We start from the raw sequence: 57,141 nt of genomic DNA on the forward strand, positions 1-57,141 counted from the left end.
GGACTCGTGTCGCTGGTGGATACCCACCGGCGCTTCCAGCGTCAACCATGAACCGCCGTATGCGGAACCGCACGTACGGTGGTGTGGGAGGACGGCGGGGGTGACCCCGTCTCCTACCCGATTGTCGCGCTCCTCGTCGTTCCAGGCTTTCAGGGTCGCTCGGCCAGCAGCCTTTGAAGAGTGGGGGCCATCGCCTGCTGCCAGATCGCGTACCCCTTCTCGTTCGGATGCAAGAGGTCGGGCATGACCTCCTTGCTCAGCGTCCCGTCGGGCTCGAGCAGCGCGGCATTGATGTCCAGGTAGTGCACGAGGCGGCCGTCGGCCAGTCCGGCGATGATCTTGTTCAAGCGCTCGTTGACGCCGCGCAGCGGGTCGTCGGGCTTCTCGCCGCGAGGGAAGACCGCGAGCAGCAGCACCTGGGCCGAAGGCAACCGCTGGCGCAATTCGTCCAGGATGTGCCTGACGCCGGCGGCGGTGCTCTCGGGACTGCGTACGCCGGAATTGTTGGTACCGATCATCAGCACCACCAATTTGGGCGCCAGGCCGTCGACCTCGCCTTGCTGCAGCCGCCACAGGACATTCTCGGTACGGTCGCCGCCGAAGCCCAGCGCCAAGGCGTGGCGCGGGGCGAAGTGGCGCTCCCACACCGTCCGCCCCGCCTGTTCCCAGCCTTGGGTGATGGAGTCGCCGATGAAGACCACGTCGGGTGGAGTGCCCGCCGCGATGAGCCGGTCCTTCTCCTGCAGCTTCTGGCGGTGCAGCGGCAGCCACCAGTCGATCGAGAACGACTCCGCCTGCGGTGCCGCAGTGAAGGACTCGGTGCGGTAGTCAGGGCATGACAGGTTGGCCTTGGCCTGGCGCGTGATGCGCACGTTGGCCACGCTGACGCGCCCGCGTCCCGCGCCTTCCAACGCGAACGGCAGCCTCACCCCTGAGAAGTCGGATCCTTCGCGGACGAAGCAGCTCATCGCCAGGGCGACGTGCTGCCAGCCCTTGCCGGCCCAGGCACGCGCCGGCTCGATCAGGTTGACCGAGCGTTCGCACCATTCGCCGCAGCCCACGACCGCCCGCACGCCGCCTGCGGCCAGTTCGCCGACATCGAGATCGAACTCCAGCGTGCCTCCCAGGTAGGGGCGCAGGTCCCGCGGCTCGCGGCTTTCGAAGCGAAGCCTGGTCGCCCACTGGTCCTTCCACTCCAGGACCACCGCCTCGCGCCGGGCGCTGTCGCCTCGCGCCCTGGCGCTGACGGGGTTGGCGCCGGGGGCCACGACGCTGTCGCCCGTCAATTCGGCCTGGTGGCCCCAGCTTCCGACCATGGTTCGCCATGCCGCCGCGGGTGCGGGAAGGATCACGAGGTCGGGGTCGGCTTGCGCGAGTGCGCTTGACAGGCCAGCGGCCAGGGTGAGGCCGAGAAGGTGAGGGCGTGGGCTGATCTTCACGGAGTGGTGGAGCTGTGTGTCTTGCGATGGATGCCTGCTTTTGGCCCGCCACGCCGCATCCAGGCCGGCTCCCCTGGTGATCACGGGCTCATCAAGGCGGCAGGCGACGATCTGCGCCACGCGGCCAGCGACGGCCATGCGCCGTCGAGCTGGCTGCTGCCGGCCGCAACGGCGCCGGACCCGCGGCGATGCGCCACTTCGACGTGGGCGCCGGCGTGCTGGCGTTGCCGGATTTGGTCAGACCATGCTGAACAGCTGTTCAAAGTGGTCAGGCCAGGTGGTCAGGCCAGTTGGTCATGCCAGTGTCGCCAGATCGCCTGAGAGGCCTGACCAGTGAAAACCCGCAGGCTAGGTCAGGAGCCGAGCCTGGCCAGGAACTCGGTGTGGGTCGGCATCGCCTTGACCGTGCGCTGGATGGCGTCGCGCACGCCGTCCATGTGCCGGCGCACGAGGTCGATGTCGACCAGGTCGACATAAGGGTCGCGGTGCTGCGCGACGACGCCCAGGCCCAGCAGCAGCGAGACCCACGAGGGTTCGGCAAAGCCCTCGGGATCCAGCAGGGCCACGCGCCCGGTCTGCCGGAACAGCTCGATCTGGTGCTTCAGGCTGTCTGGGATGCTCATCGCGGCGCAGGCGCGCCAGAACTCGCTGTCGCGCCGCTCCCCGAGCTTGTAGTGCAGGATGATGAAGTCGCGCACCGATTCGTATCGGATGGCCATCTGGCGGTTGAATTCGTCGGCCAGTGCGGGCGCGAACCTGCGGTCCGGGAGCAGGGCGGTCAGGCGGCTGGCGCCCTCCATGATGAGCTGGATGCTGGTGGACTCCAGCGGCTCGAGGAAGCCCGACGACAGGCCGATGGCGACCACGTTCTTCACCCAGGACTGTCTGCGCCGCCCGGTGACGAAGCGCAGCTGCCGCGGTTCGTCGAGTGCCGGTCCGTCGAGGTTGTCGAGCAGTTGCCGCGCAGCCTCGTCGTCGCCGAGGTGGCTGCTGCAGTAGACGAGGCCGTTGCCGGTCCGGTGCTGCAGCGGGATGCGCCATTGCCAGCCGGCGCTGCGGGCAGTCGAGGTGGTGTAGGGCGTCATCGGATCCACCCGCTCGCACGGGACGGCGAGAGCGCGATCGCATGGCAGCCAGTGGCTCCAGTCCTCGTAGGGCGACTGCATCGCGCCGCTGATCAGCAATGCGCGGAAGCCCGAACAGTCGATGAACAGGTCACCCTCGACGCGCTGTCCGTCGCGCAGGTGAACGGCCGTCACGAAGCCGTTCTCCGGCGAGGTCTCGACCCGGGTGATGGTGCCCTCGATCCTTCGGGCGCCGTGCCGCAACGCGTAGTCGCGCAAGTAGTTGCCGTACAGCGCTGCGTCGAAGTGGTAGGCGTACTCGAAGGCGCTCGCAGGTGAAGGATCGCCCGGCTTCGGCGGCATGAATCGCAGGTTTCGCGCCATCGTCGTCGCCGTCGACCACTCCTCGTAGGACGGCAGGTTGGGATCCTGCTCGCGCAGCCGAAGCCAGTAGGCCCACAGCGGCCGGTTGTGGATGTGCGGGCCGAAGCCGCCGAAACCGTGGAAGAAGCGGTGACCCTGGCGGCCCCAGTCGCGGAACTCGATGCCCAGCTTGAAACTGGCCTGGGTCTTGCGGACGAAGTCGGCCTCGTCGAGGCCCAGCATGCGGTTGTAGAAGCTGATCGTCGGCAAGGTCGCCTCGCCGACGCCGACGGTGCCGATCTCTGCCGACTCCACCACCGCGACGTCGCAGTGCAGGTCCGGCTGATCCGGTCGGCAGAGCATGCGCGCCAGGGGCGCGGCGGTGATCCATCCGGCGCTGCCGCCCCCGACGACGACGATCCTCTTCAATGCACGGCTTGACATGAAACCCCTTGGGTGTGGCAATCTGGTCATACCAACTGGTCAGACCAGTACTTGCCCTAGGTAAAACTGGTCGGGCCGCAATTTAACATTCGTAACGTCGAGGGTGCTCGCGTATCTGCCTTGAACGCGCAGCGATTGCGGCATCAATCCATCAGAACCAGGAGACAGCACGTGATGCAGAAGGTGTTCCGGAGGGGCCACGCACTGACGCAGTTGGCGGTGTGTGCAATGTTGGCGGCTTGCGGCGGCGGTGGCGACTCGGGAGGCAGCAGTGGCGGGCGGCTGCAGCAGATCGACTTCGACTACCCGGGCGGCGGCATGCTGCTCGATGGTCCGGTGACATTGCACGCCGTGGCCACGTCAGGGCTGCCGGTGAGCTTCGAGTCGACGACCCCCGATACCTGCACCGTGTCGGGCGACCAGCTCACCCTGGTGTCCGCGGCTGAGTGCCGGGTCGTCGCGCGCCAGGAGGGCGGCATGACCGACGACGGTGTGCTTTGGGCGGCGGCGGACGAGGCGAGCCAGCTGTTCGTCGTGCTCAAGCATACCCAGCAGGTGGCCTTCGCGCCGCCGGAGTATGTCTACCGTGCCAACACGAGCACGATCCAGCTCAGTGCGACCTCGGAATCCGGACTCCCCGTCACTTTCACGAGCTCCACGCCGGCCGCTTGTACGCTGGAAGGCAGCACGGTCAAGGTGCTGGCCAAGGGGGTATGCGCGGTGAAGGCCGCGGTGGACGGCAATCATGACTATGCCGAGCAAACGGTCGATCGCTTCATCGCCATCGACCCGCTGCTGGTCGCGGATGGCTTCGACCCCGCCGGCTCCGGTCGTGGCTATTCGGACACCATGAGCACCAAGCAGGCCGGCAACGTGACGGTCAACGCCTGGGGCAGCCCGCTGGGCGTGGGCTGGGAGAAGTGCGACGGCGATGCCAGCGGCGATTGGTGCTACCGGACGGTGTCGGCCGATGGCTCGACGATGACCTCCGCGCTGCACTATCCCGAGGCCAACTGGAGCCCGGGCGGCTGGCAGTACGGCTTCAATCGCATCGACATCTTCGCTCCCGGGCTGAGCCAATTCAACGCTTCGGACAACACGACGAGTGGCCTGCGGGTGACCACCGAGACGGCCCTCGGTTTCAACCTTGGCATCAACCATGGCCTCTTCATGGCTGGCAGGCCCATCGTCATGCACATCGACCTGGGCAAGCGCAACAACGGCTGCAATGTCAGGCTGAGCGCGCAGGTGTGGCCCGCCGACGGGCTGGCCAGCTACTCCTTCCCGCTGAGTGACTTCGTCGTCACCGATGGTTGCGGCCTGGCTGGCGTGGACACGGCCTCGCTGGACGACCAGGTGCGCAAGCTGCCCAACCCGAACTCCGATTACGCCGGATACAAGGCGGCGTTGGAAGGGATGCAGAAGGCGCGCGACTCGGCGATGAAGGAACTGAAGGAGTCGGACATCGTCCGCGTGCGGTTCCACCTCATGGATGTCAATGACAGCCAGTTAACGGATGGCGTCTATGCGTCCGACGTGACCCTCAAGGGCGCTATCAAGATCCAGTAAGCGCGAAGGGCCCGCCACGCAGGAGGGACTGCCAATGTTGCGCGGCCGCCGGTTGCCGAGCCAACCGCCGGAAAAGGCATGCCCGCAGCACGGCGAAGCGTACGAAGTACCGAAGGACATACGGAGACATCCATGAGCAAGCAATTCCGGCCCACGCCGATTCACCGCGCAGTCATCCAGCTGGCGCTCCTGAGCGCAGGTGGCGTCGCGGCCACGGCGTACGCACAGACGCAGGCGGATGCGGACAAGACCGATGAACCGAGCCAGGTCATCGTGGTCAAGGGCCAGCGGGCTGCACTGCAGAGCGCGCAGAAGATCAAGCAGAACGCCGACGAGATCGTCGACTCGGTGGTGGCCGAAGAGGCCGGCAAGCTGCCCGACAAGTCGATCACCGAGGTGCTGCAGCGCGTGGTCGGCGTGACGATCGAGCGCCAGCGTTCGACCAACAACGACCCCAAGCACTTCTCGGAAGAAGGCTCGGGCATCAAGGTGCGTGGCCTGTCCTGGGGCGCGTCGACCCTCAATGGCCGCGAGGTGTTCTCCGCCGGTTGGCCGGGGCGCGACCTGAGCTGGTCGGCGGTGCCGGCCGAGCTGATGGCCGGCGTGGACGTGTACAAGAATCCATCCGCCGAGAAGATCGAAGGGGGTGTGAGCGGCCTCGTCGACCTGCGCACGCACCTGCCGTTCGACTTCTCCGGCACCAAGAGCTACGTGTCCTTCGGCAGCAACTACGAGGAGAGGACCGGGAAGGCTTCGCCGGCCATTTCGGGCCTGTTCTCCACCCGGTGGGAGGAGGAGTCGGGTCACTGGGGCGTGCTCGTCGACCTGGCGATGAACAACTCCAGCTACGAGCAGCAGAAGCTGGACGTCGGGGCTTACTTCCCGCGCACCGACGTGATCCCCGGGCGCACGGTCTGGGCCCCCACTGGAGCCGACTGGGGGCAGAACCTCGGAACCTCCAATCGCAAGGGCTTCTACGGCGCCCTGCAGTGGAAGAAGAACGAGATGCAGTCGGCCTTCACGGCCTTCGTGTCGAACTCGGTGGAGCGGAACACCGGCTCGAATGTCTACCCGAACTTCGGCGATCCCAACTTCAACTCCTCGCCGTACCACGTGGTGATCGACAACCCGGTGGTCGACGATCGCGGCGTGGTGGTTTCCGGCCACTACCGCTATCCCACCGGCAACAAGGGCGCGAACAACTTTGCCGAGGGCGGCATCAGCATGGGCACGAGCCGCGCCTTCAACGAGCACAGGACCAGCACCGGCGAGCTGGCCTGGAACTTCAAGTGGAACGTCGACGACCGCTGGTCGGTGCAGAACGACCTGCAGTACGTGAGGTCGACCTTCCACACGCGCGGCGAGGAGGTGCAGACCGCCACCTTCATCCCGAGCATGGACATCAACACGGCCGGCAATGGCCCGGTGCAGCTGGGCTTCGACCAGCACACCCGCGACTTCCTCGCCAACCCCGACAACTATTACTGGCTGTCGGTCATGCCTGGCCGCCTGAAGGGCGAGGCGAACCTGTACGCCTGGAAGGCGGACGCGAGGTACAAGTTCGACGATCCGGTGCTGAGGGATATCGGCTTTGGCGTGCGCAGCAGCTACCGCACCTCGGTACGGGAAGCCGCCGTCTATGCCGGTGACCTGAACAGCGTGGGCTGGCAGTCGATTGCCGTGCCCTGGGAAGTGCGCCAGACCAAGATCCCGGGCACCCTCCCGACCACGGCGGACGATCCGACGTGGGCTCCGCGAGCCAACTTCGGCTACCTGAGCGACCCGCGCTATGCCGCGGCTGGCCAGGTGGAAGTGTTCAACTATTCGCCTTTCGGGGGCAACCAGCCGCCGAGCGTAGTGTTCCCCACCTACGGCATGCTGAAGGACTACAGCAACTATGCCAAGCTGCTCGGCGAGGTGCGCTACCAGCAGTGCCTCGACGGCGCGCGGCATGACGGCAGGGCGGACTCGACCTGCGTCGCCGACAACTACAAGTGGGACACGACGCTGCACTACGGGCTCAACCCGAACATGACCAGCGACGTGGCCGAGGCCACGCACGCCGCCTTCACCAACCTGCGCTTCGGCTTCGACGACTGGGCCGTGCCGATGGAAGGCAACGCGGGTGTTCGCCTGGTCTACACCCGCCGGGTGTCCCACGGCTTCACCAACCTGGAGCCGAAGTACGACGATCGCACGCCGCCGGATGTGCCGCGCTTCGAGTCGATCGACGACCCCCTGGACGTGCAGACCAGCCACGTCGATGCGCTGCCGTCGATGAACCTGAAGTTCAACCTGTCGGGCGACGACAAGCTGATCGGCCGTATCGCGGTGGCACGCAGCCTGTACCGCCCCGGTTTCAACCAGGTGCAGGAGTCGGTGGCGCTGAAGCAGACCATCGATACCAACAACAACAAGGTGACCTACACCGGCGAGAACACCGGCAACGCGAAACTGCGCCCGCTGAAGGCCGACAGCCTGGATCTCGCGCTCGAGTGGTACCCCCGCCCCGGGCAGATGGTCACGGCCACGGTGTTCTACAAGGACGTGAAGGACGTCATCTACAACTCCTACTACACGCGCAACTACAACAGCGTCGGCGGCAACCCGCAGGCCTTCACCATCAAGGGACCGCGCAATGCCGCCGAGGCCTGGGTGCACGGCTTCGAGCTGAATGCGGAAACGTACCTGGATCACTTCGATGCGTTGAAGGACACGCTGCCGGACTGGGCCAAGGGCTTCGGGGTGTCGGCGAACTACACCCACATCGACAGCAGCCAGAAGTTCTATCGCGACGCCCAGGTAACTTACTGCCCATCCAACGCCGCCATCGCCAACGACGCCATCAAGGTCTACGGCTGCGACACCAACGGCTTGCCCCTCGGTGCCCAGCCGGTGCAGGGACTGGTGAAGAACGCCGCCAACTTCGCCCTGCGCTACGACCGGTACGGCTTCTCCGCCCGACTGGCCTACAACTGGACCGACCGCGTCCTGCAGAACCTGGGCACCGAAGGCCAGAACGGCACGAGCGCCGATCCCCAGCGCGCCGGCGCACAGGACACCTGGTGGGGCCTGCCACGCTACCAGGAGGCCTACGGCCAGTGGGACGGCGGCATGTCCTACCAGTTCACCGACAAGCTGAGCATGTCGTTGAGCGTGACGAACCTGAACAACGTGACGGTGCGCTACACCAACATGCAGACGCCGGGCTTCATGGGGACGAGCTGGGCCTTCCCGGGCCGCAGTTACTACCTCACGGGCCGCTACGAGTTCTGAAGCACCGAGGGCGAGCCCTCGCCCATCGAGAAGCCAGCGGCGAGGGGCTCACCACCCCTCGCCGTTTGCCGTATTGCCGTTATAGGGCGATTGGTGCGGCGATTTCGGCCATGGGATCAGCCATGATCGGGCAGTGACGCTGTATCCCTGTTGAAGCCCGGAGCAAGCCATGTCGCAGAAATTTGACCGCATCGTCGTCGTCGGAGGCGGCAGCGCCGGGTGGATGACCGCCACCGCCCTCGTCACCGGCCTGAAAGGGCGCGCCTCGGTGGAGGTGGTGGAGTCGGAGGACATCGGGATCATCGGTGTCGGGGAAGCCACCTTTCCTTCCATCCGCGAGTACAACCGGCTCGTCGGCATCGACGAAGCCGCATTCCTGCGCGCCACCAACGGCACGTACAAGCTGGGCATCCGCTTCTGCGACTGGCTGGAGCAGGGGCGCGACTACTTCCACACCTTCGGCCACTTCGGCAACCTGTTCGGCTCCCAGACCCTCTGGGGCCAGCACCGGCGCATCGGTCTGGACGAGCCCCTGGGCCTGCAATGCATGCCTACGGTGATGGCCATGCAGGGCCGCTTCGTGCTGCCCGACGAGCGGGCCCAGTTCAAGTACGCCTACCACTTCGACGCGGTCGAGTACGCCGCATTCCTGCGCCGCCTGGCGCTGCAACGCGGCGCGCGGCACACGCAAGGTCGCATCGTCGATGTCGTTCGCCGCGCCGATGGCGGCGTGGCCGCGGTGCAGTTGGAGGACGGGCGCCGCCTCGAGGCCGACCTGTTCGTCGACTGCTCGGGCTTCCACTCGCTGCTGCTGGGGCGCACCCTGCAGGAGCCTTTCGTCGACTTCAGCCACTGGCTGCCGGTGGACAGTGCCTGGGCTTGTCCTTGCGAGCGCACCGGCGAAGAGTTGGCGCCCTACACCCGCGCCACTGCGCTGGAGGGCGGCTGGGCCTGGCGCATCCCCCTGCAAAGCCGCACCGGCCACGGCCATGTCTTCTCGAGTCGCTTCATCGACGCCGATCGTGCACGCGAACAGCTGGTGGCGAGGCTGGATGGCACGCCGCTGGCCGAGCCGCGCCTGCTGCGCTTCACCACCGGCCACCGCGAGCGTTTCTGGGTGAACAACGTCGTGGCCGTCGGCCTGTCGTCGGGTTTCCTGGAGCCGCTGGAGTCCACCAGCATCTACCTGATCCAGGACGGCATCTCGCGCCTGATGTCGGTGCTGACCGCGGGCCGCCCGCTCCACGACGATGACCGCGCGCTCTTCAACGACGGATCGGCGCGGCGCTTCGGGCGCATCCGGGACTTCATCATCCTGCACTACTGCCTGACCCGCCGGCGCGACAGCGAGCTCTGGCGCCACGTGGCCGGGATGCAGCTGCCGGAGACCCTGGCCTTCAAGCTGGACCTGTGGCGCCGGTTCGGCGTGCTGCACGAGTACGACGAGGAGGGCTTCGACGCGACCAGCTGGCTGGCCATCCATGCGGGCATGGACCATTGGCCCGAGCGGGCGGATCCCGTCTTCGCCGAGATTCCGCTTGAGCGCGCCCGGCACGCACTTCAGGCCCACCGCAAGGCGATCGCTGCCACGGTCGAGCGGATGCCTGCGCACCACCGCATGCTGAGGCAGGTGCTGGGCTAGAGCCGCCTCCGCGACGCCGGATCCAGCAGGGCACCGCATCTGGCCGGCGCCACGTCGGCCTTTCGCCCAGCGATGACGGCCGGGCTCACCTGGATTCGCGCCCCTTCGCCGGCCAGGTCGAGTCCAGAAGACGACGTACGATGCCGCACCGTTCGAGGCGCCGCGGTCCGCGGTCAGTTCAACGGGGAGGGTAGAAAGCGAAATGATGTCCGACAAGACTGCCGAGGTGCGCCCGCGCCCATCCGGGCGCCTTCGACGTGCCTTGCGCTCCTGGTGGGTCCGGATCGGGCTGCTCGCGGCCCTGGTGGCCACCGGCGCCCTGGCCTGGAGCGCCCTCGCGCCGCGCACGCCGCCGCCGCCGCCTCCCACCGGCGAGGCGGCCACCGCCGACATCACGCAGACCGTGCTGGCGGTCGGCATCCTCCAGCCGCGTACCAAGGTCGACGTGGGCGCGCAGGTGAGCGGCCAGGTGCAGAAGATCCACGTCCAGCTCGGCCAGCAGGTGAAGAAGGGCGAGCTGCTCGTCAGCCTCGACCCGGCGCTGGCCGAGAGCGACGTGGCCCAGGCCGATGCCGCGGTCGCGCAGCAGGCGGCCCTGATCGACAGCACCCGAGCCAGCCTGTCCATGGCACGGCGTGAGGCCGAACGGCAGCACCGCCTGCTCAGCGGCGAGGCCACCGCGGCGGCCGAGACCGAGCGTGCCGACACCGACCTGGCCCGGCTCGAGGCCGACCTTCGCGGCCAGACGGCCACCTTGAATCGCCTGCAGGCCGAGCTCGTGCAGCGCCGGCTGCGCCTGGGCTACACCGCCATCACCGCGCCCATGGACGGCACGGTGGTGAACCTGCCGGTGCAAGAGGGCCAGACGGTGACGGCGATCCAGGTGACGCCGGTGATGGTCACGCTGGCCAACCTCGACGAGATCACCGTGCGGGCTCGCGTGCCCGAGGCCGACATCGGCCAGGTGCTGCCTGGGCAGAAGGCGAGCTTCGTCACCCTCGCCGGCGAGGCGCAGCGCCACCAGGGCCGGGTCCGCGTGATCCAGCCGATTCCCGAACGCGCGGGCAATGCCGTCTTCTACAACGTGCTGTTCGAGGTGACCAACCGCGAGCGCCGGCTGCTCTCGGACATGACCGTGCAGGTGAGCATAGAGACTGGCCGGGCCAACAAGGTGCTGGCCATCCCGATGGTCGCGCTCGGCGCGCGTGGCGACGATGGCCGCTACGCCGTGCAGGTGCTGGGCAAGGACGGCAAGCCGGAGCCGCGCAGCATCCGCACGGGGCTGCAGGATGGCGCGCGGGTGCAGGTCTTCGAAGGCCTGAAGTCCGGCGACAAGGTGTTGCTGGCGCCACCGCCCGTCGACGCGGCCTCGGCGGCGGCCAGTGCCGCCTCATCGGTCTGACGCGGTGGCGTTGATCGAGCTTGCCGGCGTCGGCCGGCACTACCGGCTGGGCGACATCGACGTGCCGGCCCTGGATGGCGTGGACCTCGTCATCGAGGCTGGCGAGTTCGTCGCCATCATGGGCCAGTCCGGCTCGGGCAAGAGCACCCTGATGAACCTCCTGGGTTGCCTGGACGTGCCGACCGCCGGCCGCCTGGCGGTCGATGGCCGGGATGCCGGGACGCTCTCGCCCGACGAGCTGGCCGCGCTGCGCCGCGAACGCTTCGGCTTCATCTTCCAGCGCTACCACCTGCTGCCGCACCTGGACGCACGCGCCAACACCGGGCTGCCCGCGCTGTACGCCGGCGTACCGTCACCCGTGCGCCAGGCACGCGCCGAGGCGCTGCTGCAGCGCCTCGGGCTCGGGGCGCGGCTGCACCACAAGCCCAACGAACTGAGCGGCGGCCAGCAGCAGCGGGTGTCGATCGCCCGGGCGCTGATGAACGGCGGCCAGATCATCCTGGCCGACGAGCCCACCGGCGCGCTGGATTCGCAGTCGGGGGCGGAGCTGCTGGCGCTGCTGGCCGAGCTGCACCGCGGTGGCCACACCATCATCCTCGTCACCCACGATGCGTCGGTGGCGGCGCACGCCCGGCGCATCATCGAGCTGCGCGACGGGCGTGTCGTGCGAGACAGCGGGACGCCTGCGGACCACCGCCGCGGGGTGCCCTCCGAGGAGGACGCTGCCCCGGCCGGCGGCGGCTGGTGGCAACGGCTGCGCGGGCAGTGGCGCGAGGCGATGCACTCGGCGCTGCAGGCGCTGCTCGGCAACCGGCTGCGCTCGGCGCTGTCGATGCTGGGCATCAGCATCGGCATCGCGGCGGTCGTCAGCATCGTGGCCCTCACCACCGCGGCGCGAGGCAGCGTCGAGCGGGACGTGGGCGCCTTCATGCAGGGCCGCATCCTCGTCTACCGCGGCAACCCGATGCTGGCCCCGGGCGTGATGCCCCGGCCCTTCCTGCCGTCGGAGCTGGCGGCGATAGGCGCCTTGCCCGGCGTGCGCGGGGTCACCTTCGAGCGCGAGGCGCAGATGACGGCGCGACACGCCAGTCGCGACAGCATGGTCAGCGTGCTCGGCGCCGAACTCCACACCCTGGCGATGCGCAAGCTGAAGGTGGTGCAGGGTAGAGAGCTGACGAAGAGGGATTTCGACTCCCGCGCCCAGGTGGCACTGATCGACGAGAAGGCGCGCGACAACCTGTTCCGGCCGGGCGAAGCGGTGATCGGGCGCACGCTGCTCGTGGCGCCGCAGGTGCAGCCCAGCGGGACGGGGGCGCCGGCCCCGGAGGGCGTGGCGCTGCCGGTCACCATCGTCGGCGTGGTGGCCGAAAGCGGAGGCTTCGCGCAATTCGGCTCCTGGCTGGGGCGCGTCTTCGTGCCGCACACCACCTTCTCGCAAAAGCTCGACCTGCGCCTGGATGCGGACAACTTCAACGTCCTGCTCGACTTCGCCGTGCCGCCCGACGAGGTGCGAAAACAGGTCGCCTACCGGCTGCGGGCGCTGCATGGCGCCGAGGATTTCGGCATCTGGAGCGCCGACGAGGAGTTCCGCAAGTTCCAGCAGGTCACGGGTGTCATGTCGCTGCTGTTCGCCGGCGTGGGGGCGATCTCGCTGCTCGTGGGCGGCGTCGGGGTGATGAACATCATGCTGGTGTCGGTCAGCGAGCGCACGCGCGAGATCGGCATCCGCATGGCGGTGGGGGCGAGGCAGGCCGATGTGCGGCTGCAGTTCCTCGTCGAGGCGGTGCTGCTGTGTTGCCTGGGCGGGCTGGCGGGCGTGCTGTTGAGCTGGCTGGGGGCGCAGGTTCTGAATCGGGTGCAGGCCGCGTTGCAGGTCGAGGTGAGCGGGGCTGCCCTGCTCGTGGCTTTCGGGGTGTCCAGCGTGGTCGGGCTCGTCTTCGGCACGCTGCCGGCGCGGCGCGCGGCGGCGCTGAGCCCGGTGGATGCGCTGGCGAGGGAGTGATGGGAGCTTCGACGATGAAACGGTGGCGCCACGCGGGCTGGGCCATGGTCGGCATGCTGGCCGGATGTGCCTTGCCGGCGCCCCCCGAAGGAATGCCTGCCGTGGCCGCGCCCGCGGCCTGGGCCACCCTGCAAGCCGAGCCCGCGGCCGGGCATTGGACAGGGCCGACCGACCCGGCGCTGCAGCGATTGCAGGAAAGGGCCATCGCGGTCAACCGGGACATCGCACAGGCGCTGCTGCGCTGGCAGGAGGCCCAGCGGCAGGAGCAACTGGCCGGCCTTGCGCGCCAGCCCACGCCCGCGCTGGACGCCAGCGCAGGCGCCACTCGTTCGTTCGACCCCGGCGCCCGGCTGCAGCGTTCGGTGTCGCTGAACCTGGGCGCCGGCTATGAGATCGACCTGTGGCAGCGGCTCGCTTCCGGGCAGGAGGCCGCCGCCGCGCAGGCGCGGGCCGCCGAGGCCGATCTGGCCGCGGCGGGGGTGCTGGTCCGTGCGAGCGTGGCCGAGGCCTGGTGGACGCTGGCCGCGATCGCCGCGCAGGCGCCGTCGCTCGCGCTGCAGATCGAGGGCGCCGAGCAGGCCGTCTCGTTGACACGGCTGCGCGTGCAGGAAGGCAAGCTGCTTCCGATCGAGATCGACAAGGCGGCGGCGACCCTGCAGGGGCTTCGCCTGCAGGCGGCCCAGCAGGCCGAGCTCGACACCCGGCAGCGCCTGCAACTCGGCCTGCTGCTGGCGGACCCGGCGTTCCGGCTGCCCGAAGCACCGGCGCTGCCCGCGCAGCCGTCTGCCGATTGGCGAGCCGGCGAAACCCCCGAGCAGGTGCTGGCCCGCCGGCCCGACGTCCAGCAGGCCCGTGCCGGCCTGGACGCAGCCTTGCAGACGCTGCGCGGCGCCGAGGCCGCACGCTATCCGCAGTTGCGCTTCGACCTGGGCGTGGGCACCGGTGGCGCCCATTGGAGCGATTGGCTGGAGCATCCGCTGGCGCGGCTGAGCAGCACGCTGCTGGTGCCGATGATCGATTGGCGGCGCCTCGACCTGGCGCGACAGGACGCCCTGGGCCGGCACGAGCTCGCCGCCCTGGCCCTGCGCGACACCATGCACCGGGCGCTGGTCGAGATCGAGCAGCTCGCGGCCGAGCAGGCCCGGCTCGGTGAAGAACAGGCGGCGCAGGCGCGAAGGCTCACCGAGGCCCGCACGGGCGAGCGCCTGGCCGAGCTGCGCCTGGCCGTGGGCGCCATCAGCCGGCTGGATTGGCTGCAGGCGCGAAACGCCCGGCTGGCCGCCGAGCAGGAGTCATTGCAACTCGGCCTGCGCCGGTTGCTGAACGCCGTGGGGCTGCAGCGCGCGCTGGTGGCCGGGTGAGGGCCGCGGCCGTGATGCGCACCGCGTCACGTTCGAGGGCCATGCATCGTTGCAATTGGCCCCTCAAGTGGCGCGCCGAACCGCCGAAGACAGGTCTCCAGCTCCCTCCAGGACCAGGCGCCGCGCCCGTGGGTGCCCTGCGTGCAGCCTCTCGAACATCGACCTGAACCAGCCGACCCGATGAAGGACGACAAGCGCGAAGCCTTGAGAGCTGCCATCGCGGACGCGCTGGACAGGCGCAGAGGCATGCGCAAGCCGCTGTGCGTTCCGGCCGGAATGGTGGTGGCGGGCAAGCAACTGACCGTTCGCACGGTCGATATCGGCGTGCGAGGCCTGTCGATAGAGGCCGACGAGGCCCTGCCGTCCCAGGCCGAGTGCCACATCGTCTTCAACCTGCCTGTCGAGGGCCGCGCCCACACGCTGCGCCTGCATGCCACCGTGGTGCATGCCATGCGCGGCCGTTCCCAGGAGTACAAGGTCGGCCTCGCGCTGTCGAACATCGGCGCGCAGGACCTGCGCCTGATCGAGCAGTTTCTCGCCTAGGAGTCTTCGCGGCAGAAGCCGCGAAGACTCCTAGCCTGCGGCTGTATGTCCAGCTCCCCCGAGCCCCCTCCACGAGGGAGCTCCAGCATGATCGGGCGCACCCTCCAGCCTCCCGCCGAGCGGGAGGCTCCAGTCAGATCGACGATCTGGCACCGCATCGCGCTCACACCGCTTTCATCGTCGCCATGCGCCGCAGATTCAGTGCCATGCACACGAGCTTGCACTCGGCTCGCACCCGGTGCAGCCCTCGCATGCTGAACTGCCGGAACCCCAGCACGTTCTTGATCCAGCCGTTGGGCGGCTCGGCGATCCACTTGCGCTTGCGGTATGCCGCTTTGCCTTCATCGCTTTGCAGCTTGGCGACCATCGCCGCGGTGTGCGGGTATTGCCGGGCGTCGAGCTGGGCGTGTTCCTTGCCTTCCCGCCCGAGCGCCACCACCAGATCGATCGGTGCGTTCTTCAGGTTCTCTTCGCTGCGGTAGCCCGCGTCGGCCAGCCCCAGCTCGGGCAACTCGTCCAAGTTGTCCTTGATCGCCTGGATCATCGGCAGCAGCCAGTTGGCATCCGGCGCGACGTTGGGCTGTGCTCCATGTCGACGATCATGAACGGACTCGTGCACCAGGATGCTGGCACCTTGACAGAAGTATCGAGATCGGCGCTGCCGAATGTCGCAGCGCCCGGCCGTGTCGGTTTTCTACAAGATCGCGCCGTGCCTTTCGCGGACAGTGACGTCACTCGCCACTGATGACCGAAAGGAAGCACCATGGACTCGACGATCCGCCCCTTCAAGATCGACATGGCCGACGACCGGATCCTCGACCTGAGGCGGCGCCTGGCCGCGACGCGCTGGCCGCAGCCGGTGGTCCAGGACTTCAGCCACGGCCAGGCGCCGGCGCTGGTGCGCGAACTGGCCGCCTACTGGGCCGACGGATTCGACTGGCGCGCGCAGGAGGCCCGGCTGAACCGCCATCCGCAGTTCGTCACCGAGATCGACGGCCAGACCATCCACTTCATCCACGTGAAGTCGAAAGAGCCCAACGCCATGGCGCTCATCCTGACGCACGGCTGGCCCAGTTCGCCGGCCGAGTACCTGGACCTGATCGGTCCGCTGACCGACCCGCGCGCGCACGGGCTCGACCCCTCGACGGCCTTCGATGTCGTGATTCCCTCGGTGCCCGGCATGGGGCTGTCATCACCCCTGGCGGCGACCGGCTGGGACGCGGCCCGCACCGCGGCCGCCTGGGACACGCTGATGAAGCGCCTGGGCTACACGCGCTACGGGGCCCAGGGCGGCGACGTGGGCGCGCTGGTCACCCGCGAACTCGGCATCCTCGCGCCGCAGGGCCTGGCGGGCGTCCACGTCCAGCAGGTCTTCGCCTTCCCCAGCGGCGCGGCCGGTGAGATGGAAGGGCTGTCGCCTTTCGAAATGGAAGGCTTCCGGACCCTCGAGTCGTTCCGCAAGTACGCGGGCTACGTCGACATCCAGTCCAAGCGTCCCGGCACGCTGGCCTATGGCCTCGTCGATTCGCCGGCGGCCTTGCTGGCGTGGAATGCCGAGCTGTTCTTCGGCTTCGAAGGCGAGCGCGCGGCCCAGGTCGACCGCGATCGCTTCCTGACCCACGTCTCGCTCTACTGGTTCACCGGCACCGGCGGCCAGGCGGCCGAGTTCTACCTGGCCAACGCGGCCAGCGGCGCAGGCTATCGCGACCTGCCGAACGACACGCCCACCGCGGTGGCCGTCTTCCCCGACGACTTCCGATCCGTTCGCAACTTCGTGGCCCGCTCCCACACCCGGCTGCTACAGTGGACCGAGATGCCTCGCGGCGGTCACTTCGCGAGCGAGACGAATCCCGATCTCGTGATCGAAGACCTGCGTCGATTCTTCGGTCGACTTCCACTGGAAGATGCCCCCAGCGCCCACCCTCGTTGAGGAAGAACGCCTGGCGGACTCGCCGTTCGTGGCGAAGATCCGCCGGGTCCGCTACGCCGCCGATGCGCGCGAGCTCGCGCTGCCCGACGGATCCTGGGACCTGCTCTTCCTGCGCCGCGCCCACGGTCCGCTGATCGCTGTCCAGACCGGCCAGATCGCGGCCCCGCTGGCGGTGGACAGTTCGGCCGGCGACGAGATGCTGACCATCGCCTTCAGGCCCGAGGTCTACATGCCCCGCCTGCCGGGGCGCCTGACCGCCCACCAGGGCGTCGCGCGGCCGGTGGAAGGCGATCGGCGCTTCTGGATCGACTCCGAGCGCTTCGAGGTCCCGAGCTTCGACAACGTCGAGAACTTCGTGGACGCACTCGCGCGCAGCGGCCTCCTGGAGCGCGACCGGGTGGTCGTGCGAGCGCTGCAGGGCGCACACCAGCGGCTGGACGAGCGCAGCATCCAGCGACATTTCGCGGAGGTCACCGGCCTGGGACTCAAGGCCTTCCAGCAGATCGCCCGCGCCCACGAGGCCGCCGCTCAGTTGCGCGCCGGGCACTCGCCAGCGGCCGTCGCAGCCGACCTGGGCTTCAGCGACCAGGCCCATCTCACCCATTCGCTCAAGCGATTCCTCGGCCAGACGCCGCGGCAGATCGCCACGGCCGGATAGGCACGTCCGCACCACTGCGAAGCGACGAGGTGCAACGCCCGCCCTGCAGCGCCAGGCGCGCCAGTTGCCCGTCGGCCGGCCATCCAATTCAGGAGCCATGAACATGCAGCCCACGACCGCCGAATCGTCCTCCGCTCCCAGCACCAGCTCCGCCGCCTCCGAGTTGACAGGCCACTGCCTGTGCGGCGCCGTGACGATCACGGTGGCGGGCCGGCACGACCCGCGCGTGGGCGCCTGCCATTGCCGGATGTGCCAGCGGTGGTCCGGCGGGCTGTTCCTGTGCTTCGAGGCGGACGCCTCGGCCGTCACCGTCATGGGAGAGGTGACGCGCTATCGCTCTTCGGCCTTCGCCGAGCGCGCCTTCTGCCCGCGCTGCGGCTCGCACCTGTGGTTCAACGACGTCGAGGAAGGCGGCGAGCCCCGCATCTATGAGCTCATGCCCGGCCTGTTCGACGCGGCACGCGACTGGCCGCTGAGATCCGAGATCTACGTGGACCGGGCCATGGCTTCGGTCCCTCTGGGCGGCGATCACCGCCGCAAGACGCGGGCCGAGTACGAGGCCGAGAACCGGTTCGTCGAAGGCGACCTGGAATGACGCCGCTCGCGCGCGGCGGCACAGTGTCCTGACGATCCGGCTCGCAGGGCCAGCCGTGCCCGCACTGGCGTCACCAATGCACTCAGGGGGTGGTCTGGCCCGAAGGCACGGTGACGGCCGGCAATGCCTCCGGCTCCACGGCGGAGCGATCGCGCTGGGCCATCCGCCGGGCGCGAGCGGGGGGCGCCTGGCCATGACGGCGGTGAACCAGCTTCACCGCAGCGGCGGCCGCCATGCGCTGCGCACGATGTGCATCGGCGTCGGCCAGGGCATCGCGCTCATCCTCGAGCGGGTCTGAGCGCGGAGGCCCCCCTTGAAACGCGGTCAGGAGCCGGGACGGTGGAGGGTGAGCCCGGACACCGCCCGACCCCGGCTTCGGCTTACCTCGCGTTGACGATGGCGCTGATCAGGCTGGGGAAGTACTTGGCACCGTTGGCGCGGTTGAACAAGCCCATCTGGTGGTCCCCGCTGTAGCCGTTGTCCCAGTACATCGGCACCTGGCCGCGCTGGCGCGTGGCGCTGGTGATGTACTGGTCCCAGTAGGTGCGGTACTGCTGGCTGGGATCGACGTTCAGCCGCGCGATGGCCGCGTACTCGCCCACCACCACCGGGATGCCCAAGCCATCGGTGAAGCGCTGCTTGAGCTTGTCGAACTGGGCGTTGACGTAGCTCTCGTTGGCCCAGGTCTCGGTATTGGCGGGGTTGGTCGCGATGCTGCCCCACTGCCAGATGTTGTCGTTGGCGGTGTTGATCGTGAAGTCGTACGGGTCGTAGTAATGCACCTCGAGCAGCAGGCGGTTGCTGGCGCTGTCGTTGGGCACGGCGAAGAAGTTGTAGGTGTGGTCGACGTTGGTGTTGAAGCCCTGCACGACCAGGTGACGCGTGGCGTTGTTGCCGCCGGTGGCGCGCACCGCGTTCACGAAGGTCTGGTTGAAGCTGTTGTGGACGGTGTAGTACTCGCTGGTCGGCGTGCCGTAGTCGCCGTCGATCATCACCTCGTTGAGCGCGGCGAACAGCAGGTGGTCGTCGTAGTTCTTGAAGTTGTTGGCGATCTGGGTCCAGAACTTGGTGATGCGGGCGTTGGCGAAAGCCTGGGTAGCGTAGTTCGGCTGCATCCAGCCGCCGTCCCAGTGGATGTTGATGATGGCGTACAGCCCCGCATTGCGCGCGTAGTTCACCACCTCGGTCGCACGCGCCATCCAGTCGGCGCGGATGTTGTCGTTGGAGTCGGCGTACTGCTTCCACGACAGCGGGATGCGTACCGAGTTGAAGCCCGCGGCCTTGATGGCATTGATCAGCGCCGGCGTGGTCGCGGCATTGCCCCAGTTGGTCTCGCCGCCGATCGCCTCCAGCGAATTGCCCAGGTTCCAGCCCGGGGCCATCTCCTGTGAAAGCTGCAGGCTGGTGATGTTGCGCATCGTGCCCGGCGAACCCGGCGTGCCGCCGCCGCCTTGGGCCGAGACGACCACCCGGGTGGCGTCCGCGGCGTTGGAGCTGTACGAAGCGTTGCCGACGTTGAACTTGATCCAGTACCAGTAGTGGGTGCCGGTGGCCGCACCGCTGTCGACATAGCTGGTGATGCCGGCGTTGTTCAACTGTGCGACGCGGCTGCGGCCGGTCGGGTTGCTGTCGGTGTCGCGGTAGACCTGGACCTTGCTGATGGCACCCGTCACCGTCCAGTTCAGCGTCACGTTGTTGTTGCTGCCGGTGGCGGTGAGGCAGACGGTCGCGCCACCGCCCCCGGCGCAACTCTGCGCCTGCGCCAGCGGCGCGGCGCCGAGCGCCAGCAGGAAAGCCAACGACAAGACATGCTTCATGGTCTACCTCTTCGGGTGAATGGCCCGGCGCGCTTGTCTCCTGCACGCTCGGGCGGTTGGGGAAGCAGTGGAGGCCCTCCGGGCGCCGCGCCCACGATCGCGGCGACGTCCCGGATTCGCCTGGGAACCAGCAGAGCGAAGACACCGTGCAGCGCGGGCCGGGCGGGACCGGGACGCTGCTGGAGACCTCGCTTCAGGGCCTCTTCATCGGCGGGTCAAGCCATGAAGGGGGCGAGATGCTTTGCGCGTAGTTTGTTAGGTGACCTGACCAATCTGGTCAGGCCAGTGTCGCAAAGCCGACGGCCGTTCACTCGGGTGAAAACCCGAGTCGCCGTTCCTGTCTCAGGAGATTTCGGTTCTGCGTTGTTTCAGGATGCATCTCGCGTGGGCGGGAATTGGCCCTACCAAGGTGCATTGGTCGGGCCAATGCAGCGGGCCGATTCGCACACTGTCAAGCCGTGCGAGCATCCGCCGGTGAACAGTTCGTCCTCCCTCGGCCGCGCGGTTTGCGGGCGCTGCCTCCGCCCGCACCGGACCTGCGTCTGCGCGCTGGCACGTCCGACCGCCCATCGCACCGAGGTCCTGGTGCTGCAGCACCCGCAGGAACAGCGCCAGGCGAAGAACAGCGTCGCTCTGCTTCGGCTGTCCTTGGCGCACTGCAATGTGGTCGTAGGCGAGCGCTTCGAGCCGCGGTCGCTGCAGACCCTGTTGGAACGCCCCGGGCGGGACACGCGCCTGCTGTATCCCGACGTGCCCGCCGCGCCGGCGCCGGCTTTGCCAGGGGCCACGAGCGACACGCCCGTGCGGCTCGTGGTGATCGATGCGACGTGGCGCAAGAGCCTGCGGATGCTGCTGGAGCATCCGGCCCTGGCGGCGCTGCCGCGGCTTGCGCTGGACGCGCCGCCGCCCACCCGCTACCGCGCCATCCGCCCGGCGCGGCGTGCCGACCAGGTCTCGACGCTGGAGGCCACCGTGCAGGCCCTGGCGATGCTGGAGGGCCCGGCCTTCGATGCAGCGCCGCTGCTCGACGCCTTCGGCCGCTTCGTCGCCGGCGTGGCGGACCGCCAGCGGCCCGGGGCATCGGCGCGCCCGGAGTAGCCCGCCGCCTCTCGGCGCCTCAAGCCAGCCAGCCTTTGATCCGGCTGCCCAGGACTTCGCGACTGATGCCGTAGCGGTCGTGCAGGGTCGGCAGCGCGCCGGCATCCAGGAACGCATCCGGCAGCCCCGCCAGCTGGAAGCCGGCCGGCTGGACGCGATGGCGCAACAGCGCACTGGCCACGGCCTCGCCGAGCCCGCCCACCACCGAGTGGTTCTCGGCGACCACGACCAGCCGGTGCTTGTAGCGCACCGCCTCGACGATCGCGGTTTCGTCCAGCGGCTTGATCGTGGGGCAATGCAGCACGGCGACGCCGATGTTGTCCTTCGCCAGGTCCTGCGCCACCTCCAGCGCACGCATGGTCAGGATGCCGCTGGAGATCACCAGCACGTCGGCGCCTTCGCGCAGCATCTTGGCCTTGCCGAGCTCGAAGCGATAGCCCTCGATCTCGTCCAGCACCAGGGGCACCTGCCCGCGCAGCAGGCGCATGTAGACCGGGCCCTTGTGGGCGGCGATCTGCGGGACGGCCTGTTCGATGTCCAGTGCGTCGCAGGGATCGACGATGGTCAGGCCGGGGATGCCGCGCATCATCGCGAGGTCCTCGGTGGCCTGGTGGCTGGGGCCATAGCCTGTCGTCAGGCCGGGCAGGGCGCAGCAGATCTTCACGTCGAGGTTTTCTTCGGCGATCACCTGGTGGATGAAGTCATAGGCGCGCCGGGTGCCGAAGACGGCATAGGTGGTGGCGAAAGGCACCAGCCCTTCCTTGGCCATGCCGCCGGCCGCGCCCATCAGCAACTGCTCGGCCATGCCCATCTGGTAGAAGCGCTCGGGGTAGGCCTGCGCGAACAGGTGCAGGTCGGTGTACTTGGCCAGGTCCGCCGTCAGGCCGACGACCTCGGGGTGCTTCGCGGCGTACTCGACCAGCGCCTTGCCGAACGGCGCCGCCTTGACCTTCTGCCCCTCGGACGCGATCGAGGCGATCATCGCCGAGGTGGTCAGGCGGGGCTTCTTTTCTGCGGTGGTGGCGCTCATGCCGAGGCTCCTTCAGCTTGCACTTGGGACCGGGACTGGTCGAGGATCGCGAGGGCCTGCTGCCACTCGGGCGGGTCGACCCGGATGAAGTGGTTCTTCTCGCGCTGTTCGAGGAAGGGCACGCCCTTGCCCATCAGGGTGTCGAAGAGGATGACGCGCGGCTGGGCGTCCTTCAGGTCGCGAGCGGCGTCGAAGGCCGAGACGACGGCGGCGAGGTCATTGCCCTTCACTCGCTGCACGTGCCAGCCGAAAGCGGCCCACTTGTCGGCCAGCGGCTCGAAGCCGAGCACCTTGCCCGAGGGCCCGTCGGCCTGCTGGTTGTTGATGTCGACCAGGCAGATCAGGTTGTCCAGCTGGTGGTGGGCGGCGGACAGGGCCGCCTCCCAGGTCGAGCCCTCGTCGAGTTCGCCGTCGGACATCGAGTTGTAGACGAAGGCGGGGTTCTTCTTCTGCTTCAGGCCGAGGGCGATGCCGACGCCGATGACGAGGCCCTGGCCCAGCGATCCACCCGAGATCTCCATGCCGGGCGTGTAGGCGGCCATGCCCGACATCGGCAGGCGGCTGTCGTCGCTGCCGTAGGTCTCGAGCTCGCTCTCGGGGATGACGCCAGCCTCGATCAAGGCGGCGTAGTGGGCGATGGCGTAGTGGCCGTGGGAGAGCAGGAAGCGGTCTCGCCCCTCCCACTGCGGCTCCTGCGGCCGCAGGGTCATCGAATGGCAGTAGGCCACGGCCAGCACATCGGCCCAGCCCAGGGCCTGGCCGATGTAGCCCTGGCCTTGCACCTCGCCCATGCGCAACGCGAAGCGGCGGATCCGGTAGGCGCTTTCGCGCAAGTCGTCTATCGATTCAGACATGACAGTCCTTTGGAAGTGGGTGAATTCGAGGGCCGGCCTCAGAGCAGGCCGATGGAGAACCAGGGCACGAAGGCGACGATCAGCAGGCCGACGAGCAGGGCGCCGAGATAGGGCCAGATGCGGCGCACGGCCACGTCGGGATGGACCCGGCCTATCGTGCAGGCCGCGTAGTAGCCCAGCCCGAACGGCGGGGCGAACAGGCCCACGCCCATGGCGAGGATGATCACCATCGCGTAGTGCACCTCGTGCACGCCGATGGCCTTGGCCACCGGGAACAGCAGGGGCGCGAACAGCACCATCGCCGGGATGCCCTCGAGCACGCTGCCGAGCACGATGAAGGCCGCGATCGACACCAGCAGGAAGCCGTACTTGCCGCCCGGGACGCTGGTCATCGCCTCGGCCAGGCTGTGCGAGAAGCCCGACTGCGTCAGCGCCCAGGACATGCCGGTGGCGGTGCCGATGATGAACAGGATGGCGCCGGACAGCGCGGCCGTGTCGACCAGCATCGGATAGAGCCGCTTCCAGTCGAAGCGCCGGTAGATCAGCAGGCCAGCCACCACGGCGTAGGCAATGCCGATCGTCGAGACCTCGGTGGCCGTGGCCACGCCTTCGACCACCGCGGTGCGGATGAGCACCGGCAGGGCCAGGGCGGGCAGCGACACCAGCAGCGTCTTGCCGACGACGCTCATCGGTGCGCGCTTCAGGCCGACGGCGATCTCCGCGCTGCGGTAGCGGGCCAGCAGGGCCAGCATCACCGCCAGCACCACGCCCGGCAGCAGGCCGCCGGTGAAGAGCGCGGCGATGGAGATGCCCGCCACCGAGCCGATGGTGATCAGCACCAGCGAGGGCGGCACGGTCTCGGCCATCGCACCGGAGGCGGCGAGCAGGGAGATCAGCTCGCCTTCATGGTTGCCGCGCTTTTTCATCTCCGGCAGCAGCACCGGGGCCACCGCGGCCATGTCGGCCGTCTTCGCCCCCGAGATGCCGGACACCAGCAACATCGCGCCCAGCAGCACATAGTTCAGGCCGCCACGCACGTGGCCCAGCAGCGAGGCCAGGAAGTCGACCATCGCCTTGGCCATGCCGGTCATCTCGACGAGGTGCCCCAGCAGGATGAACAAGGGCACGGCGAGCAGGATCAGCGAGCTCATGCCTTCGTCGATGCGCCCGCTCACCACCGCCAGCGGCGTCGAGGTCACGCACAGCAGGAACGCGACCGTCGCCAGTCCGAAGCAGAAAGCGATGGGCACGCCGAGCAGCACGGCGGCACCGAGCAGCAGCGCGAAGAAGACGACCAGGTTCCAGTTGCCTATGCCCTGCAGCCAGCCGGACGAGAGATACAGCACGCCGGCCAGCGCGGTCATCGACAGCACCACGCCGACCAGGTCGCCGACACCCTGTCGCGCCAGGCGCAGCAGGCCGATCGCGATCATCAGCGCCGCGCCCACCGGCACGGCGGCGGCCCGCACGGTGTTGGGCCAGGACAGCGCTGGCGTCTGCACGACCCATTCATCCTGGGCGTACTCGGCCATCGGGCCGATCAGGATGACGAGCATCAGGCAAGGCGCGGCGATCGCCAGCGCTTCGGCCCAGGCCTGCGCCCGCGGGCTCCAGCGCGAGACGAGAGCCGTCGTTCGCATGTGCGTGCCGCGCCTCAGCGCCACCGCTGCGCCCAGGTTGGCCAGCCACAGGAACAGGATGGAGGCGAGTTCGTCGGCCCAGGGGATCGGGCTGTTGAACACGAAGCGCATGACCACGCCGGCCAGCAGCACGGCGACCTCGCCGATCACCAGCGCGGCGGCCGGGGCTTCGATGAGGTGGCCGAGCCAGGTCTCGAAGCGCGCCGGGAGCGACCCGCCCGGCGCCACGGGGTGAGCTTCCAGCAGCATGGCGCTCACCCCAGGGCTCCGACGCTGTCTTGCAGCAGCTTCCACGCCTCGTCGCCGAACTTGGCGCGCAGGTCCTTGTAGAAGCTGCCCTTGGCCAGTGTGTCCTTGAAGGCCTTCTTGTCGGGCTCCACGACCTGCACGCCCTTGGCGGCGAGGTCGGTGCGCAGCGAGGCGCTCAGGGCGGCAATGTCCGCACGTTCGTCGGTGGCGGCCTTGTCCAGTTCGCGCCTGACGATCTCCTGGAGGTCCTTGGGCAGGCGCTCGAAGGCCTTGCGGTTGCCGAGGATCCAGTAGGCGTCCCACACGTGGTTGGTGAGGCTGCAGCACTTCTGCACTTCGTACAGCCGCGCCGTGCTGATGATGGCCAGCGGGTTTTCCTGGCCCTCTACCAGCTTGGTCTGCAGGGCGGAATACAGCTCATTGAAGTTGATCGGCGTCGGGCTCGCCCCCAGGGCCGTGAACAGCGACGACAGCATGGGTGCCGCCGGCACGCGCAGCTTCATTCCCTTCAGGTCGTCGGGCGTCTTCACCACCTTGCTCGAGGTCGTGACCTGGCGGAAGCCGTTGTCCCAGGGCTTGGACATGGTGAGCAGGCCGACCTTCTCGATCTGCGCTCGCACGTAGGCGCCGAGCGGGCCGTCCATGGCCTTCCAGACCTCGTTGTAGTCGTGGAAGGCGAAGCCGGTGTTGATGATGCCGGCCGCCGGCACCAGGGTCGACAGCACCACGCTCGCCTGGTTGAAGAACTCGACGCCGCCGCTGCGGACCTGCGACAGCAGGTCGGTGTCTGAGCCGAGCTGGTTGGCAGGAAAGAGCTTGATGTCCAGGCGGCCGCCGGTCGCGTTGCGGATGCGGTCGATCGCTTCCTGGGCGCGCTTGTTGACCGGGTGGGACGGGTCCTGCCCCGTGGCGAACTTGTAGTTGAACTCGGCCGCATGCGCGGGCCGGGTGGCGATCGAGAACAGCGGCAAGGCCGTCGCACCGGCCAGGACCTGGCGTCGCGTGAGCTGGAATTTCGTTGCAGTCATGCTTGTCTCCGGTTGTCGTGATGAAGGGCCGTCGGTTCAGTGGATCAACATGCCGCCGTTCACGTCGAGCGTGATGCCCGTGCAGTACAGCGAGAGGTCGCTGGCGAGGAAGACGCAGGCCCCGCCGATGTCCTCCGCACGCCCCAGGCGGGCCAGCGGGATCGTCTCGGCGATCTCGGCCTTCTTCTCCTCGGTGAGCTTGCCCTTGATGATGTCGGTGCCGATCAGGCCCGGGGTGATGCTGTTGACCCGGATGCCGTCGGGGCCGAACTCGCGCGCCATGGCGCGGGCCAGGCCGAGCACGCCCGCCTTGGCCGCCGAGTAGTGCGGGCCGCCGAGGATGCCGCCGCCGCGCTGCGCCGAGACGGACGAGATGCACACGATGGATCCGCTCTTCTGCGCCTGCATGGCCGGCAGCACCGCCTGCGACATGTACAGCGTGCCGCGCAGGCTCACATCGAGGATGCGGTCGTAGTCCGCGCCGGTGATCTCGCAGGTCTTCGCCGGCTGGGTGATGCCGGCGTTGTTGACCAGCACGTCGATCCGGCCGAAGGCCTGGAGTACCGCTGCGGCGGCGGCCTCGCAGGAGGCCTTGTCGGTCACGTCCGCGACCAGGCCGAGGTGGCCGGCCCCCAATTGCGCCGCGGCGGTGGTGGGCTCGGCGCGAGCGAGATCGAGCACCGCGACGCGGGCGCCTTGCGAGGCCATCAGGCGTGCGGTGGCGAATCCCAGGCCGTTGAGGCCGGCACCGCCGGTGATCACGGCAACCTTGTCCTTGAGCAGCATTTCGTCGATCTCCATCAGTTGATGTCCGCCATGGTGGGCACCGACGAAGCTGATGGCAAACGATGAATCCTCAGGCTAAGATGACCGTTCGTCATGTAATGACTGGGTCAACCCTATGGCCTCACTCCCTCCGGTGGCGAACCTCCTGGCCTTCGAGGCCGTGGCCCGGCGACGCAGTTTTGCGTTCGCGGCGGCGGAGCTTCACCTGACCGCTTCGGCCATCAGCCACCAGGTGGCGCGGCTCGAGGCGGAACTCGGGGTCCGGCTGTTCGAGCGAAGCGCCCACGGGGTGCGCCTGAGCGATGCCGGCGAGCGCTACCTCGAGCGCGTGTCTGGGGCGCTGGCCGCCATCTCCGCAGCCACGGAGGACTTGCGCAAAGGCGTCAGCAACAGCCTGTACGTGCACTCCGCGCCCAGCATCGCCAGCCTCTGGCTGATGCCCAGGCTGAGAGGCTTCGCGCAAGCCCATCCCGACATCGCGCTGAATCTGTCGGCTGCGCACACGCCCAGCGATTTCGCGCTGGGGCAGGCGGACGTGGACATCCGCTATGGCGTGCCGCAATGGGGCGACCTGGTCGTCGAGCCGCTGTTCGAGGAGCGCATCGTGCCGCTCGCGAGCCCCGCGTTCATCCGCGAGCATCGGCTCAAGCGGATCGACCAGCTCTTCGAGGTGCCGCTGATCCAGAGCAACGTCAGCGTGGTGCAGTGGTCCGACTGGCTTCGCGCGTTCTCGGAGAAGCGAGCGCCGGAGCGCTTCGCCCTGCGCTTCGACCGCGCCCAGATGTCGCTCGATGCGGCGACCCAAGGCCTCGGTGTGGCGCTCGAGAGTGCCGTCAACGCAGGCCCGCACCTGTCGACCGGCAAGCTCAAGCCGGTCTTCGGATTGGACAAGGCCGTGCGGGTCAAGGCGCACTTCGTGGTGTACCCCGCCAGGCATGCGAAACGGCCGCCGGTCGAGGCCTTCCTGTCGTGGATCCACGGCGAAGCTGCACGGACCCCGTAGGCGAGGGCCGTGTCGCCAAGGCATGGCGGCGACCTTGCCGAAGGGCCGCCGCGCGCGCCCGTTGGCGCGTCACAACGCAGCACGTCTTCGTGCTTGCGCACTCGCGCCCAGGCCTGCATCATTCGCGCCCTTGCAGAAGGCGCCCACGACAGCGCCCGCATGACGGAGATCCCTCTATGTCCTCCCTGTTCATCACGACGATCGACTGAACACGGTTCCCTGAGCCCCGGCGGGACCGTGTCTGTTCACAGATACGGCCCGAAGTCCGCGCGGCGAGCAAAGCCCCGCAGCCCTTGAGCCGGGGCTTTTGCTTTTGGAACCGCATGAGTGCACAACTCCGTTCCCGCGCCCTCCAGGAGGGGCGGGTCAAGGCCCTGCGCCGCATGAAACAGCCGATGACGCTGGTGCTCGAGACGAGCTCCGGCGAGCGCGACCCCGTGGCGCGCGCGCTCGGCCAGCGTGGCTTGCGTGGCGCAGGCGAACACATTCAAAGCCGCGGCGCCCAACGCCGCGCCGACCGCGTGGCGCTGCAGGCGCTGCTGCGACGAAAGGATTGGGATGAATGAATTCACCTCCACGGCCCGGTGGGCCGTTTCGCCAAAGGGATGCGTCGGCCCGGGAGACCGGGAGGCGGCCGACTCGCGTGAGCTGCGCGAGCAGCTGGCGCAGAGAAACCGGCGGCTGCAGGAGATCGCCGCCCAGCTCAAGACCGAGCTGTTCGGCATCGACGCCATCATCGACCGCGTCATCGACTCGGTGCGAGCCTGGTATGTGCTGCCCGAGCTCGTCTCGCGGCCCGTCATCGTCTGCCTCTGGGGCCTGACCGGCACCGGCAAGACCCAGCTCGTGCGGCGCCTGGCGCAGCTGCTGGGCTTCTACGACCGCTTCGTCGAAGTGCAGATGGATGGCTTTTCCAACGGTGCCAGCTGGCGAGGCGCACAAAGCATCTCGGGCATGCTCGCGCAATCGGGCTTGCGCGAGGGTGAGCCCGGGATCCTGGCGCTCGACGAGTTCCAGCGCTTTCGCACCATCGACAGCAAGCGTGGGGAGCTGCGCGTCGAGCGCTACCAGGACGTCTGGGCGCTGCTTTCCGACGGACGCCTGCCGCCCGCGCTTTCTCTGCTGGGCGACATCGAGTCGTCCATCGCCGAGGCGGCCTTCGATGCCGAACGGGCGGAGGCCAGCGATGCCAAGCTGCGCTTCAAGCTGCGCAGCTGGGAGGCCCAGGAGCTGCAGCGCAACCTCAAGCTCGACGAGCCACTGATGGAGATCATGTCGTGGACGCCGGAGCAGATCCAGGAGCGCCTGCGCGCCTTCCGAGAGAGCGGCCACCAGCAATGGGAGACCGACTACAGCCGCCTGCTCATCTTCGTCTGCGGCAACCTGGACGAGGCCTACGAGGACCTCGCCACCAGCGTGGACGACTGCGACAGCGATGCGGACATCTTCCACGCGCTGACGGGCCGGCTGAGTGTCATCGACGTCAAGCAGGCGCTCAACAAGCGCTTCAAGCCGGAGCAGGTGGCTCGACTGGGCAACGAGCACGTGATCTACCCCTCGCTCTCGCGACGAGCCTACGAGCAGTTGATCGAGCAGGGCTGTGCCCGCTATGCGCGCGAGACGGAGGGCCGCTGCGGCCTCCGCTTCGAGCTGGCGGCCAGCGTGCGCGAGCAGATCTACGCCAACGCGGTCTTCCCCGCCCAGGGGACCCGGCCGCTGTTCTCATCGCTGCACGCCATCCTCGGCGCCGGCCTGGCCAAGGCTGCGCTGTGGGCGCTGGAGCAGGGCGCCATGGCCGGCGAAAGCGTGGGACTTTCGGCCGATGGCCGGAGGCTGGTCGCCCACTGGCGCGGGCTGTCGCATGCCATCGCCGCGCCTTTCGAGATCAGCCGCCTGCGACAGCGCAGCAACCCCGACTTCCGGGCCCTGCTGGCCGTTCACGAGGCCGGACACGGCCTGGTGCATGCCCTGCTTTTCGGCCGCGCGCCGCAGGAGATCAAGATCCACGTGGCCAGCTTCGAGGGCGGCTACAACGCCTACGCCTCGCGCAAGGTCTGGTCGCGCCGCAACCTGCTCGACTCCATCTGCACCAGTCTCGCCGGCCGCGCCGCAGAGTTGCTCGTCTTCGGGCCCGAGCTGTGCTCCGGCGGCGCCGAGAGCGATCTGCGCAAGGCCACCGAAACGGCCGCGCGCATGTTGCGCCACCTCGGCCACGGCCCGCGCCTCGGCCGCAGCGACGTCTGCACCGCGAGCGAGGAGAACCTCTGCACCGACGTGGAAGCCAGCAACGCGCCGATCGAAGAGCTGCTGCAGACGCAGCACGAACGCGCCACCGGGCTGATCGAAGCGCATCGCGGCGCGCTGCTGGGCCTGGTGGACGAGCTGATGAGCCAGGGGCAGGTCACTCCCGCGCGGTTCGCGGAGGTTGTCAGCTTGCCGCTGGGCAGGCCGGAGGACGCCTTGGATCCGTATGCGCAGGGCCTGGCGGAGTTCCGGGTGGAGGGCAGGCAGCGCCTGATAGCGTAGTAGCCGCCGACGTGACCGCGCGATCAGGTCGGCTGGGCGGATGCGGCCCGCGCCGCGCCGCGATCGCGAAGGACGAGGAAGGGGACGGTCACGATGCCGCTCAGCAGCAGCGGCCAGTCCTGGGGGACGCCGAGCAGCAGGGCCGCGCTGCCGCCGATCAGCGACCACGACACGGGCACGATGAGAAGCCCGCGGGGTACGGGATCGACGGTGAGAAGCAACATGCCGAGCGTGAATAGGGTGACCGGGCAGGGCGTGATGCCGAACAAGGGCATGGCGGGCCAGGCATGCCCGGACAAGGCGCCCACCAGCGGATAGAAGACGAACGCGTAGAGCACGAGTGATCCGCCGGCCAAGCGCTCGACCGCGAAGGCATGCCGAATCGGAGTCGCGCCCGCCACAGCGTCGCAGACGCGAGCAAGGCGCCCTGCAGCACGAACGCGGCACCGAACACCATGGCCGCCTTGTTGATCGCGGAGAAGTAGACCCAGTGGTAGGCGACGCCGGTCCATAGCCACATGGCGGCCAGGATGGCGCCAATCGTGCGGTCGGCGCGACGCCCCGGCCGCACGAGTGCCACGATCGCCGCCGCGCCCAGCAGATAGGCCACGACCTGGGCCGGCCAGACGCCGAGGTTGTAGTCAGCGAAAACGCGGATGAATTGATCTGGACTGAAAGGCAACACGGCAGCACCTCTCGACTGCGCAACGAACCGACACTAGTCGGCGCCGAGGCACGGTTCGTTGATTCGCCTCAATCAGCCGCCGGCGGCCTGGGCGAAGTCGCTGCCGCGGAGCGCGCCGTCCCGCTCAGGCTGGTTGACGCAAGTCAAGACGCGACGGGAGCCTTTCTCCGACAAAGGAAGGATGACCCTGGACGCCGACACAACCGGTAGTGGCTCCGTCACCCGCGACCCGCGACTGCCCGCCTTCTACCGCGCCCTGTCCGAGATGGGCCAGACGATGGTCCGTGCCACGGAGCCAGGCTTGCTCTACGACGGCCTTTGCCGCATCGCCGTGCAATGCTGCGGCGCCAGCATGGCGTGGATCGGCCTGGTCGAAGCGGGCGTGGTGAGGCCGATGGCCTGGGCCGGCGGCGCCGAGCGCTACACCGAAGGTCTGAACCTGGCCGTGGCCCGCCCGCAGGATGCCGATGCCGAACTGGGGCCCACGGCACACGCCTTGCGCAGCGGCCGACCTCTCATCTGCAATGACTTTCAAGCGGATGCGCGAACCGTTCCGTACCGGGAGCATGCGGCCCGCTTCGGCGTCGGATCCTCCGGTGCTTTCCCCATCCGGCGCGCCGGCCAGACCGTCGGGACGCTGAACTTGTACTTCGGCTCCAAGGGCGCCTTCGATCCCGCGTTGGTCGAGCTGATCGGGCAGCTGGTGCAGGACCTGTGCTTCTCGCTGGAGCACATCGACCGCGAGGCCGGCCGGGCCCTGGCCGAGCGTTCGGCAGGCGAACGCGAGGCCCAGCTGGCCGGCATCGTCGGGACCGCGATGGACGCGATCATTGCCGTCGACGCCCACTTCAAGGTGGTGCTGTTCAATCACGCAGCCGAGCGAATGTTCGGAGTGCCGGCGCAGGAAGCCATCGGCCTGACGCTGGATCGCTTCATTCCGCCGGAGTATCGGGCCGCGCATCCCGCGCACATGTCCCGCTATGCCGCCGAGGGCGTGACCACCCGGCGCATGGGGGCCTCCCGCGAGCTGACCGGCCTGCGTGCCAACGGCGAGCGCTTCCCGATCGAGGCTTCGATATCGCGGGCCGGGGAGGGCGAGCGGGTGCTGATGACCGTGATGGCTCGAGACGTCACCCAGCTGCGACAGGCCGAGAAGGCCCAGCTGGCCCGCACCGCTGCCGAAGCCGCCAATCGCGCCAAGACCGAGTTCCTTTCCCGCATCAGCCACGAGCTGCGCACGCCGATGAACGCCGTGCTCGGCTTCACCCAACTGTTGCGTGCCGAGGGCGGGGCGACGCTGAACGGGCGCCAGCGCGAGCAGCTGGACCTGGTCCTGCAAGCGGGGGAGCATTTGTGCATGCTCATCGACGAGATGCTGGACATCTCGCGGATCGAAGCGGGCCGCATGTCGGTGGACCATCGCGACTTCGAGCTGTGCGAGCTGCTGGACGGCGTGATGCGCATGAGCCAGCTTCAGGCGCAGGAATGCCAAGTGGTGCTCCATGCCGGCTACTCCCCGCAATGCCGTCTGCTGATGCGCACCGACCCGTCTCGCCTGCGCCAGGTGCTGCTGAACCTGCTGTCCAACGCGATCAAGTACAACCGCCCGGGAGGATGGGTCCGGCTGGAGGTCGAGCGCGATCCGTACTTCGTGCACATCCTGGTCCGCGACAACGGCCTGGGGATGTCGCAGGAACAGAGGTCCCAGCTCTTCCAGCCCTTCAATCGCCTGGGCCGGGAGGGCAGCGGGGTGCAGGGGACGGGGATCGGCCTGGTGCTGGTGCGACAACTCGTGGGCCTGCTGGGTGGCGAGGTCAGCCTGGAGAGCGAGCACGAGCGCGGCACGCTGGTGCGCGTCACCCTGCCGGCGGGCGACGGCCGGCCGATGGCGAGCGCGCGCCATGCCGATGCGCAGGCCCCGAGCGTGCCGCCCATCGGCGTGGTGCTCTACGTGGAGGACAACCCGCTCAACGTGATCCTGGTGGAGCAGCTGCTGTCGAGGTGGCCCGGGGTCCAGCTGGTGACCGCGGCGGATGGCGGCGCCGGCCTCGAGCGCGCACGGACGCTCCAGCCTGACCTGGTGCTGCTCGACATGCAACTGCCCGACATGAGCGGCCTGGACGTGCTGCGCCAGCTCAAGGCGGATCCGGCCACTCGAGCCATCACGGTGGTGGCGTTGTCGGCCAGCGCCGTGCCGCAGGACGTGTCCGAAGCGCGGGCGTCCGGCGCGCTGGACTACTGGACCAAGCCGATCGACTTCGACGCCTTTCTGCAAGGCACTGCCCGGCTGCTGGAGCGGCCGGCGAGAGGCGACCAGACATCACTCTGACGACATAACGTAGAAGATCAGTGGCCTCGCATTCCTGGCAGCGGTCCGGCCAGGCGGTGCCTTAAGCCAATCCTAAGATTGAACGAGCCGAATGGTCCGGTCGATACGTTGCAGCGCGAGCCGCAGCGGCCGGTGCATCCAGCCTCCGCCATCAGCGCCCGGGCTGGTCGCGGCTTGCTGCACGGCGCAGGAGATCCCCTGTTCCGCCGCCTGTGACGTCCAAATTCCTCGAGCAGGTGTGGGTGCCGAACGCGGCACCACGCACGACGTTTTCACTCGGCGATGGATGGAGGCTTTCATGGCAGCAGGCGCACATCTCGACAGGCGGATCCCGCGAAGCGTTGAACGCGCGCGCAGACGGGGCAAGTGGGACGCGCGCCGTGCCCGGCTCGGCGTCGTCGCGGCGGCGATCCTGGCGCTCGGCTCGGGTGCCGGTGCGGCCACCGGCGCGGGCGCCGAATGGACCACGCCAGGGGGCACCGTGCAGGGCACGCGCTACAGCCTGCTGTCGCAAATCAACTCCACCAACGCCGGCGGGCTGGTCGAGGACTTCGCGGTGCCGACGAACGCCGTCGCGGGACACCAGGGGCAGCCGCTCGTCGTCGGGCACACGATGTATGTCGTCACGCCTTTCCCGAACAAGCTCATCGCGCTGGACCTGGATTCGCCCGGCACGGTGAAGTGGACCTTCGACCCGGGGGCCGACCGCTACGCCAGGGGCGTGGCCTGCTGCGACGTCGTCAATCGGGGCGCGGCCTACGCCGACGGCAAGATCGTCTACAACGTGCTCGACGACACGACGGTCGCGGTCGACGCGGCCACCGGCCAACTGGTCTGGCGCACCCGGCTCGGCGACCCGACCACGGGCGAGACGCTGACGGGCGCCCCGCTGATCGTCAGGAACAAGGTGATCGTCGGCAACGCCGGCGGCGAGCTGGGCGTGAGGGGATGGGTGCAGGCCCTGGACCTGAAGACGGGCAAGCCGGTCTGGAAGGCCTACAACACCGGTCCCGACGCCGAGGTGCTGATCGGTGCCAACTTCAAGCCCTGGTACGCCAAGGATAGGGGCACCGACCTCGGGGCGACCTCCTGGCCCGGCACCTTGTGGCAACAGGGCGGCGCCACGGCCTGGGCCTGGTTCACCTACGACCCCGACCTCGACCTGCTGTACTACGGCACGAGCAACCCCGGCGTGTGGAACCCGGACATGCGCAAGGGCGACAACAAGTGGGGCTCGACGATCTTTGCGCGCCGCCCCGACACCGGCGAGGCGGTGTGGGCCTACCAGGTCACGCCCCACGACGGCTGGGACTACGACTCGATCAGCGAGAGCGTGGTCACCGACCTGAAGATCGACGGGGTGAAGCGCCGCGTGCTGATGCACGTGGACAAGAACGGCTTCGGATACACCCTGGACGCGGCCACGGGCCAGGTGCTGGTGGCGAACAAGATCGGGGTGGCGACCTGGGCCGACAAGGTCGACCTGGCCACCGGCGAGCCCAAGGTGAACCCCGGCATGCGGCCGCACACCGGCGTGATCACCGAGAACATCTGCCCTTCGCCGCTCGGCGCCAAGGAGTTCGCTCCCTCGGCCTTCTCGCCGCTGACCGGCCTGCAGTACGTGCCGGCCATCAACACCTGCAACAACCTCGAGCCCCTGAAGGCCCTCTACATCGCCGGCACGCCGTTCCTGGGCGCGGACCTCAACTTCGTCGCGCCGCCGGGAGGCTACATGGGCGAGCTGCTGGCCTGGGACGCTGCGCGCGGCAAGCGCGCGTGGGCCCTGCAGGAGCCGCTGCCGCTGTACGCCGGCCTGCTCGCCACGGCGGGCAACCTGGTCTTCTACGGGACGCTGGACCGCTGGTTCAAGGCGGTCGACGCAACGACGGGCGCCGTGGTGTTCCAGACGCAGCTGGAGTGCGGCATCCTCGGCAACCCCATCTCCTACCAGGCGCCCGACGGCTCGCAGCGCATCGCCGTCTATACCGGCGTGGGCTGGCTGCCCGGCGGCTTCGCGGGCGGCCCGTGTCCCGCCCAGCAGGAGCGGGGCGCATCACCGCTGGCACCCGCCATCACGGCCGCGATGAAGGACCGCCGGCAGGCGGCTCCGGCGGCCACCAGCGGCATGGTCCACGTCTTCAAGCTGCCATGAAGGCAGTGCGGACCCTTGTCGGTCTTGCGGCGGCCTGCGTGCTGGCCACCGCGGCGGCGGCAGAGCCGGCTCGCGAGCTGGCGGTCTGCGCCGACCCGGCGAACCTGCCCTTCTCGAACCAGCGCGGCGAGGGTTTCGAGAACCGCATCGCCGAGCTGCTGGCCGACGAGTTGCACGCCACCTTGCGCTATGCCTGGAACATGCAGCGCCGCAGCTTCCTGCGGCGCACGCTGCTGGCCGGCGCCTGCGACCTGGTGCTGGGTGCACCACCGGGCCTGCAGGGCCTGCAGACGACGCGTCCGTACTACCGCTCCGGCTACGTCTTCGTCAGCCGCCGGGCAAGGCTGCTCGATCACATCGCCCGCTTCGATGACCCCGCGCTGAAGACCTTGACGATCGGCCTGCACGCCCTGGGCGCCGAGGGGGCCAACCCGCCGCCGGCCATGCTGCTGGCCGGCGCCGGCCTGGGCGCCCAGGTCCGCGGCTACCCGATGTGGGGCGAGGAACCGGACGAGGCGGCCCCGGGCCGGCTCATCCAGGCCGTCGCTCGCGGCGAGGTCGACATCGCCATCGCCTGGGGGCCGATCGCGGGCTACTACGCGAAAGGCCAGGCCGAACCGCTGGCCCTGGTCGCGGCCGAACCCGACGCCGCGCAAGCCGCGCTGCCGGTGGCATTCGACATCGCCATGGGCGTGCGGCGCGGCGACGAGAGCCTGCGCGACGAGGTGCAGGCCGCCCTCGACCGGCGGGCGCCGCAGATCCGATCCATCCTCGCCGCGTACGGAGTGCCCGCAGCCGACCCTGCGCCCCATTGACCGACCGATTCAACCCGAAGGAGCTCCCCATGCGCAGCTTGATCTTCGCCTTGCTGGCCGTTGCCGGCCCGTTCATTTCCACCGCCGGCGCGCAACCGGCGCCGCCTGCCGCCAGGGGGGTGTCCGCCGAGTCGGCTCCGCTGCCGCCCGAAGGCGAAGGCCGGCGCCTGTTCCTCAAGTACAACTGCTATGGCTGCCACGGCATGTACGCCACCGGCGGCATGGGCCCGAACATCGTCCATTCCGAACGCGGCGACGTGCGCGAAGCCGTGATGCGGGGCGAGGATGAAGGCATGCCGTCGTATCACCAGTACTTCAGCGACAAGGACATCCGCCGCCTGTCGGCGTACTTGCGCAGCATCGGCACCGACAAGGAGCCGACCTTCAAGGACTGGTGGATCGACATACCGCCCAAGTGACGGGCGGCTACACGGGGGCGAACAAGCCGGTTCCGACCGTGCGCAGCCCGTCTGCTTCGCGCAGGACGATGCAGGCGTCGAGCTCGAGCTTGCGAGCCCGTGCCAGGCCGGCCTGTTCGCCGAGCACCATCAAGGCCGTCGCGTAGGCGTCCGCGTCCATGCAGCTCGGCGTGAGCACCGTGACCGATGCCGGGCCGTGGCGAACCGGCGCGCCGGTTCGTGGATCCATCGTGTGCGAGACGCGGCGGCCGTCCCGGTCGGCCCAATGGCGGTAGTCGCCGGAGGTCGCCACCGCCGCGTCGCACAGCTCGATCACGCTCATCGCGGCACGGCGGTCGTCTTCCGGCGCCTCCAGGGCGATCGCCCAGGCCGTCCCGTCGGGCTTGCTGCCCCGCGCCCGCATTTCGCCGTCGATGCCGACGAGCCAGGAGACGATGCCGTTCGCGTCCAGGACCCGCCCCAGCTCGTCCACGCCGAAGCCCTTGGCGATGCCGCACAGGTCCAGGGTCAGCGGGCCATGCTTGCGGGCCCGGCAGGCTCCGGCGTCGATCTCCAGCACGGACTCGATCGGGGCTCTGGGCCTGGCGGCTGCCGCGCCCGCCCGGCCTGGGCGGCCGGCGGGCCCGAAGCCCCAGGCATCGACCAGGTCGCCCACGCCGATGTTGAAGGCGTTCGCCGTCTCGCGGCCCATCTCGATGGCGCGCGTCAGCACGGTGACGAGCTTCGGCGGTATCGCGGTCCACACCTGCGGCGCGGCGCGGTTCAGTCGCGACAGGTCCGAGTCGGGCTTCCAGTTCGACATCTGCCGGTCCACGGTCGTGACGGCCGAGGCCAGTGCCGCGACGATCGCCTCGATGTCTGCCCCGGGTGCGGCGTGGAAGCGGGCGGTGTAGCGCGAGCCCATGGTTTCGCCGCTGGTGCGGCAGTCGCTCACCCGCGCACCGGGCAGCCACTCAATAGACGTCTTCGACATAGCGGCCCTGACTTCTCAATTGCGCGACCGTCAGGCCGGAGCCTTCGAGGATGCGTTCCCACGCACCGGCCACGCCCTCGGCCATCTGGCGGCCCCCGCACACCAGGATCTGCGCGCCGTGGGCGACCAGCTCGCGCAGACGCGGCGCGTCGGCGGCCAGGCGGTCCTGCACGTAGGCCTTGGGACGCGAGCGAGAGAAGGCGGTCGTGAGGCTGCGCAATCGCCGGTCGTCCACGAGGCGGCCGAGCTCCTCCCGGTAGAGGAAGCCGTCCTGCGGATGGCGTGCGCCGAAGTACAGGTGCATGGGGCGGTGCGGCGGGTTGTGCCGGGCGAAACCGATCAGCGGCCCGATGCCGGTCCCCGCGCCGACCATGATCACCGGCGCTGCGCCCGCCGCAGGGCGGAAGCTCTCGTGCGGGCGCCAGAACGCCTGGATGGTCGCGCCCGGCTGCAGGCCGGTGAGATAGCCCGAGCACAACCCCGCGGGATGCCGGCGGACGCAGATTTCGGCCACGCCGTCGCGGGCCGAACTGGCCAGCGAGTAGTACCGCGGCGAGGCTCCCCCTGGAGGCACGACCCCGAGCAGATCACCGGTCTCGAAGGCCGGCAGGCCCTCGGAGCCGCGCCGCCACCAGCGAGTCGAAGGAGCCTCGGCCACGAAGCGGAGCACCGACGTGAGCTCCTGTGGGTCTTGTCCGTAGTCAGTTCGTGACGCCAGCCGCAGCGCCGTCGTGCGTGGCAGCAGCGGTGTGTAGTGCAGCTCGAGCACCCGCCCCAGCGCCTCGCCCAACCCTGCGCACCACTGGCGGAACTCGGGCTCTGACTGCCTGTCCACGGTGCCCGCATCGCTCAGCGGAGTGAGGCCCCTGGCCTTGAGCGCCTGCTGAACCTGCAGGGCATAGCCACAGAACTGCGGGAACTGCCGGTCGCCGAATCCCAACACCGCGAACCTTGTCGCGGGTGCGATCGTCAGCCGCTCGAGCTTGTCGAGGAATTGGCGTGCACCGGCCGGCGCTTCGCCGTCGCCATAGGTGGAGGTCAGGACGATCAGGCGCCTTGCACGGGGGTAGCGGGCAGCGAGCGAATTCATGGGTGCGGTGTGCACCCGCAAGCCGGCGCGGCACAGCGCAGCATGCAAGGCGGTGGCGAAGCCCCAGGTCGTGTTGGTTTCGCTGCCCACCAGCAGCACGGTGTCGGCGTCGTGGGCGGCGGCGTTGCCGGCAAGCCGCGGCCGGTGGCTGCGCTGGTGCCACCACAGCAGCGTGCCGGTCACTGCCAGCAAGGGCACCGTCAGTGAGGCGGCGCCCAGCAGCAGCCCCAGCCACCACAGGCCCTCTCCGGTGTGCAGCATCCGCACCGTGGCGTGCAGGCGCTGCCACCCGTCCCACGGGGCATAGTCGATCCACCGACCCGTGGCGGGATCGATGGAGCCGCTGCCGTCGGAGGTTTCCAGCTCGATGACATCGCTGGGGTCGTCGGGGTTCGGCAGCTTCAGCTGCCGCAAGCGCGAGAGGTCGATCGCCTGCAGTGCAGGCATTCGCGCGAGGGGCATCGCAGGCCATCCCGCCGGGCGTCCGACCAGAAAAGGCTCTGCCCCGCCTCCCTCCGGCAGCAGGCTGAAGGTGGCCAGCGACATGAGCACGCCGGTGGCGGAGGACAGGACCAGGCCGGCCAACGCGACGCGCGCCACCTCGCCATGCCATCGCTGCAGCGTCGTGCCGCGCACGGGAGCCAGCAAGCGCCGCCACCCGCCCATGCGTCGCGCGAGCAGCAGAAGCCCGGAGACCACGATCACCAGCATGCAGGCCGCAGCGACGCCGGTCGCCACTCGGCCAGCGTCGTCGAGCATCAGCTGGCGGTGAAGGTTCTTCACCCAGCGCTGGATGGCCGAGGAACGGTAGGCGTCCACGGCGCTGCCGCTGTCCGGGTCGATGACGGAGGCCTCCTGCGTCTGCCCCGACAGGTGGTAGGCGATGAGCAGGCCCGAAGGCTCGCGCACCACGGTCTGCACGCCGGGCAACCGGGCGATGACGCGGGAGGCCAGCGTGGCCACGTCGATGCCGGCCGGCTGAACGGCCTGGGCGCGCTCCAGTGCAGGGAACAGCGACAGCACGGAGCCCGTCAGCGCGACGAGCACCAGCAGCAGGCCGGCAAACAGTGCAGGGATCGAATGGAGCTTGCGAAGCATCGGGAGGGCCGGGACCTCACAGCGTGTAGCGGAACGACATGACGTAGCCGCGACCGGCGGCGGGCTTGCCGGCGCCGGCCGCGCTCAGCGGGACCACCACTTCGGAGGGGTTCTCCTTCATCTTCTCCACGGCGGTGTCGATGTGGACCTCGTAGCCGGCATCGATCAAGGCGTCGGCCACGTCCACCGTGACGCGCAAGGTCTTGCCCGCGCCCACGCTGGCGCCGGTGATGCCGTCCACCTTGGCGTTGCCTCCCGTGGACCGGTACCAATCCCGCAGGTGGCGCCAGTACTTGGCCTTGCGGCCGGCCACCCACAGCGTGCTGTGCAGTCGCCCTCCCGGGTCCATGAGGTAGATGGCAAGGTAGGCGCCATCGCCGCCGTAGGCGGTGAGCTGCGTCTCCAGCGTGACCTGCCGCGCGGACACGGCGGCCGGGACGGCGAGGGCGCCCGCGATGGTGGCAAGAGGCCATGCATGCTTCATGACGTGTACTCCGGGGCTATGGGGCTGGTGGGAAGAGGTCATGGCGGCGTCGGAGCGCTGGCAGGCTGCTGCGCGGGCTCGCGATCGTGCTCACGCTCACGCTCCTGCTCGCGCTGCCGCAGGCGTTCGCCGTGCTCGCGCTTCAAACCGATGACCTGCAAGCTCGCCGGATCGATCTTGGCCTTGAAACGGCGGCCTTCGGCATCGCGCCCGACGACCTCGTAGCAACCGTCGTCGATCTTCAAGCGGTCGAGGTGCCAACCGTTGCGCTCGGCCAGTGCCTGCACCGCGGTCCGCGGTTGCCAAGCCGCAGTCGGGGCGTCGCAATCCCTGCCGGCCCAGGCCTGCTGCCACGTGGCCAAGACGATCACCAGGAAGAAGGCTCGCGACAGGGGCGGACGCTGCATGGCATCGAACGAGGTGGGGCAGGAGGGAGGATGCCCCCTGCGCCTGACCGAGCGTTTGCGCAGGCTCAATCCGCGGCGGCGGTGACGCTCGCCCTGGAAGGCGGGGTTCACCGGCAGCATGTGAACGCTGACGCCCTCCGCGCTGGTCATGGGCGTTGCACGGTCGCCATGGCCGGGGCGCCATCGGCGCCGGCACGCCGTTCCAGGCGATCCTGATGGCGCGGCCTGCCGTCGCCTTGCGCCGCGGGGAGACTGACGTCGACTTCCAGGCCCCCCAGTCGGTGTGAAGGCCGGGCGTCCACCTCGGCCTGGTGGAGGGCCGCGATGCGGCGCACGATCGACCAGCCGAGGCCGCTGCCACTCTGCTCGCTGCCGGGGACGCGGAAGAAGCGCTCGCCCAGGCGCTGCCGCTGGGCCTCGTCGAGGCCCGGGCCGCTGTCCTCGACGAGCAGGTGGACCCGGCCCTCGCGCTGGCGAACCTGCACCGACACCTTGGCCGCGCTGGGGCTGTATCTCACCGCGTTGTCGAGCAGGTTTCGAACCAGCATGGCCAGCAGGGTGGCGTCGCCGTCGACGTGGCAGGGCGACGGCACGCGCAGCATCAGCAACTGGTGCTTGGCGAGCGCCTGCGGGGCGATGTCGGCGGCCACCTGGCGGGTCAGTTCGGCGAGGTCGACGGTCGTCAGCGGCGGTCGCTCCGCGTCGGCCCTCGACAGCGTCAGCAGCTGGCCGATCAGCCGGGCGGCGCGGTCGCAGCCTGCCACCGTGGCCGCGAGGGCGTGCGAGCGGGTCGCATCGTCGGACGCGGCCAGGGCGACCTGGGCCTGGGCCCGTATCGCGGCGATCGGCGTGCGCAACTCGTGGGCAGCATCGGCGGTGAAGCGCCGCTCGGACTCCAGCAGCGTGGCGATCCGAAGCAGCAGCGCATTCAGCGCATCGACGAGCGGCGAAATCTCCCGCGGAGCCTGCTCCAGCTGCACCGGGCCGAGTTCATCGGGTCGCCGGTGAGTGAGCCGTTCGCTCAGCGCCAGCAGCGGCCTGACGCTGTAGCGCACGGCGCCCCACGCGGCCAGGCCGAGGAGAGGCAGGGCCAGCAGTGTCGGCCACAGCATGCTGCGCAGCAGCGCGAAGAGGATGGCCGTGCGCGATTCAACCTGCTCGGCCACGTGGACCAGTTCATCCCCGTCGACCCCCACCATGCTGAAGACGCGCCAGCGCGTGGCGCCTATCGTGACCGTCTGGAAGCCGGGCGCCGTGGCCAACGGCTCCATGGGCGCCCGCGCCGATCGCAGGACGAGCCGGCCTTCGTGGATGATCTGGAACGCCACCCGCGACGCGTAGCGATGCGGAGTCGGCGCATCCACGTTGCGGGTGGCCTCGATGTCGGCCGCCTCGCGGGCCACCAGCAGCGCCGCGGCTTGCGCCAGATGGGCGTCCAGCAATTCATCCAGCTCGTGCCGGGCGTCCACCCATGTCAGGGCCGCGGCGGCCGCCCACACCGCGAGCACCAGGCCGATCACCAGCGACAGCAGCCGGCCTTGCAGCGAGCGCGCCGGAGCGGGGTTCATGCCGTGACCTCGCGCAGCAGCGTGTAGCCCACGCCGCGCACCGTGTGGATCAGCGCCGCGCCCAGCTTGCGCCGCAAGTGGTGGATGTGAACCTCGATGGCGTTGCTGTCGACCTCCCGCCCCCAGGCATACATCTGCTGCTCGAGCTGTTGCCGCGACAGCACCCGGCCGGCATTGAGCATGAGAACGTGCAGGAGGTCGAACTCGCTCTTCGACAGCGTCACCGTCGCGCCCGCCTGGCGGACCGTGCGCGCGGCGGGATCCAGCTCGACATCCTGCAGGCACAGGCGGTCGCTGGCCTGGCCATGGGCACGGCGCACGAGCGCGCGCAGCCGGGCGCCCAGCTCGTTGAGGTCGACCGGCTTGACGACGTAGTCGTCCGCCCCGGCATCCAGCCCGCGGATGCGGTCGGGCAAGGCATCGCGCGCGGTCAGCAGCAACACCGGAGTCTTGTTGCCGGCGGCGCGCACCCGCGCCAACACCTCCATGCCGTCCCTGCCTGGCAGGCCGAGATCGAGCACCGCCGCCGCGTAGGGGTGCGCGCGCAGCTCCTGCTCGGCGATGTCTCCCCGGCGCACCCAGTCGACCTCGAAGCCCAGCTGGCGCAGGCCGTTTCGCAGGCCATCGCCGAGCAGGGAATCGTCTTCGACCAGGAGGATGCGCATGGCCGGTTCAATCGTCGTCGTCGTCGTCCTCGTCGTGCTGGACGACGAAGCCATGCGCCGGCGACGAAGCGCCCACGGCGGGCACTTCCCGCGACTGCAGCCACCAGAACGCGAGCACCGCGGCCAGCATCAGCGCCGCGACGCTGTACCACGCGCGCCGGATCCCCTGTGCGGGAGGCGCCTTCTTGCGCCCCGTGATCATCGCCTTCACCAGGTTCTCGCCCTGCAGCCGGCTGCCGAGAAGGACGGCCGCCACATGCACCCCGACCAGCGCGAGCATGAGGTTGGCCACGAGCTCGTGAGCCTCCTCGAAGCGTTCGCCGCTCCACTCGGCCTGGGTCATCCAGCCGGTGGCGGTGACGCCGATGGCCAGCCCGAGCAGGGCCAGGATGGCGAGCCCCCCGGCCGGGTTGTGTCCTGCGTGTGCATCCGGCTTGCCGGCCAGCAAGGAGCGCAGGTGCGCCAGGGCCTCCTTGGGACCGCGCACGAAATCCGAAAAGCGGGCATGCCGGGTGCCGATGAACCCCCACACCAGGCGGAAGGCGACCAGGCCCGCGAGGGTGTAGCCCAGCGTCACGTGCACCAGCCGCCAGCGCTCCGCCTCCGCCGTAAGGTAGGCGCCGGCGAAGCACAGCACGGCCAGCCAGTGGAAGATGCGCACCGGTGCATCCCACACCAGCGTCAGGCGCCCGGGTGGAGGGCTTGTCGAGGCAGCAGCCGGCGACGCGTGCAAGCTGTTCATCGAAGCCTCCTAGGGCAGGGAGCAGGTGCCCGCGCCGCCGTCTCGCACGTAGTAGTCGGTCGACAGGCCGGCATTGGCCGCCGAGATCACGTTCAGGCCGGCGACGAGGAAGACCGGCGTGTGCGTCCGGGTGGTGCCGTTCAACTGCGTGAGCGGAACGTTGTTGATGGACACGTTCAGCAGGTAGGCGCCGTTGTCGAACAGGTTCACGAACGGCTGGGCACGGCCGGTCTTCGAATTGAACGCGCAGCCCGGCGTCACCGTGGCCGACGACTTGGCGCTGGCCGCGTACTCCAGCTCGCCGCTGAAGGTGTTGCCCCGGGTGTCGGGAATGCACACGTTGGGCTGCTCCGGGTAGGCCGTGGTGGCATCGAAGGTGTAGCCATCGATGACTTTGCCGGTCTGCACGGTCACGCCATTCACCCCTGCGGCCAGCCAGACGGTGGCGTCCGGACTCGCCGCGGTGACCGCGGCGACCGCGGTGCCGTTGAGCGAGACGGTGCCCTTGGCCTTGCGGGCCGGGTTGTACAAGCCGGCCTGGACGAAGGGCGCCATCCCGTCCATGGGATGCAACCCGCACTGCCAGGCGGCGGAGGCGTAGGTCTTGCCGCTGGCGCCGACCTGGATGCCGGTCGCTGCCATCACCGGCGCGGCGGCCAGGGTGGTGGCCAGCAACAGGCCTGCCGAAACTGCGTAACTCGCTGTCCTCATGATCATCTCCAGACAAGGTGTCGATGGTTCATATTGGGCCGGTCGGGGCTTAGCGAAGGCTTAGAAGCGGCTGGATCGGCGATACCTTGCGCCAGGTCAAACACAGCCCGTACGGGCCGAGAAGTGCGCTGGATTTTTGTTAAGCGCGGCTTCATGTTTCGCGAGCACGATGAATGCTCCGAAACCGAGGATTGCCATGCGCTCGATCGCCAAGTTCATTCCGTTGACGCTGCTGCTGCTGCTTGGAGCCACGGCGGGGCAGGCGACCGAGTTCCAGCTCGCCCCGGTCCAGCTGCCGGGTGGCGTGAGCGTCTTCGGCACGGTGTCTACCGACGGCACGACCGGGCCGCTGTCGCCGGCCAACCTCACGGGCTGGCGCGTCACCGTCCGCACGACGACCCGCCATGACTACACGCCGGCCAACGCCCCGCCGCAGAACGTGCTCGGCGTCTCCGTGAGCGCGGACGGCCGCAAGCTGCGCGTGGCGACTTCGCCCGACGGCAACGGAGGCGCCTTGTCCTTCGGAACCAGCCTGCCGGAGGTGCTGGTGCACGTGGCCAACTACGCGACCGGATGGCCGCCCGGCATGGGCTTCGCGATGTTCCAGTACGGCGCGGATTTCGAGTACGCGGACCTGCCGGTGTCGCCCACGGGCCAGCGCGTGGTGGCCCGCGCGGCCGCCGGCAGCTCGGTCTTCAAGCTGCTGCCGGTCGACTTTCCCAGCGGCGCTCGGCTGACCGGCAGCATCACCACCGACGGCAGCACCGGGGTGCTGCAGCCCGATCGGCTGCTGGACTGGCACCTGAGCGCGAAGCGGATCGAAGACGTCGTCTACTACCGGGATGCCGGTGGCTCGAACAGCCAGGTGCTTCCTTCGAGCGCTGGCCTGTCCACCGATGGCCAGACGTTGCACGTGGCTCGCCCGGGCGGCTACCTGGGCTTCGGCGTTCCTCCCGCACCCCCCGCTCGAGGCCGCGGCGCGGTGCCGGCGGACTTCAGCGACACCGCCCCATCCAGGGGGCAGGCCGGCTGGTTCGATCCCTTCGGCTTCGACTTCGTGCCGCTTCGTTTTGGCGGCACGCAGTACCCGGTCGGCCAGGCCCTGCCTTGAGCGAGCGGCTCATCCCCCTGGAGCGAAGCAGGTAGCGGATCCTCGAATGCGGATGATGGGTCCCTGCTCGGTTGCAGTCGGTCGCGCGGCAGGCAATGACTTTCCGCGGCGCCGTTCCTACACCGTCGCGGCTCGCCTGAAGCCGGTCAAGCCGAGGTGAGCGCCGCCCGCGGGGGATGTTCAGGAGTCCGGGACCTTCATTGCCAAGGCGTCGGCATCAGCCCGCCATCCCCACCTGGTGCCTGCGAACAGCCGAGGATCGCCTTGGTCTCGAGGTATTCCTCGAGGCCCTCGACGCCGTATTCGCGCCCGTTGCCTGATCGCTTGTAGCCGCCGAAGGGCGCATGCGGGCTCCAGGGCGGGTTGTTGATGTGCACCTGCCCGGAACGGATTCGCAAGGCCACCGCACGGGCGGCGGCGAGGTCCTGGCCCTGCACGTGCGCGCCCAGGCCGTAGACCGTGCCGTTGGCGATCTCCACCGCCTCGTCGACGTTGTCGTAGGCGATGATGACCAGCACCGGGCCGAAGATCTCCTCCTGCGCGATCCGCATCTGCGGCTGCACGCCGGAAAAGAGGGTGGGGCGCACGTAGAAGCCGCGCTCCAGGCCCTTGGGCCGGCCGAGGCCGCCACAGACGAGGCGCGCGCCTTCGGCGATGCCGGCGCCGATCATCTCCTGCACTCGCTCGAACTGCGCGCGGTTGGCCACCGGGCCGTGCGTGGTCTGCGGCGAACGCGGATCGCCCACGACGAGCGCGCTGGCCGCCTCGCAGGCGATCCGCTCGACCTCCGCCAGGCGTTCGCGCGGCACGATCATTCGGGTGGGCGCACTGCAGGACTGGCCGACGTTGCGCAGACCCGCCGCCACGGCAGCCGGTATGGCACGGGCGAGAGCCGCATCGGGCAGGATCAGGTTGGGCGACTTGCCCCCGAGTTCCTGGGCCACGCGCTTGACGGTAGGCGCGGCCGCCTGCGCCACCAGCACGCCGGCGCGGGTGGAGCCGGTGATCGAGATCATGTCCACGTCAGGGTGTGTGGCCAGCGCGGCGCCGACCTCCGGCCCTTCGCCATTGACGAGGTTGAACACGCCCGCCGGAATGCCGGCTTCGTGCATCACTTCCGCGAACAGCAGGGCGCTCAGCGGCGACAGCTCGCTGGGCTTCAGGACGACCGTGCAGCCCGCCGCCAACGCAGGGCCTACCTTGGCAGTGATCTGGTACAGCGGCCAGTTCCACGGCGTGATCAGGCCGCACACGCCGATGGCCTCTCGCAGGATGGCGGTGCTGCCCCGATGCGTGAGGAAGGGATAGCTGCCGGCAAGGTCCCGCGCGACGCGGATGTGCTCCGCAGCGATCGGCACCTGTGCGGCGCGCGCGACGCTGATGGCGCAGCCCATCTCCTGCGAGATCGCCTGGGCAAACGATTCGGCCCGCTGCAGGATCAGGCCGTGGACGCGGTCCAGCAGCACGGCCCGGCTCTGCGGCGAGCTCGCGGACCAGCTCGCGAAAGCGCGCCGGGCCGCCGCCACCGCCACGGCGACGTCTTGCGCGTTGCCCAGGGCGATGTCCGCAACGGGTTCTTCCGTCGACGGGTCGACGACGGCACCGCGGCCCTGCCCGGCGGGCAGGACCCACTCGCCACCGATGAAGAGGCGATCCAGGCGGCCTTCGCAGGCCAGGCGCTCGATGATGGCGGTGCCCATGGAAACGCTTGGCGGGCGGCAGGTCGGTTGCGCCGTCATGGCGTCAGAAGCTGTGGGTGATGCCCACGCCGTAGGTGCTCTTGGCGTCGTCGTCTGGATAGCGCTTCGAGGCGCCCTCGACGTACACCGCAGTGCGCCTGGAGAAGGCGTAGCTCGCGCCCAGCGAGAACAGCCGCTCCTTCTTGATGCCGTCGACATCGGCCTGCCCCCAGGCGGCCTTGAGCGTCGTGGGGCCGAGGTCGTACAGCGCCCCGAGCGTGGTGACCTTCGCCTTGGAGCCGGCGGCCGAATGGCTGAGGTTGTACAGGCCCATCAGCGTCAGCGCATCGATCTTGCCGCGCAGCCCGTAAGACGCTTCTGTCGCACCCGCGCTGTTCTTGCCTGCGCCGGCCATGGCTCGGATGGTGCCGTTGTTGAAGACCAGCGAGGCGGCGCGCGTCTTGGCGACATCGCCTTCCACGCTTTCCGGCGAGTAGCTCACGTGAAGCGCGGTGTTGGCGAAGCTGGGCGAGTCATAGAACACCGCGTTGGCCGCGCGGCCCGAGCCGCCGCCATGGGGATCGGCCGAGTAGTTCCAGTGCCACAGGTCCCAGGCCGGTGAAGCGATGCGGTCGTAGTTCTCCCAGGCGTCGAAGGCCCAGTCCTGGCTCTGGATCGCATCGAGTGCACGGCCTAGTCTGACGGTACCGAAGCCGCCCTTGAGTCCGACCGTCGACTCACCGTGCCAGAAGGGCTTGCTGCCGGCGCCTTCCGTGGCGCCCGTGTCGACATCCATGCGGGTGCGCAGCTTGAAAAGGGCACTCAGGCCGTCTCCCAGATCCTCGGTGCCGGCGAACTGCAGGTGGCTGCGCTGGATCGTGCCGACGTTCCAGGCCTTGGCGGTGTCGCGGAACACGCCGGCGTCCAGGCTGCCGCTGATCACGACGTTGGATTGCGCGTGGGCGATGCCGTTGCCGAGCGCGACGCCGGCAACGAACAGGAAACGAAAGCGTGGGAACGTGGTCATGGTCATCCTCGGTGATCGTTGGCCTCTTGGAATGCGCGGGCCTTTTGATGGGTCCCGCAAGGCACCCTCCGGTGCGAGTCCATTGCAGCATCGCGTCCCGAGCGGCACGTTCCGAAACGGCGGCCCCGCGCGGCAGAAGCTGCGGTTGTCCGGTGGTCGTTCGGCAGCAGTTGCGGCGATGCCGTTTGACGCCGTGCTACGAAACTCCGTGCTGCGCAAGGTGCTCGATTCCGCGTCTTGTGCTGCGGGGGCTCTCTATGCTTGCCGGCAGCACCCAGGAGGATTCCCGTGCCTGCATACCTTGCGAACATGACTGACGAGCGCCCCGCCCCTGCGGCCATCGAGGACCTGCTGCCGGACTTGGTGAGCCTGCGCCGTGACTTGCACATGCACCCCGAGCTGGCGTTCGAAGAACGTCGCACGGCAGGGATCGTGGCGACGGCGCTGCGGTTGCTCGGCCTGGAGGTGCACGAGGGCGTCGCAGGCACCGGCGTCGTCGGCACGCTGCGCCAGGGAAGCAGCGAGCGCAGCGTCGGATTGCGGGCCGACATGGACGCGCTGCCCGTCGCCGAGCAGTCGAAGCTCGCCCACGCCAGCCGCCATGCGGGTATCCACCATGGCTGCGGTCACGATGGCCACACCGCGATGCTGCTAGGTGCCGCGCAGCAACTGGCCCGCACGAAGGCCTTCGACGGCACGGTGCATTTCTTCTTCCAGCCCGCGGAGGAGGGGCGGGGCGGCGCGCGCGCCATGGTGGAGGAAGGCCTGTTCGATCGCTTCCCCTGCGATGCCGTCTATGCCCTGCACAACTGGCCCGACCTGCCGCTGGGGCACGCGCAGACGCGAGCCGGGCCCATCATGGCGGCCGCCGATCGCTTCGACATCGTGTTGCGAGGGCGCGGCGGCCATGCGGCGCAACCGCACCGCACGCCGGATGCGCTGCTCGCCGCCAGCCAGCTGGTGATGCAGCTCAACACCATCGTCGCGCGCCGGATCGATCCCGCCGAATCGGCCGTCCTCTCGGTCACGCGCATGGCCGGTGGCTCGACCCACAACGTCATGCCTGGCGAGGCGAGCATCACCGGCACGGTCCGCAGCTTCAGCGTGGCAGCGCAGGACGCGATCGAGGCGGCCCTGCGCGATGCCGCAGCGGGCATCGCCACCGCCCACGGCGTGGTGGCCGAGGTGTCCTACGTGCGCTATTACCCGGCCACCGTGAACACGGCCGACGAGGCCGGGCTGGCGCTGCGGGCCGCGGCGTCCGCCGGCCTGCAAGCCAGCGAGGCCCCGCGCGCGGCCTTCACTTCGGAGGATTTCGCCTTCATGCTGCGCGAGCGGCCGGGAGCCTATCTGTGGCTGGGGCAGGGCAGGGCCGGTCCGGGGTCGCCGGACGAACGTCCCCTGCATCACCCCTGCTACGACTTCAACGACGATGCGCTGCCGCTGGGCGTGCGCTGGTTCTGTGCCGTGGTCGAGAAGGCGCTGCCCCATCTGCCTGAGTAACGCCGAAGATGCACTGACTAACGCGAGCGGCTCGCTCGGCCAGGCAGACGACCCGTTGTCGATCTAGCGCGGCTCCGGGAACAGCTTCTCGATGGGGCAGTGGGACTTGATGAAGGGCGACTTGATCACGATGTAGCTGAAGTACTTCTCGATGCCGATGTTGCGTTCGAGCAGGCCCTCGATGATCTCCTGGTAGTGGTTCACGCCGCGCGTCATGAACCTCAGCAGGTAGTCGTAGCCGCCGCTGACCAGGTGGCACTCCAGGATCTCGTCCACTTCGCGGATGGCCGTCTCGAAACGGATGAAGTCCTCGCGATGGTGGTCGGTCAGCGTGACCTCGGTGAACACCGTGAGCGTGTCGCCCAGCTTCTCCAGCCGCAGACGCGCACCGTAGCCCGCGATGTATCCCGCCTGCTCCAGCCGCTTCACGCGGATCAGGCAGGGGCTGGGCGAAAGCCCGACCGCATCGGCCAGGTCGACATTGGTGATACGGCCGTTCTTCTGCAGTTGGGCCAGGATCCTCAGGTCCAGGCGATCGAGTTTGAGGGCTTCCGGCATGTGGGTCTTGGGCGAGTGACTTGGCCGTTCGATTCTCAGGCCGCCAGGGCCGCCCGCACATCGGGCCAAGCGAGTGCTTCGTCGAGAACTTTTCGCACCCGCTCGAACAACTGCTCGACTTCGCCTTCGCTGAAGGTCAGGGCAGGCGCGAAACCGAGGACGCCGTCGCCGAAGCAGCGGAAGATGACGCCATGGCGGTAGGCCGAGGCGAACAGTCGATCAGGCAGGCCGAGTGCGCTGCTGAACAGTTGCTTGGTCGCCTTGTTGCTCACCAGCTCGAGCGCTCCGAGCAGGCCGCGGCACCGTGCGTCGCCGACCAGCGGATGGTCGCGCAGTCCTTCCAGCGCGGCGTCGAAGTACGGCGCGACGCGTCTGGCGTTGTCCAGCACGCCGCCCTCGGTGTACAGGCGCAGCACCTCCAGCGCCACCGCGGCGCTCACCGGGTGGGCGGAATAGGTGGCGCCGTGTCCGATGGGCGCTCCTGCTGGCGCCGCGTCGGCGATGCCTGCGTAGACGCGCTCCGAGAGCATGGTCGCACCCATGGGGACATAGCCGGAGGTGAGGCCCTTGGCCATCGTCATCAGGTCCGGCTCCACGCCCTCGGCCTGGCAGGCGAACATCGTCCCGGTGCGCCCGAACCCGGTGATCACCTCGTCGACGACGAAGAGGATGTCCAACTCGCGCGCCGCTTCGCGCATGGCCTTCAGCCAGCCGACCGGCGGGACGATCACGCCGCCCGAGCCCTGGATGGGCTCGCAGAAGAAGGCCGCGACCTGGTCTGCGCCGAGTTCGGACACCTTGGCGCGCAACGCGGCGACCGACGATTCGATGAGCGCCTGGGGATCGCCGCCTTGTGGATGACGATAGGGATTGGGCGAAGGGATGTGGTGCTGCGTCGACAGCGGAAGATCGAAGCCGCGATGGAAGACCGGCAGCGCGGTCAGGCCCGCGCCGGTCGACGATGAGCCGTGGTAGCCCCGCTCCAGCGCGATGAAGTGCTTCTTGGAGGGTTGGCCGACGGCGTTCCAGTACTGCACGATGAAGCGCACCGCGGCATCGACCGCCTCCGAGCCGCCGAGCGTCAGGTAGGCGCGTGTCAGCGAGGGCGGCGTGATTTCGGCGAGCCTGGCCGCCAGGCGGATCGCGGGCTCGCTCGCGAAGTCGAAGTAGCCGGTGGCATAGGGCAGGGCGCGAAGCTGTTCGGTGGCGGCGTGCACCACGCTGTCCTGCCCGTAGCCGACGTTGACGCACCACAGGCCGGCGAATCCGTCGAGCAGTTCGTGCCCCGAGGCATCGGTCAGCCACGCGCCGCGCGCCGAGGCCAGCACGAGGGGGCCGCGGGCTTCGTGCTGGCGCCAATTGGCGACGGGGTGGACCAGGTGGGCGCGGTCCAGGGCGACCAGGTGGTCGATGTCGGTGCGGGCCGTGGAAGGGTTCATGGCGTGTGAAGACATTCAGTTCATCGATGGCTTCAGCTTAAGTGCGGCCCTGCGCCGGATGGTGCCGCATTCGGGGGTGCTTGCACCGTGCTGCTGCGGTTGTGCAGCGGCTTTCCGCAGATCGTGCTGAGGCTTCGACAGGCTTCTCGATCAGTAGCCGCGAACCCTGTCGACGAGGCCGAGTGGAGCTTCGCCACGCCCGAAGCGGCGCAGGTTGTCGATCACCACGCGAGCGGCGCTCACCGGCTGGGTCATGCTGGCGATGTGCGGCGTGATGCGCACACGGGGATGCGACCAGAGCGGATGAGACGCAGGCAGGGGTTCGGGCTCGGTGACGTCCAGCACCGCTTCGGCGAGGTGCCCGGAATCGAGGGCTGCCAACAGGTCGGGCAGGACCAGCTGCGGCCCTCGTCCCACCTGCACCAGCGATGCGCCGGCCGGCAATCGCTGCAAGCGCGCGGCGTCCAGGAACCCTCTCGTCTCTTCGGTCAGGGGCAGCAGGCACACGAGGATCTGGCAGTGGCTGAGGAACTCGTCCAGCTGGGTGGCACCCGCGAGGCAGCGGACGCGTTCGATCACGTGGCGGGAGCGGCTCCAGCCGGCACAGTCGAAGCCAAACGCCGAGAGCTGCTGCAGCACCGCCTGCCCGAGCGAGCCCAGGCCGAGCACGCCGACCCGCCGCTCGGCAGCCGTCCTGACCGGAAGAGGCTGCCACTGCCCGCGTTGCTGGGCCCGCCGGTATTGCGGCATGTCGCGGTGCAGGTCCAGCACGGCGTGCATCACGTACTCGACCATGCCGCGGATGATCCCCGGCTCCACCATGCGGACGACCGGAAGCCGGGCAGGCAGCACCGAGAAGTCGAACTGATCGACGCCCGCGCCGGACGAGAACAGCAGCTTCAGGTGGGGAAAGCGTTGAGCGAGGTCGCGCGGCGGCTCCCAGGCCGCGAGGTAGTGAACGCGTTGCGGATCGCCGATGTCGGGCCAGATTCGGAAATCGATCTCCGGCGCTTCGCGGCGGAACACTTCAGCCCATTGCAGGCCGCGCGCCGGGTCGGCCTTGTAGACGAAAGTGCTGCCCATCAGCCCAGCGCCTGCGTGACGATGGCGAACAAGCGTGTGGCCGGTGCGGGTGCGAGCGAAGGGCCGCGCAGCATCGTCGTCGGCGCGTCGACGCGCAGCAGGCCGAGGCTCTCGAGCCACTCGCCCAGGCCGCTGTCGAAATCGATGTCGATGCGCGTGAAGCGCCCGGCGTTCAGCCCGGACAGATGCGCGATCAGGGCCTGCGCGCCTATGGCATCGGGCGCGACCACCGGCCCGATCGCATGGCCGCGGCCGAAGCGGCGCAGCATCCCGAAGCCGCGTGGCGTGTCATCTTCGGTCAGCACCACGGTGGCGTCAGCCTGCTGGAACAACTCTTCGATCAGGGGGTCCCGAAGCATCCCGCGCGCTTGTGCATCGAGTGACTGCAGGGTCTGGAGGTCGGCCTGCGTCGCGGGCCGCAGGCGCCAGCCGGGATCGAGCGCGATCGGCGGCGAAGGCTGGGCGGCGCCCTGGTGCTGCCGGATCTCGCCGGTCCTCACGAAGCCCAGGCGCTCGTACAGGCCGCGGCCATCGGCCGTGGCATGCAGCAGCACGGTGTGCTCTTCGAGTCCTTCGAGCAGGGCGCTCATCAGCCGATGGCCGACCCGCCGGCCCTGGCAGGCCGGGGCCACGACCACCAGTCCTATCGTCGCGTGGCGCGGGCCCCATCGCCAGCGCAGGGCGGTGCCGACGATCTCGCCGTCACGCTCGGCCACCACGCCTTCGCCGTGGCGGTGGGCCTGCGCCCAGTCGGCGGGGCGGTGCGGCCAGCGCAGGTCGGCGGTCAGCGCCTGTGCGGCCGTGAGGTCGGATTCAGTCATCGGACGGAGCGTCACGCCGTCGGATGCCGGTGCATCGTTCGCACCCATAAGTCGTTCTCCCATGAAGTGGCTTGCCGTCTATCTTGGTGGTTTTCGAGGGTGTGCGCCAGACGCGCAGGCCGCCCCAGGGCAAATCGCAAGCTTGCGCTGCCAGGCGGCTGCGCTTCGCGATTTCGCGATGGTCGCGAGGCCTGGAACAGGCACATATGCCGTGACCCCAGGCCTAACATTTTTCGCGTATCAACAACCGGACTGCACGAGATGCCTGGATTCGATCCCGACACGACACAGATGCCTGGCCGCCATCTCATCGGCGGGCGCCTCGTTTCCGGCGATGACGAGCGAGTCGGGGCGCCGGGCCGTCGAGGCTCCGCTCCGACATCAGCGCGCGCTGATCGATTTCGGGGCGCTGCGCGGTGCGCCGCGCACGGCTTGCGTGCACGCGGCACGTGATGCCGAGATGCCGGCCGCAAACCGCAGATTGCTTGCTCCAGGGACCGCGATTCACCATCCCACCACTGGCCTGACATGCTGCAATGACCACCATGCCAGCCTGAACCAAGAGACGAAACCATGAGCTTCCGACCCAAGTACATCACCTTCGACTGCTACGGCACGCTGACCCGCTTCCGCATGGGCGAGTTGAGCCGCGACATCTTCGCCGACCGTGTGCCGGCCGAACGCATGGAGCAGTTCATCGCCGACTTCTCGGCCTACCGTTTCGACGAGGTGCTCGGCGACTGGCAGCCGTATGACGTGGTGCTGAAGAACTCGGTGCGCCGGCTGTGCCGCAAGTGGAAGCTGCAGTACCTCGACGCCGACGCGCAGCGCTATGTCGACGCGGTACCCACCTGGGGGCCGCACAACGACGTGCCTGCCGGCCTGGCCAAGGTGGCCAAGGAGATCCCGCTGGTGATCCTGTCCAACGCGATGGACAACGAGATCCAGCGGAACGTCGCGATGCTGGGCGCCCCTTTCCACCGGGTGTACACCGCCCAGCAGGCGCAGGCCTACAAGCCCAGGTTCAAGGCCTTCGAATACATGCTCGACTCGCTGGGCTGCAACCCCGAGGACGTGCTGCACGTCTCGTCCAGCCTGCGCTACGACCTGATGCCGGCCGACGACATCGGCATCGTCAACAAGGTCTTCGTCAACCGTGGCCACGGTCCGGCCAATCCGGCCTACCGCTACGTCGAGATCCAGGACATCGGCGGCCTGCCGGGCGTCGTGGGCCTCTGACCGGCAGCGCACCATGAAGCTCGAGTCGTACTGGACAGCCTCCTCACCGGCCTTCGTGCCGATGGCGCGGGAGCTTCCGGCGCAGTGCGACGTCGCCATCGTCGGCGGCGGCTTCACGGGCCTGTCCGCGGCGCTCGCCCTCGCGCGCCGTGGGGCATCCGTGCTGGTGCTGGAGGCCGGTGAGCGCGTGGCCGCCGAGGCTTCGGGCCGCAACGGCGGCCATGTGAACAACGGCCTCGCGGTGGACTATGCCGAGGTCGCCGCCAAGGTCGGCGTGGCGCAGGCGCGAGCCTGGTACCAGGCCTACGACGCGGCCGTCGATGCCGTGGAGCGCGTGGTGCGTGAAGAGGCGATCGATTGCAGCTTCACGCGCCACGGCAAGCTCAAGCTCGCGACGCGCCCGGCCCATCTGCAGGCGCTCGAGCGCAGTGCCGAACGGCTGCGCCGCGACCAGGTCGACACCGACATCGAGATCCTCGATGCGAAGCGCGTGCGGGCGGAGGTGGCCAGCGAACGCTTCGAAGGCGGGCTGCTCTACAAGCGCAGTGGCCAGATGCACATGGGGCACTTTGCGCACGGGCTGGCCGCCGCGGCGCAAGGGCGCGGGGCGCAGATCCAGCTCGGCTGCTGCGTCACCCGGCTGGAGCGGCTGGGCCAGGGCCAGGCCCACCGGGTGCACACCGACCGGGGGACGGTGAAGGCTGCGCAGGTGCTCCTGGCCACGGGCGCGGCACGGCACGGCTCCTACGGCACCTTCGGCTGGATGCGCCGGCGCATCGTGCCCATCGGCAGCTTCATCGTCGTCACCGAGCCGCTGGGCGCCGAGCGGGCGAGGGCGCTGCTGCGCGAGCGGCGCACCTACGTGACCATCGCCAACATCCATCACTACTTCCGCCTCACGCCGGACCACCGGCTGGTGTTCGGGGGGCGTGCGCGATTCGCCGTGTCCAGCCCCACCTCCGACTCCAAGAGCGGCGAGGTCCTGAGGGCCGGCCTGGAGCAGATGTTCCCTTCGCTGGCCGGTGTGCGCCTCGACTACTGCTGGGGCGGCCTCGTCGACATGACGCAGGACCGCCTGCCGCATGCCGGCGAGCGCGACGGCGTCTTCTACTCGGCCGGCTACAGCGGCCACGGCACGCAGATGTCGGTCCTGATGGGCGAGCGCATGGCTGGCGTGATGGCCGGCGATCGCGAGGCCAACCCCTGGCGCGGGCGAGACTGGCCGGCCATCCCCGGGCATGTGGGGCCGCCCTGGTTCCTGCCCGCGATAGGGCTCTACTACCGCCTGAAGGACAGCCTCGCCTGAGGCCCATCCCTTTCCACTTCACTTTCCACCCGGCAATCCACCTGGAGACAGACATGACCGAACGCAAGCAACTCGAGGCCCTGGTCGGCCCGCGGGAAAGCCAGCGGATGATGAGCGCTCTGCAACGCGGAGCGAGCCGCCGCGACGTGCTGGCGATGCTGATGGCCGGGGGCATGCAGGCCACGCTGGCGGGCGGCCTGGCCGGCACCGCGATCTCGGCGCACGCCCAGACGCCCAAGCGCGGCGGCAAGATCCGCGTGGCCGGCGGCACGGCCGCGGCGACGGACACGCTGGACCCGGCGAAGCAGTCGAACCAGACCGACTATTCGCGCGGCAACATGCTCTACAACGGCCTGACGTCACTGGACGGCAGCCTGACGCCCCAGCCGGCACTCGCCGAATCGTTCGACACCAAGGATGCGAAGTCCTGGGTCTTCACCTTGCGCAAGGGCGTGCAGTTCCACGATGGCAAGCCGCTGGTGCCGGCGGACGTGGTCTTCTCGCTGCTGCGCCACAAGGACCCGGCGACGGCGTCCAAGGCCAAGGCGCTGGCCGACCAGATCGAAAGCGTGAAGGCCAGCGGACCGAACGAGGTCACCATCGTCCTGGCGTCGCCCAACGCCGACCTGCCGGTGATCCTCGGCACCTTCCACTTCCAGATCGTCAAGGACGGCACGACCGACTTCAGCACCGGCATCGGCACGGGGCCCTACAAGCTCAAGGACTTCAAGCCGGGCGTGCGCTCGGTGGTGGTGCGCAACGAAAGCTACTGGAAGCCCGGCAAGCCCTATCTCGACGAGATCGAGTTCGTCGGCATCAGCGACGAGAGCGCGCGCGTGAATGCGCTGCTCTCGGGCGGCATGGACCTGGTCGCCTCGATCAACCCGCGGTCGGTGGCGCGTGTCACCGCCACGCCGG

General features: G+C 69.1%; 45 protein-coding genes and 3 pseudogenes (1 of these 48 only partly in view). 24 read left to right on the plus strand and 24 right to left on the minus strand.

Features of this window, described 5'->3' with window-relative positions:
* Positions 1-149: 149 nt before the first annotated feature.
* On the minus strand, positions 150-1,316 hold the full coding sequence (locus ACS5PM_RS23135) for a GDSL-type esterase/lipase family protein (RefSeq protein WP_439390070.1): 1,167 nt from the start codon (positions 1,314-1,316) through the stop codon (positions 150-152).
* Between the two features lie 476 nt (positions 1,317-1,792).
* Positions 1,793-3,310, minus strand: a complete 1,518-nt coding sequence (locus tag ACS5PM_RS23140; RefSeq protein WP_439390071.1) for a tryptophan halogenase family protein — start codon at positions 3,308-3,310, stop codon at positions 1,793-1,795.
* Positions 3,311-3,484: 174 nt separating this feature from the next.
* Between ACS5PM_RS23140 and ACS5PM_RS23145 the strand changes: the two genes are divergently transcribed.
* The 7 genes from ACS5PM_RS23145 (at position 3,485) to ACS5PM_RS23175 (ending at position 15,105) form a co-directional block, all read left to right on the plus strand.
* On the plus strand, positions 3,485-4,879 hold the full coding sequence (locus tag ACS5PM_RS23145) for a hypothetical protein (protein WP_439390072.1): 1,395 nt from the start codon (positions 3,485-3,487) through the stop codon (positions 4,877-4,879).
* Positions 4,880-5,011: 132 nt separating this feature from the next.
* Entirely contained in the window at positions 5,012-8,155 is a 3,144-nt protein-coding gene (locus tag ACS5PM_RS23150; protein WP_439390073.1) for a TonB-dependent receptor, read from the plus strand.
* A 169-nt stretch (positions 8,156-8,324) separates the two neighbouring features.
* On the plus strand, positions 8,325-9,797 hold the full coding sequence (locus ACS5PM_RS23155; protein WP_439390074.1) for a tryptophan halogenase family protein: 1,473 nt from the start codon (positions 8,325-8,327) through the stop codon (positions 9,795-9,797).
* Between the two features lie 205 nt (positions 9,798-10,002).
* Entirely contained in the window at positions 10,003-11,199 is a 1,197-nt protein-coding gene (locus ACS5PM_RS23160) for an efflux RND transporter periplasmic adaptor subunit (protein ID WP_439390075.1), read from the plus strand.
* A gap of 10 nt (positions 11,200-11,209) precedes the next feature.
* Positions 11,210-13,201, plus strand: coding sequence for an ATP-binding cassette domain-containing protein (locus tag ACS5PM_RS23165; RefSeq protein ID WP_439390076.1), 1,992 nt, complete (start codon positions 11,210-11,212; stop codon positions 13,199-13,201).
* A gap of 14 nt (positions 13,202-13,215) precedes the next feature.
* The gene (locus tag ACS5PM_RS23170) at positions 13,216-14,562 is read left to right on the plus strand and encodes a TolC family protein (protein ID WP_439390077.1); all 1,347 of its coding nucleotides are present in this window, start codon (positions 13,216-13,218) and stop codon (positions 14,560-14,562) included.
* A 180-nt stretch (positions 14,563-14,742) separates the two neighbouring features.
* Positions 14,743-15,105 (plus strand): PilZ domain-containing protein, encoded by a 363-nt coding sequence (locus ACS5PM_RS23175; RefSeq protein WP_439390078.1) that lies wholly within the window; start codon positions 14,743-14,745, stop codon positions 15,103-15,105.
* A 163-nt stretch (positions 15,106-15,268) separates the two neighbouring features.
* On the opposite strand, the pseudogene ACS5PM_RS23180 reads toward ACS5PM_RS23175, so the two are convergent.
* A pseudogene (locus ACS5PM_RS23180) lies at positions 15,269-15,736 on the minus strand (transposase); the annotation flags it as partial.
* Between the two features lie 132 nt (positions 15,737-15,868).
* Between ACS5PM_RS23180 and ACS5PM_RS23185 the strand changes: the two are divergent.
* The 4 genes and pseudogenes from ACS5PM_RS23185 to ACS5PM_RS23200 form a co-directional block, all read left to right on the plus strand.
* Positions 15,869-17,035 (plus strand): epoxide hydrolase family protein, encoded by a 1,167-nt coding sequence (locus ACS5PM_RS23185; protein WP_439390079.1) that lies wholly within the window; start codon positions 15,869-15,871, stop codon positions 17,033-17,035.
* Positions 17,010-17,693 (plus strand): AraC family transcriptional regulator, encoded by a 684-nt coding sequence (locus ACS5PM_RS23190; protein ID WP_439390080.1) that lies wholly within the window; start codon positions 17,010-17,012, stop codon positions 17,691-17,693. The genes ACS5PM_RS23185 and ACS5PM_RS23190 overlap by 26 nt, the downstream gene beginning before the upstream one ends.
* 103 nt (positions 17,694-17,796) lie before the next feature.
* Positions 17,797-18,288, plus strand: a complete 492-nt coding sequence (locus ACS5PM_RS23195) for a GFA family protein (RefSeq protein WP_439390081.1) — start codon at positions 17,797-17,799, stop codon at positions 18,286-18,288.
* Positions 18,289-18,424: 136 nt separating this feature from the next.
* Positions 18,425-18,586, plus strand: a pseudogene (locus ACS5PM_RS23200) (3-oxoadipyl-CoA thiolase); the annotation flags it as partial.
* An 82-nt stretch (positions 18,587-18,668) separates the two neighbouring features.
* Here ACS5PM_RS23200 and ACS5PM_RS23205 read toward each other — a convergent pair.
* The gene (locus ACS5PM_RS23205) at positions 18,669-20,105 is read right to left on the minus strand and encodes a glycoside hydrolase family 5 protein (protein ID WP_439390082.1); all 1,437 of its coding nucleotides are present in this window, start codon (positions 20,103-20,105) and stop codon (positions 18,669-18,671) included.
* 474 nt (positions 20,106-20,579) lie between these two features.
* Here ACS5PM_RS23205 and ACS5PM_RS23210 point away from each other — a divergent pair, with 474 nt between their 5' ends.
* Complete coding sequence (locus ACS5PM_RS23210; RefSeq protein ID WP_439390083.1) at positions 20,580-21,203, plus strand: tRNA-uridine aminocarboxypropyltransferase; 624 nt, start codon at positions 20,580-20,582, stop codon at positions 21,201-21,203.
* 19 nt (positions 21,204-21,222) lie between these two features.
* Here ACS5PM_RS23210 and ACS5PM_RS23215 read toward each other — a convergent pair whose 3' ends face one another.
* The 5 genes from ACS5PM_RS23215 to ACS5PM_RS23235 are packed head-to-tail and all read right to left on the minus strand — an operon-like array spanning position 21,223 to position 26,790.
* The gene (locus ACS5PM_RS23215) at positions 21,223-22,233 is read right to left on the minus strand and encodes a transketolase family protein (protein ID WP_439390084.1); all 1,011 of its coding nucleotides are present in this window, start codon (positions 22,231-22,233) and stop codon (positions 21,223-21,225) included.
* The gene (locus ACS5PM_RS23220; RefSeq protein WP_439390085.1) at positions 22,230-23,087 is read right to left on the minus strand and encodes a transketolase; all 858 of its coding nucleotides are present in this window, start codon (positions 23,085-23,087) and stop codon (positions 22,230-22,232) included. The genes ACS5PM_RS23215 and ACS5PM_RS23220 overlap by 4 nt, the downstream gene beginning before the upstream one ends.
* 38 nt (positions 23,088-23,125) lie before the next feature.
* Entirely contained in the window at positions 23,126-24,985 is a 1,860-nt protein-coding gene (locus ACS5PM_RS23225; protein ID WP_439390086.1) for a TRAP transporter large permease, read from the minus strand.
* A complete protein-coding gene (locus ACS5PM_RS23230; protein ID WP_439390087.1) occupies positions 24,982-26,004 on the minus strand; it encodes a TRAP transporter substrate-binding protein in 1,023 nt (340 codons plus the stop codon). Before ACS5PM_RS23230 ends, ACS5PM_RS23225 begins: the two co-directional genes overlap by 4 nt.
* Before the next feature lie 36 nt (positions 26,005-26,040).
* Positions 26,041-26,790, minus strand: coding sequence for an SDR family NAD(P)-dependent oxidoreductase (locus ACS5PM_RS23235; RefSeq protein ID WP_439390342.1), 750 nt, complete (start codon positions 26,788-26,790; stop codon positions 26,041-26,043).
* A gap of 115 nt (positions 26,791-26,905) precedes the next feature.
* Here ACS5PM_RS23235 and ACS5PM_RS23240 point away from each other — a divergent pair, with 115 nt between their 5' ends.
* The 3 genes from ACS5PM_RS23240 (at position 26,906) to ACS5PM_RS23250 (ending at position 30,319) form a co-directional block, all read left to right on the plus strand.
* Entirely contained in the window at positions 26,906-27,793 is an 888-nt protein-coding gene (locus ACS5PM_RS23240; RefSeq protein WP_439390088.1) for a LysR substrate-binding domain-containing protein, read from the plus strand.
* Between the two features lie 323 nt (positions 27,794-28,116).
* The gene (locus ACS5PM_RS23245; RefSeq protein WP_439390089.1) at positions 28,117-28,359 is read left to right on the plus strand and encodes a hypothetical protein; all 243 of its coding nucleotides are present in this window, start codon (positions 28,117-28,119) and stop codon (positions 28,357-28,359) included.
* Positions 28,352-30,319: an AAA family ATPase gene (locus ACS5PM_RS23250; RefSeq protein ID WP_439390090.1), complete on the plus strand. Its 1,968-nt coding sequence runs from the start codon at positions 28,352-28,354 to the stop codon at positions 30,317-30,319. Before ACS5PM_RS23245 ends, ACS5PM_RS23250 begins: the two co-directional genes overlap by 8 nt.
* A 23-nt stretch (positions 30,320-30,342) precedes the next feature.
* On the opposite strand, the pseudogene ACS5PM_RS23255 reads toward ACS5PM_RS23250, so the two are convergent.
* Positions 30,343-31,004, minus strand: a pseudogene (locus tag ACS5PM_RS23255) (DUF6064 family protein).
* Positions 31,005-31,185: 181 nt separating this feature from the next.
* Between ACS5PM_RS23255 and ACS5PM_RS23260 the strand changes: the two are divergent.
* From ACS5PM_RS23260 to ACS5PM_RS23275, 4 genes are all read left to right on the plus strand, one after another.
* Entirely contained in the window at positions 31,186-33,333 is a 2,148-nt protein-coding gene (locus ACS5PM_RS23260; RefSeq protein ID WP_439390091.1) for a hybrid sensor histidine kinase/response regulator, read from the plus strand.
* 298 nt (positions 33,334-33,631) lie between these two features.
* Positions 33,632-35,485 (plus strand): PQQ-dependent dehydrogenase, methanol/ethanol family, encoded by a 1,854-nt coding sequence (locus tag ACS5PM_RS23265; RefSeq protein ID WP_439390092.1) that lies wholly within the window; start codon positions 33,632-33,634, stop codon positions 35,483-35,485.
* Positions 35,482-36,300: a quinoprotein dehydrogenase-associated putative ABC transporter substrate-binding protein gene (locus ACS5PM_RS23270; protein WP_439390093.1), complete on the plus strand. Its 819-nt coding sequence runs from the start codon at positions 35,482-35,484 to the stop codon at positions 36,298-36,300. Before ACS5PM_RS23265 ends, ACS5PM_RS23270 begins: the two co-directional genes overlap by 4 nt.
* A 29-nt stretch (positions 36,301-36,329) precedes the next feature.
* Positions 36,330-36,719 carry a c-type cytochrome gene (locus ACS5PM_RS23275; RefSeq protein WP_439390094.1) on the plus strand — a complete coding sequence of 130 codons (390 nt, stop codon included), beginning with the start codon at positions 36,330-36,332 and terminating at the stop codon, positions 36,717-36,719.
* A gap of 7 nt (positions 36,720-36,726) precedes the next feature.
* On the opposite strand, the gene ACS5PM_RS23280 is transcribed toward ACS5PM_RS23275, so the two are convergent.
* The 8 genes from ACS5PM_RS23280 to ACS5PM_RS23315 are packed head-to-tail and all read right to left on the minus strand — an operon-like array spanning position 36,727 to position 44,457.
* Positions 36,727-37,692: an FAD:protein FMN transferase gene (locus ACS5PM_RS23280; protein ID WP_439390095.1), complete on the minus strand. Its 966-nt coding sequence runs from the start codon at positions 37,690-37,692 to the stop codon at positions 36,727-36,729.
* Entirely contained in the window at positions 37,673-39,880 is a 2,208-nt protein-coding gene (locus ACS5PM_RS23285) for a PepSY domain-containing protein (protein WP_439390096.1), read from the minus strand. Before ACS5PM_RS23285 ends, ACS5PM_RS23280 begins: the two co-directional genes overlap by 20 nt.
* 16 nt (positions 39,881-39,896) lie before the next feature.
* Complete coding sequence (locus tag ACS5PM_RS23290) at positions 39,897-40,364, minus strand: DUF2271 domain-containing protein (RefSeq protein ID WP_439390097.1); 468 nt, start codon at positions 40,362-40,364, stop codon at positions 39,897-39,899.
* A gap of 38 nt (positions 40,365-40,402) precedes the next feature.
* Positions 40,403-40,921, minus strand: coding sequence for a PepSY domain-containing protein (locus ACS5PM_RS23295; protein ID WP_439390098.1), 519 nt, complete (start codon positions 40,919-40,921; stop codon positions 40,403-40,405).
* The gene (locus tag ACS5PM_RS23300; protein ID WP_439390099.1) at positions 40,918-42,339 is read right to left on the minus strand and encodes an ATP-binding protein; all 1,422 of its coding nucleotides are present in this window, start codon (positions 42,337-42,339) and stop codon (positions 40,918-40,920) included. Before ACS5PM_RS23300 ends, ACS5PM_RS23295 begins: the two co-directional genes overlap by 4 nt.
* Positions 42,336-43,004 (minus strand): response regulator, encoded by a 669-nt coding sequence (locus ACS5PM_RS23305; RefSeq protein WP_439390100.1) that lies wholly within the window; start codon positions 43,002-43,004, stop codon positions 42,336-42,338. Before ACS5PM_RS23305 ends, ACS5PM_RS23300 begins: the two co-directional genes overlap by 4 nt.
* Before the next feature lie 7 nt (positions 43,005-43,011).
* Complete coding sequence (locus tag ACS5PM_RS23310; protein WP_439390101.1) at positions 43,012-43,746, minus strand: cytochrome b/b6 domain-containing protein; 735 nt, start codon at positions 43,744-43,746, stop codon at positions 43,012-43,014.
* Between the two features lie 9 nt (positions 43,747-43,755).
* Positions 43,756-44,457 (minus strand): hypothetical protein, encoded by a 702-nt coding sequence (locus ACS5PM_RS23315; RefSeq protein ID WP_439390102.1) that lies wholly within the window; start codon positions 44,455-44,457, stop codon positions 43,756-43,758.
* Positions 44,458-44,653: 196 nt separating this feature from the next.
* Between ACS5PM_RS23315 and ACS5PM_RS23320 the strand changes: the two genes are divergently transcribed.
* Positions 44,654-45,568, plus strand: a complete 915-nt coding sequence (locus ACS5PM_RS23320) for a hypothetical protein (RefSeq protein ID WP_439390103.1) — start codon at positions 44,654-44,656, stop codon at positions 45,566-45,568.
* Positions 45,569-45,765: 197 nt separating this feature from the next.
* Here ACS5PM_RS23320 and ACS5PM_RS23325 read toward each other — a convergent pair whose 3' ends face one another.
* The gene (locus tag ACS5PM_RS23325; protein ID WP_439390104.1) at positions 45,766-47,268 is read right to left on the minus strand and encodes an aldehyde dehydrogenase family protein; all 1,503 of its coding nucleotides are present in this window, start codon (positions 47,266-47,268) and stop codon (positions 45,766-45,768) included.
* 43 nt (positions 47,269-47,311) lie between these two features.
* A complete protein-coding gene (locus tag ACS5PM_RS23330) occupies positions 47,312-48,274 on the minus strand; it encodes a porin (RefSeq protein WP_439390105.1) in 963 nt (320 codons plus the stop codon).
* A gap of 309 nt (positions 48,275-48,583) precedes the next feature.
* Between ACS5PM_RS23330 and ACS5PM_RS23335 the strand changes: the two genes are divergently transcribed.
* Positions 48,584-49,777, plus strand: a complete 1,194-nt coding sequence (locus tag ACS5PM_RS23335) for a M20 aminoacylase family protein (protein ID WP_439390343.1) — start codon at positions 48,584-48,586, stop codon at positions 49,775-49,777.
* A 63-nt stretch (positions 49,778-49,840) separates the two neighbouring features.
* Here ACS5PM_RS23335 and ACS5PM_RS23340 read toward each other — a convergent pair whose 3' ends face one another.
* The 4 genes from ACS5PM_RS23340 to ACS5PM_RS23355 all read right to left on the minus strand — a co-directional run bounded on the left by ACS5PM_RS23340 (position 49,841) and on the right by ACS5PM_RS23355 (position 53,678).
* Entirely contained in the window at positions 49,841-50,335 is a 495-nt protein-coding gene (locus ACS5PM_RS23340; RefSeq protein ID WP_439390106.1) for an Lrp/AsnC family transcriptional regulator, read from the minus strand.
* Between the two features lie 35 nt (positions 50,336-50,370).
* Positions 50,371-51,789, minus strand: coding sequence for an aspartate aminotransferase family protein (locus ACS5PM_RS23345; protein ID WP_439390107.1), 1,419 nt, complete (start codon positions 51,787-51,789; stop codon positions 50,371-50,373).
* 135 nt (positions 51,790-51,924) lie between these two features.
* Positions 51,925-52,857, minus strand: a complete 933-nt coding sequence (locus ACS5PM_RS23350) for a 2-hydroxyacid dehydrogenase (RefSeq protein ID WP_439390108.1) — start codon at positions 52,855-52,857, stop codon at positions 51,925-51,927.
* Entirely contained in the window at positions 52,857-53,678 is an 822-nt protein-coding gene (locus tag ACS5PM_RS23355) for a GNAT family N-acetyltransferase (protein WP_439390109.1), read from the minus strand. The genes ACS5PM_RS23350 and ACS5PM_RS23355 overlap by 1 nt, the downstream gene beginning before the upstream one ends.
* A 573-nt stretch (positions 53,679-54,251) precedes the next feature.
* Between ACS5PM_RS23355 and ACS5PM_RS23360 the strand changes: the two genes are divergently transcribed.
* The 3 genes in view from ACS5PM_RS23360 to ACS5PM_RS23370 are tightly spaced (at most 53 nt apart) and all read left to right on the plus strand, a layout consistent with a single transcriptional unit that may run on beyond the window.
* Positions 54,252-54,917, plus strand: coding sequence for a haloacid dehalogenase type II (locus ACS5PM_RS23360; protein WP_439390110.1), 666 nt, complete (start codon positions 54,252-54,254; stop codon positions 54,915-54,917).
* A 13-nt stretch (positions 54,918-54,930) separates the two neighbouring features.
* The gene (locus ACS5PM_RS23365; RefSeq protein WP_439390111.1) at positions 54,931-56,223 is read left to right on the plus strand and encodes an NAD(P)/FAD-dependent oxidoreductase; all 1,293 of its coding nucleotides are present in this window, start codon (positions 54,931-54,933) and stop codon (positions 56,221-56,223) included.
* Positions 56,224-56,276: 53 nt separating this feature from the next.
* Positions 56,277-57,141, plus strand: the 5' portion of a protein-coding gene (locus ACS5PM_RS23370) for an ABC transporter substrate-binding protein (protein WP_439390112.1). The gene runs 749 nt beyond the window's last position; the window shows 865 of its 1,614 coding nt (coding positions 1-865); it begins with the start codon at positions 56,277-56,279; its stop codon lies off the right edge, out of view.

It is taken from the genome of Ideonella flava (assembly GCF_051857595.1).
Taxonomy (GTDB): domain Bacteria; phylum Pseudomonadota; class Gammaproteobacteria; order Burkholderiales; family Burkholderiaceae_C; genus Ideonella.

Excerpts from the sequence above, each read along its gene's own strand:
- ACS5PM_RS23135 (WP_439390070.1), bottom strand. The coding sequence starts at position 1,316 with ATGGTCGGAAGCTGGGGCCACCAGGCCGAATTGACGGGCGACAGCGTC.
- ACS5PM_RS23140 (WP_439390071.1), bottom strand. The coding sequence starts at position 3,310 with ATGTCAAGCCGTGCATTGAAGAGGATCGTCGTCGTCGGGGGCGGCAGC.
- ACS5PM_RS23145 (WP_439390072.1), top strand. The coding sequence starts at position 3,485 with ATGCAGAAGGTGTTCCGGAGGGGCCACGCACTGACGCAGTTGGCGGTG.
- ACS5PM_RS23150 (WP_439390073.1), top strand. The coding sequence starts at position 5,012 with ATGAGCAAGCAATTCCGGCCCACGCCGATTCACCGCGCAGTCATCCAG.
- ACS5PM_RS23155 (WP_439390074.1), top strand. The coding sequence starts at position 8,325 with ATGTCGCAGAAATTTGACCGCATCGTCGTCGTCGGAGGCGGCAGCGCC.
- ACS5PM_RS23160 (WP_439390075.1), top strand. The coding sequence starts at position 10,003 with ATGTCCGACAAGACTGCCGAGGTGCGCCCGCGCCCATCCGGGCGCCTT.
- ACS5PM_RS23170 (WP_439390077.1), top strand. The coding sequence starts at position 13,216 with ATGAAACGGTGGCGCCACGCGGGCTGGGCCATGGTCGGCATGCTGGCC.
- ACS5PM_RS23175 (WP_439390078.1), top strand. The coding sequence starts at position 14,743 with ATGAAGGACGACAAGCGCGAAGCCTTGAGAGCTGCCATCGCGGACGCG.
- ACS5PM_RS23185 (WP_439390079.1), top strand. The coding sequence starts at position 15,869 with ATGGACTCGACGATCCGCCCCTTCAAGATCGACATGGCCGACGACCGG.
- ACS5PM_RS23190 (WP_439390080.1), top strand. The coding sequence starts at position 17,010 with ATGCCCCCAGCGCCCACCCTCGTTGAGGAAGAACGCCTGGCGGACTCG.
- ACS5PM_RS23195 (WP_439390081.1), top strand. The coding sequence starts at position 17,797 with ATGCAGCCCACGACCGCCGAATCGTCCTCCGCTCCCAGCACCAGCTCC.
- ACS5PM_RS23205 (WP_439390082.1), bottom strand. The coding sequence starts at position 20,105 with ATGAAGCATGTCTTGTCGTTGGCTTTCCTGCTGGCGCTCGGCGCCGCG.
- ACS5PM_RS23215 (WP_439390084.1), bottom strand. The coding sequence starts at position 22,233 with ATGAGCGCCACCACCGCAGAAAAGAAGCCCCGCCTGACCACCTCGGCG.
- ACS5PM_RS23220 (WP_439390085.1), bottom strand. The coding sequence starts at position 23,087 with ATGTCTGAATCGATAGACGACTTGCGCGAAAGCGCCTACCGGATCCGC.
- ACS5PM_RS23230 (WP_439390087.1), bottom strand. The coding sequence starts at position 26,004 with ATGACTGCAACGAAATTCCAGCTCACGCGACGCCAGGTCCTGGCCGGT.
- ACS5PM_RS23235 (WP_439390342.1), bottom strand. The coding sequence starts at position 26,790 with ATGCTGCTCAAGGACAAGGTTGCCGTGATCACCGGCGGTGCCGGCCTC.
- ACS5PM_RS23240 (WP_439390088.1), top strand. The coding sequence starts at position 26,906 with ATGGCCTCACTCCCTCCGGTGGCGAACCTCCTGGCCTTCGAGGCCGTG.
- ACS5PM_RS23245 (WP_439390089.1), top strand. The coding sequence starts at position 28,117 with ATGAGTGCACAACTCCGTTCCCGCGCCCTCCAGGAGGGGCGGGTCAAG.
- ACS5PM_RS23250 (WP_439390090.1), top strand. The coding sequence starts at position 28,352 with ATGAATGAATTCACCTCCACGGCCCGGTGGGCCGTTTCGCCAAAGGGA.
- ACS5PM_RS23260 (WP_439390091.1), top strand. The coding sequence starts at position 31,186 with ATGACCCTGGACGCCGACACAACCGGTAGTGGCTCCGTCACCCGCGAC.
- ACS5PM_RS23265 (WP_439390092.1), top strand. The coding sequence starts at position 33,632 with ATGGCAGCAGGCGCACATCTCGACAGGCGGATCCCGCGAAGCGTTGAA.
- ACS5PM_RS23270 (WP_439390093.1), top strand. The coding sequence starts at position 35,482 with ATGAAGGCAGTGCGGACCCTTGTCGGTCTTGCGGCGGCCTGCGTGCTG.
- ACS5PM_RS23275 (WP_439390094.1), top strand. The coding sequence starts at position 36,330 with ATGCGCAGCTTGATCTTCGCCTTGCTGGCCGTTGCCGGCCCGTTCATT.
- ACS5PM_RS23280 (WP_439390095.1), bottom strand. The coding sequence starts at position 37,692 with ATGTCGAAGACGTCTATTGAGTGGCTGCCCGGTGCGCGGGTGAGCGAC.
- ACS5PM_RS23285 (WP_439390096.1), bottom strand. The coding sequence starts at position 39,880 with ATGCTTCGCAAGCTCCATTCGATCCCTGCACTGTTTGCCGGCCTGCTG.
- ACS5PM_RS23290 (WP_439390097.1), bottom strand. The coding sequence starts at position 40,364 with ATGAAGCATGCATGGCCTCTTGCCACCATCGCGGGCGCCCTCGCCGTC.
- ACS5PM_RS23295 (WP_439390098.1), bottom strand. The coding sequence starts at position 40,921 with ATGACCAGCGCGGAGGGCGTCAGCGTTCACATGCTGCCGGTGAACCCC.
- ACS5PM_RS23300 (WP_439390099.1), bottom strand. The coding sequence starts at position 42,339 with ATGAACCCCGCTCCGGCGCGCTCGCTGCAAGGCCGGCTGCTGTCGCTG.
- ACS5PM_RS23305 (WP_439390100.1), bottom strand. The coding sequence starts at position 43,004 with ATGCGCATCCTCCTGGTCGAAGACGATTCCCTGCTCGGCGATGGCCTG.
- ACS5PM_RS23310 (WP_439390101.1), bottom strand. The coding sequence starts at position 43,746 with ATGAACAGCTTGCACGCGTCGCCGGCTGCTGCCTCGACAAGCCCTCCA.
- ACS5PM_RS23315 (WP_439390102.1), bottom strand. The coding sequence starts at position 44,457 with ATGAGGACAGCGAGTTACGCAGTTTCGGCAGGCCTGTTGCTGGCCACC.
- ACS5PM_RS23320 (WP_439390103.1), top strand. The coding sequence starts at position 44,654 with ATGCGCTCGATCGCCAAGTTCATTCCGTTGACGCTGCTGCTGCTGCTT.
- ACS5PM_RS23325 (WP_439390104.1), bottom strand. The coding sequence starts at position 47,268 with ATGGGCACCGCCATCATCGAGCGCCTGGCCTGCGAAGGCCGCCTGGAT.
- ACS5PM_RS23330 (WP_439390105.1), bottom strand. The coding sequence starts at position 48,274 with ATGACCACGTTCCCACGCTTTCGTTTCCTGTTCGTTGCCGGCGTCGCG.
- ACS5PM_RS23335 (WP_439390343.1), top strand. The coding sequence starts at position 48,584 with ATGACTGACGAGCGCCCCGCCCCTGCGGCCATCGAGGACCTGCTGCCG.
- ACS5PM_RS23340 (WP_439390106.1), bottom strand. The coding sequence starts at position 50,335 with ATGCCGGAAGCCCTCAAACTCGATCGCCTGGACCTGAGGATCCTGGCC.
- ACS5PM_RS23345 (WP_439390107.1), bottom strand. The coding sequence starts at position 51,789 with ATGTCTTCACACGCCATGAACCCTTCCACGGCCCGCACCGACATCGAC.
- ACS5PM_RS23350 (WP_439390108.1), bottom strand. The coding sequence starts at position 52,857 with ATGGGCAGCACTTTCGTCTACAAGGCCGACCCGGCGCGCGGCCTGCAA.
- ACS5PM_RS23355 (WP_439390109.1), bottom strand. The coding sequence starts at position 53,678 with ATGACTGAATCCGACCTCACGGCCGCACAGGCGCTGACCGCCGACCTG.
- ACS5PM_RS23360 (WP_439390110.1), top strand. The coding sequence starts at position 54,252 with ATGAGCTTCCGACCCAAGTACATCACCTTCGACTGCTACGGCACGCTG.
- ACS5PM_RS23365 (WP_439390111.1), top strand. The coding sequence starts at position 54,931 with ATGAAGCTCGAGTCGTACTGGACAGCCTCCTCACCGGCCTTCGTGCCG.